This is a genomic window from Actinacidiphila yanglinensis (genome assembly GCF_900107965.1).
Lineage (GTDB): Bacteria > Actinomycetota > Actinomycetes > Streptomycetales > Streptomycetaceae > Actinacidiphila > Actinacidiphila yanglinensis.
Window position 1 is genome coordinate 20569 of the sequence record NZ_FNVU01000014.1, and the last position, 57671, is coordinate 78239.

The following is a 57671-nucleotide window of genomic DNA, read 5'->3' on the forward strand; positions in this document are numbered from 1 at the left end:
TGGGTCCATCCCCGCGGGTGCGGGGAGCAGCGTTGCGGTGGCGATGGGCCGGGCGACGTTTGCGGGTCCATCCCCGCGGGTGCGGGGAGCAGGTCCACCCGACCGGGGACATGCCGGCCACGTCGGGTCCATCCCCGCGGGTGCGGGGAGCAGTCTTACTGACCTGCAGGTTTCCTGGAGGGCGGAGCTGCCTTGAACCAACTGCAGAGAAAGCGACATTTGGGGCACCGAATGGGACGGCGCCACCTCCAGCTCCCCACCGCACAGAGTACGGTCGCGCGAAGGCTTACCGCTCCCGACCACGACGCAAAGCAGCAAACGTACCGGTTCGACGCGGCGGCTCCACGACCGCAACGGCGCGAGCGTCACGCCGCACCACTGCCGCACCATTTCCAGCGGTACGCCGCGGGCACCCACAGCCAGACGCCACCCCGCGGTCATGAAGCACCGGACGGTCAGCGGGCTACCTGACCAGCGCATGCGCGGACAGAGCCCCCGTGATTCCCAAGCTCAGAGCGCGGGTTCGATTCCCGTCATCCGCTCCATATAAAAGCCCCAGGTCGAAGACTTGGGGCTTTGTCGTTGTCCAGAGCAATTGAAGGATCCGCACCACTTCCGCACCACATCTGGCGTTCAATTGGCGCGCTCACCCGGGTCGCTTTGCCGCTCATATCCCAAAGGGCGCTGTATTCAGCAGGTTGCCAATGGTGATGGGAGCCGATGCCTGAAAGGCTGGCTGCCATGTTGCAGATCCCGCCGCAGCGGCCCGAGCCGCAGCCATCGCCGGAACCGCTCCGTGGAGATGAGCCGATTCTCGGGGTGTCCGGCGCTGCCGTCGTCGACTTCTGGCGGTTCGCCCTGCCGGACCTCAGGGTCAACAGCACCCGCGGTGTGTTCGCCGAGTTCCTCGTTCACCGGGCCGTCGGCTCGCACCGCCCCCGGGTGGAGTGGGCCAGTCACGATGTCGAGACCGACGACGGGATCCGCATCGAGGTCAAGGCGAGCGGTTACCTCCAGGCTTGGGACCAGAACGGCCCGTCCGACATCCGTTTCAGTGGTCTGCGCGCCCGCACCTGGACACCGGATCACGGATACGCTCCCACCGCCTCGTACAACGCCGATGTCTACGTCTTCGCCGTCGAGACCGCCCGCGAACCCGCTCTCTATGACCCGCTCGACACCTCCCAGTGGGAGTTCTACGTCCTCCCACGTCCCGCACTGGTAGAGCTGGCCGCCGGCAGTCTCGGGCTCAACACCGTCCGCAGGGCCGCAGGACCGCCCGTGCCGTTCGCCGGCCTCGGGAACCACATCCGAGCCGCCGCCCCCACCGATGGACCCGCCTCCGAGGCTCGTCCGGCAGCCCGACAGCCGCCGGGGTAACGGCCTACGGCGGTCAGATGACGGCGATGTCCTGGCGCTGGGCCGGGTTCACAGGACGCCGTCCTTGTCCCGGGCGACGAGATCACCGGGGCCGGATGCGGCGATGTCGCCGCTCGCAACCAGGGAGTTGCCAGCCCGGTCTGACGGTCGAGACCGACGGTCAGAAGAGGATGCGGGGCCCTGGCGGAAGGCACTGTCGTACCGGCTGAGCCGACCGGTCGGGGCGACGACGAGGGTGCGGCCGTGCTCGCGGCTGTACTCGCCGCAGACCCTGTACGTCGCCGACGCGGCGAAGGACGGCACGATGACATTGGAATCCGGGATGTCCCGCGTCGCGGTCGGGGCGCCCAGTCCAAGTGGCAGAGGTGGCCGCTCCTCGCCCACACATGCGCGGGAAGTCTCGCGCTCATACAGATCAGGTGGAATCGGTTGAGAAGCCGCGCTCACCGGGCCACGCTTGGGGCCATGACGTCGGCCGTGACCTCCCAACGCCCTTCGGGCACCGGTGACTACGCCTTCGACTGGGCGCTGGTCGACGTGGAGACCTCGGGGCTGCGGCCCTATCAGGACCGCGTGCTGTCTGTCGCGGTGGTGACCATAGGGCCGGACGGCGAGCGGACCGGGGAGTTCTCGACGCTGCTGAACCCGGGCTGCGATCCGGGCCCGGTACATGTGCACGGGCTGACCGCCGAGCGGTTGCGTGGCGCGCCGACCTTCGATCAGGTGGCCGGGCGGATCGGCGCCATGCTGCAGGACCGCGTGATGGTGGCTCACAACGCCCCGTTCGACTACGACTTCCTAGCCCACGAGTTCGCGCGGGCCAGGCTGTGGCTGCCGGTCACCCAGCGGCTCTGTACGCTGGCACTCAACCGCCGGGTGGGACCACCCACGGACGACCTGCGACTGGGTACGCTCGCGGCCCACTACGGGGTGCGCCAAGTACGAGCGCACGACGCGTTGGACGACGTACGTGTGCTGTCCGGAATCCTGCGCGGTTCGCTGGACGCCGCAGCCCGGCTGGACCTTCCGCTGCCCCTGGTGCCGTGTCCACCGCGCCAGGGGACGCCCATCGCGCTGAATCCCCCCAAGACCCCCTGTGCCTTCCGTAATCCCGGCCGAATGTCTCAGAACGGGCCGCTGCAGCAGGGAATGAAGGTCGCCATCACGGGCGACACCGCCGTCTCGCGACCGGAACTCGTCGCTCGCGCCGTCAGTGCCTGCCTCAACGTGATGACGTCGGTCACTCGCCACACGAGCGTGCTCGTCGCCAATGACCGGAACGCGGATTCGGCCAAGCTCCGCCGTGCCGCCGCTGAGGGCGTTCCTGTCATCGACGAGCACACCTTCCTGCAGCTCCTGACGGACGTAAGGGCCGGCGCGGAGCACACCGCCGGATCCGCGCCGGCGATGGACGCGCCGTCGGCGCCGGAAGCGCGCCTACGCTCACAGCGTCCCGCGGCTCCACAATCACCCGCCCGCGTCCTGCCGGACCGGTCCGGCAGCCGGCCGCTGACCGCACTGCCGCTGACCGCACGACGGGTACTCGTACTGGGAGGAGCGCACATCGACGCCGCCGAGGTACGCAGCCGGGTTGTCGCGCTGGGCGGCGCCGCCGCGGTGAACCTGTCGGCCCGGGTCACCGATGTCGTGCTTCTTCCCGGTGGGGAGTCGGACCGGCGCATGGCCAGGATCACCGCGCTCGGCCTCGCGGTGCATGAACTCGGATGGCTGGACGCACCTGCTGCCGGGCCGGCTCCCGCCGAGGCCGGGTTGTCGGCAGCCTGCCTTGTGCTGCCGCGAGGAGGCGTCACCGACCTGGCGGACACCCGGGATGTCCCACGCTGGACGGTCACAGCGACTTGGGCGCAGCGCACTAGCGCCGAGATAGATGTCGTCGCCTTCGTCCTCGATGAGAACGGACAAGTTCGTGCCGATGAGGACTTCGTCTTCTACGGCGCTCCGGAGAGCCCGGACGGCAGCCTCCGCCTCGCCATCGACGGACCGGCCGAGCAAGCCGTCGCCGTGGATCTCTCCCTCCTTCCGACGACGGTCCGCACGGTGGCCATCGCGGCGGCCATCGACAGGACGTCGACCTTCGGCGATGTCGGTGCCGTCGAGATCACGGCAGCACGTGACAGGAGCGCGGAGCCGTTCGTCCAGGCGACACTCGATGCCGCCACGACCGAACGCACCCTGCTCCTCGCCGAGATCTACCGCCGCGGCCCCCGCTGGCGCCTGCGCGCCATCGGCCAGGGCTACGACCACGGCCTCGACACACTGGCCCGCGACTACGGCGTCGACATCGAGGACTGATCACTCTCCGGATCAAAGGGGATCCATGTCGGAGTACGCGTACGACCACCGCCTTGTGCAGACCGCCGTGATCGGGCACAAGGAGTCGGATGTCCCGGTGATCTTGCCCATGGACGCGACCGATTTGGATGTCTGGCGGAAACTCCATCCCGCCTACACCTACTGGTGTGGACTTCAGCTCGGCGGATGCGGGGGCGCGTTGAGTGATAAGCGGTATACGCACAAGGTATGCCACTTCGCGCACCATCCGACTGCGCCCATTTGTCACCGGACCGCCAACGGCGAGTCCAGCGCTGATCACCTGTTCATCAAGCAGGGCGTCCGACGGTTGTTGGACGGGCACCAGGTTCGCGGCACCGTGCAGACACGCAATCTCGGCAACGGCCCCGGCGATGCCGTGGACGTTCAAATCCCTGCGAGTCGCCGCACGCTCCGCTTCCAGCTCGCCCCTCTCGACTACCCGGCCTGGCGCCGCGCCACAGATGAGCTGAGCGCCGAGGCGGACCGCATCGACTGGATCTTGGCGGCAGACGGACCCATCACGCAGCACCTGCTGGGCCGCCACGGCTACTGCATGCGCGTCCGATGTGAGACCGTCGGCGGCGATCGGCGCGTTCACATCGGCGCGGAAGCCCCCGATCAGACAGTTTCGTGGACTCCGTTGGAAGACTGTGTACTGACCACCTCCGGCATCGTCACTCCGCACGTCGAACAGATTCGCCTGTCCCGGCATCGCCCAAAGCCGTTCGCCTTTCCTGTCCAGGGCGGACTGGTCTTCGCGCTCGTGCCCGGCAGCGAACCTCCAGCGGGATCGGCCTTCGCCGCGGAGGATCGGCATCTGCTCGTCGCGGACGTGAAGGCGGGCGACAGCCCCATCGTGCGGGCACTGATCTCACTGCCCAGGGATGCGAAACCCCTCCCGGCAGGTCACGTTTATCGGGTCCCGGACAGAGCCCGAATCCTGGTGACCGACAATGGTCAAGGGTGGGCCGTGGAGGCAACGCGCTTCGTGCGCCTCGACGCCCACGAGGCCCAGCGCACCGGCCTGTGGACACCGCCCGCGCGCCCTGAGCCGGGACCGACGGTGCCCGCGCACAAGCCGGTTGTGCGCAACGCCCCGGCCGTTCGAGCAGCCGAAGTCGCAGACTCGACACCTACCACCTCGCCGCGTCAACTCAGCCACGGCGAATTGGTCAATGCGGTTCGCGAAGCCCTTATTACCCATGCCCGCCTGCGTTCGACAACGACGTGGGGAACACTGACTCGAACGATCGGAGCCGAACTTCGCGGGCTTCCCCGCGAGGACCGGGAACGGCTGCTGGTCGCGGTGGACGCGCCGTTGCGCGAGAACCTGCCTGTGCTTTCCGCCCTCGTTCGGTACGACGGCGAACCGCTTCCCTACTTGGTCGACGTGCTCATAGAGCTCGGCGTGCCATACGCCCGACTGTCCTCCCCGATCAAGCGATGGGCCGCGGTTGAGATCGAGCGCGCCTTCGCGGCTTACGGAGTACCCCCGCGAACCATGCCGCCGCGTCATTCGCTCCGTCCCGAGCAGCCGACTGGGTACGGGTACGACGCGGAACTGGCGGAACTTCTCGCCGGACACGCGATTCGGGCAGAGAGGGCCGCGGCAAAGGAGAGGGGGCAGACCAAGCGCCGAGCGGCCAGGAATGATCCCGGCGTGAAGCGCGTGCGGTCTGCTTACTTGGAGATTGAGCGGCTATGGCCACGTCTGGGCAAGAAGGCGCGGAGGGAGATCAACCAGTCTTTTATGGAGGCGCGGCATTGGCTCTCGTTCCATGATGGAGCAACGCTGACGAAGCGACGCCGCCACGAAGCGGCCTCGCAGTCGGCTGAGCAGCACGAGCGCGCACTGGCAAGGGCTCTCGCCGTGGCCAGAGAAGACGCATTGGCCGTAGCGCCCCGGCAGCGTGAGCGACCAGTCAGCACAGCGCCTAAGGCCGCCAGCTCCAATCTCAATCCATCCCTACGCTCAGCCCCCTCCCCGGTACCGGCCGTTCGTACAACCCCCGCAGAACGACTCACCCGACAGTTGATGGACGTCGCCGCGCGGGGTGCGACAGTCGCATTGCTCGATCTGGAGGGAGGCCGCTCGCTCCCCGATCACGCAATGCGTGGTCGACTGGTAGCGGTGGACAGCAAGACAACTCGTGAACTTCCGTTGCTGTCGGCACTGGTCACAGATGCCGACAGCCGCCCCGTCCCGTTCTTCCGTGGAATCCTCCAAGACCTGGGTTTCGCAGTTCCCCGCACGGATGAGGCGCTCCTGAGAATCTGGCGCCGGGAGCAGGAACGTGCCCACGCCGCCCACGGAAATCCACCCCGGCCCCTGTTACCCAGGCTCGTGCCGCCGGCGGAAGCGGCGGAAAGAGACTGAGCCGTGGAATACACCGCACCACCGCCCCACGACGTGCAGCGGTACGGAGCGGGCAACCACGGTAACCAAAGGCACGATGCTGGCAAGCACTTCAGGGGCGCACGTAGGGCTGACCAGCGCGGCTGCCAACAAGGCCCAACGTGATTCCCAAGCTCAGAGCGCGGGTTCGATTCCCGTCATCCACTCCATAAAGAAGCCCCAGGCCAGTCGCCTGGGGCTTCTCATCGCTGCAACTGCTATCGCCGCTCTGGCGATCTCGGCCCAGATTCAATCGGGAAATTCGCTGGCTCGACGGAAACCTGCGGAATTACGTCGGCGGCTTGCCGCCCAAGGAACGCTCGGCGTTGTCAACCAACTCCTTGTACGTAAGCACCTCCACGCGGTTCACATGGGTATTGAAGGTGCGAAGTGCCTCATTGATCGACTCTTCCGATACGGACGGCTGGACCGAAGGGTGTCCGATCAGGACTATCGCGCTGGCCCGGCGGGTCTCGATGCCGAGTTCCTCGCGAAGTCGGTGGCGGTTCTCGTCCAGGCCAACCAGGTAGTTCACAGCCTGGCCGACGGCATCGTGCACCTGGGCGGTAGGCACCCACGAACCGCGGTACCTCTTCACCAGCGGGCCGACCAGGCTCGCTGCGCGCTTCAACTCGACGACATGCAGGGCGCCGTCTCCGCGGATCAGAGGAATGTCGACCTCGTCCCCAGGAACCAGCCTGCGGTGGGCCGCCTCACCGACGAACCGCCCGCCGAAGATCCAGTGCTGCCCCTCCAACGCACGCTGGAGCGCGTGTTCGGAAGCCGTGGTGTCCTCGACGACCTTGCGCAAAGCCTCCAGGCCGGCCGCCCGGCGCTGCAATTCCGCTGCTCTGAAGAGCATCTGCCCTTGCGAGTCGGCGGCAAGAAGCGCCACGGCTTCGGGCGATGTGACGATCCGACGCGCAGCCTCTTCTGGGTCCTCGATGTCCAATCGTTCCTTCAGCACACGTTCCAGCCACACGGCGATCTCAGCCCTTCCGCGGAGAACGCGATACCGCCCGGGACGGTCCTCCGGCGCCTCAAGGAACCGCGCGTCCTCCGCGAGCGAGTTGAAGTATGTGATCAGATCTTCAACTCCCGCCCGGGGGTTCGCCTCCGCATACTCGCGGCTCGCCTCTGCGGCAAACGTAAATCCGGTCCGCAGCACGTTTCCGACCCCCTTCTGCAGGTTCGTGTTGCGCACGCCGTCTTGGAACAGTCGGTACCGATCATTGAGGTCGGGCTGGAGGATGCGTCCCTCGGCGTAGTCCAAGGAGTCCTGAACCAGCCGGACGACCTGCCACTCGCCGATGTCCGCCGCGCGTAGGCGAACTGCCTCCAGCATCTGGATAAGGATCCTCCCACCCCTGCGATGACTCCTACTCCCGCTGTTCATATGTCGCCTCGCTGACACGAGAGCCGCTTTCACGTCCGGATGCACGGCCGCATCCAGCACACGGCCGAGATGCATGTCCAAGGTGAAGTCTGATCTGACGCTCATGCGACGAGTCTGGTTGAGAGGTCCGACAGTCCTCTCGCCCGCTTCGCAGCACGCCGTGCTGCCAGGTACTACCGTAGTAAATATGTCTGCGCAGCCCGAGATCACCCAGCACGACCTGCGCAACCGGTCCCGACAAATCATGGACGCCGTCCAGGACGGACAGTCCTTCACCCTCACCCGCGACGGGCACCAGATCGGGGAACTCATCCCGCTGCGTCGGCGCAGGCGGTTCGTTCAGGGCTCGGAGTTCGCCGCCATGTCGCGTACTGCGTCAGGCGTCTCGCTGGAGGCGTCCCGAGCCGATCAGGACGCCACCGCCGATCAGGAGACGGACGACCCCTACTGCCGCTGAGTACGCTCGGGGCCTACTCGACAACAACACCGTGATTCTGCGCAAGTGGATCGACCCTGCGGAACTCCCCACCGAGGTCGCGATCACCGCCATCACCCTGGCAGAGCTTTCCGCCAGCCCACACGGGGTGCGCAGGAACGAGGACCAGAGAGACTACGACGAGCACGCGGAACGCGGCCGGCGCCTGAACATCCTGCAGCGCGCCGAGAACGAGTTCGACCCCATCCCCTTCGACACCGAAGCCGCCCGCCTCTACGGCAGAGTCCGCGCATCCGTGATCAGCGCCGGCCGCAAACCCCCGCCGCCGCGCCGCCGACCTCATGATCGCCGAGGAACTCCCCCTCTTCACCGCCAACCGCGACGAGTACAAGGGCCTCGACGGGCTCCTCCCGTCGTACCCGTCACCCGGCCCACCATCCTCCACGACCGGTAGCGTCTGCTCGCCGCACCGCATCCGCACCATGCACAGCGGTACGACTCGGTCGACCGCGGGCGCCAACGGCAGCGGCCCAGAGGGCACTTCGGGATCCGGCACGTATCGCTGACCAGCACATACGCTGACAGAAGCCCCCCTGATTCCCAAGCTCAGAGCGCGGGTTCGATTCCCGTCATCCGCTCCGAAGTAAAAGGCCCAGGTCAATGACCCGGGCCTTTTATGCTGTCGCCTCTTCAGTTATGCGGCACCCGTTACGTGCATGATTGGTTAGCAGCCGCTTCTCTGCGATGCGCACATGGCGACCCACCTTGACGAAGGTGGCGCCCCGCTCAAGCGATCCAACAGCGGAGGGATGGACCAGGCCTGGTCGGCGACAGGGCCTGTAATCTGCTCTTCGCCGGGCTCGTGAGAACCGTGAACCTGATCGGCCACGGCATGCGGCCAGGCCCTCGCGGTGGACGGTCAAACACCCGTCCGACGTAGCCACCAGGGCCACTCAAGGGGTGCGAAGGGGTCTTGAATCGACCGGGCGTATCGGGCAGCGTCAGGTTGATGCAGGAGGCTGCGCAGCTTTCGCCGGTGCTTGCTGGGGAGGGCCAGGCAGGCCCTCTCGATAAGCGTTCTCCCTGACTCAACCCAGGCGGCCTCTTCGTAGCAGGTCGGGTGATCGCCCCAACGCGGGTCCCGCCGCTTTCCTGTGGCCTTCCAGGCTCGGAACGCATAGGTCACAGCGCCAGGTTCGAGACCGTTTCGACGCTCGAAGTCGCGGATCTTACGCTGGGTAGAGAGTGGCAACCCATGGAACGTTGGCGTCGAACTGCGACGGGCGAGCCAGGGACGGTGGCGGAGCTGAATTGCTGCTCTTACGGTGGCCGGCGACCGGCGAGGCATGACACTTCCAGAAGTGGACTCGCAGCCAAGGTACTTGCTGAACAGCATCGGGGTACAGCAACCTCCGTACCCGCGAGCGATCGTCACCAGCACGCGGCGAGCGGCTGACGTGCCCGGCAGACCTCAGCGACCGTCACGCCCATAATTCGACATCGAGGAGTCCTCGCCGGTGCCGCTTGACCAACCCGCAGATACGCTTCCTCCATGGACTCCAGCCACGGCACGGCCGGCCCGTTGTCGGACGAAGAGGGCCAGCAGTTCGTCACCCTTCTCCGTCGCTACCTGCACCACGAGTTGGACCAGTTCGAGTTCGTCATGACCGAGACCGAGTACGGACCGATCTACGCGATCTTCACAAACAAGCTCCCGGAGGGATGGCCCGCCGAGGCGTTTCGGCCGTTCTAGGCAACGGGGCCGACCACGACGCTCGTGCCCGCTGCGTGCCCGATAGGGCGGGGAGTCACGGGGAGAAGGGGTGGTCAGCAGTCGGAGCCGATGCGCCATCATGCAAGGCATTCATGCTGGTCAGCCAGACCATCCCATCCTCAACGCGCCGTGATTCCCAAGCTCAGAGCACGGGTTCGATTCCCGTCATCCGCTCCATAAAGAAGCCCCAGCTCACCGAGTTGGGGCTTTGTCGTTGTCCGGACCAATTACCGGACTGCGTGCCATTGCCGTGTCACAAGGCGGGGAATTCCGGCGCCCGATCGTACCGAGCGACCGCGGGCGACTGCTGGGCCCCTGGGCATTCTCGTATGGCGAGACGCATTTCCGGTGAACTGCGCCACATGAAATCGCGTGGATTGCACCGGTTGATCCGGATACACACACCGGTTTCGGGGCGAAGATCCTGCGTCGCGAGGCCCTGTTGCCCCGCCGCAGCCAACCTCGACAAGGTGTGCCACTGACGTGCCACTTGAGCCAGCCGAGCTGGCGGTTACCGCTCCTTCGCCGCAATCGCGTCTGCCCGCGCCCTGGCCTGCCCCAGTTGGCTCGCGCTCAAGCACCGCACCTGCCAGATCAGGTCGCCAACTCGGTGAGAAGCTGTTTTCCGCACGGCGATTAAAACGGGAAAAGCGGTACCCGTCACCGCAGTGAGATCCCTCTCGGGTATGTCGAGCAGAGCAGAGAAGTCCCCGAGCAGTTCAGAACTCAGGGAAACGCGGCACACCTCCATACGTTGCCGCCGACCAGTAACGCCCAGTGCTGACCGCCAGCGTTTGGGCGATGGCACTCCAAGCGAGACCACGGTTCCAGATGAGGCGCATGAGAATCCCACCGGGTCCGGACGGATACACCATGTGCGGCGGCGTCCGAACCGGCGCCGTCGGCCCCTCGGCAGGCATGGACGCCACGAACTGAAGGACTTCCGCCTGCTGCTCCGGGCCCAAGGCGATGAACGACCGGACCAACGTGGGGACTCCGCTTCCCCTTGACCGGCCTGCGGAACGGAGACCATCGGGCAGGGACACGTCGGCCAGAGCGAAAACGTCAGCAGCATGCCACCCGAGAACAGGAGCGAGCACGCGCAGGAGATCCGAGCCCGGCGACCCGCCACGGAGCACGGCCTCCAACTCGCTCCTCATGCCCGCCTGCTGGACAGCAGCAACCAGATCGATCCGCTTGCTGAGTGCCAGCCGTTCCAACAGGACACCGAAGCTGTCGTCCGCCATAACTCCAAGAAGATAGCGGCGGCACGCCGACGGGAGACGCCCGCGACTCCGTCGGATGGCGACAGCATCGGAATAGCACGCAATCCCCACCGCTGCACAGCGACTGCGGCGGGTCTCTCCACCGCAGCTGCCGGGCACGGCACGGCCCGGCCACGCCTACCGGGCAACGCTTCCCTGCGAAGCGACGTTGCCGCGCCGGTCGCGGACGTGGGCGTCGATGTCCTCGGCCGGCCGTCGCTGATGCTCCAGCGTCGAGTGCTGGTGGATGAGTTGGGCCTTCTGCGAGGACTGGCCGGCGCGGACCGTGAGGTCCTTCAGCTTGGCGCCGGTGTCGGCGGCGAGGGTGTTGCCGGTGTGCCGAAGCTCGTAGAAGCGGAGGTTCAGCGGGAGACCGACGGCGGCACGAGCCCTGCGCCACCCGCTGCCGAACGTCGAGCGGCGGAACGGCGCGCCGCGCTCACCGACGAACAGCAGCCCTCCCGGCTCCTTCGCCGCGAACCACTGAATCCGGCGCTGAGCCCCTACCAGCCGAACTCCGGAGGCCCGACGATGCCGGCGCCGACCTGGGCCGCGAGCCAAGCGGGACGCGCCTCGTCCCCGGGCCTACCGTGGACGAACACCGTGTGTTCCGCGGTCCACTCGGTGCAGTAGATGTCGTGGCTGTTGCTGGCGATCTGCAATTCGGCGTACTTGTACTCCTCGTACTCCAACCCGAGCTCAGGCAGGGCCGGCCACTTCAAGTTGTGCCACAGGACGTAGCACCTCGTGATGTCCGCCCAAGCCACCAGAGCGTCCCGCGCCTCGACCACCGACTTGACGCCCAGGGACACGCTCGCAACAAACTCGCCAGCATCCTCCAACCAGGGCTCGACCTTGGCTTCCGGAAAGGCACCGACCAAGCGGTCCAAAGCATCATGGGTGTAAGCCCACGCATCCAAGTAGCACCCCGCGGGGTCGTACCAGGACGCGACAGCCAGCAATCTCTCCGCAAGATCGAGGGCTTCCCCCAGGTCCGTGGTCCGCAGCACTGGCCACGCACGCGTGTTCCCCATGCAGGCATCCTGCCGATCCCCGATTCAGCGGTCCAGCCAAATTCCGGGTCGGCCGCGGTAACTCACCCCTTCCCGGGAGCACGCCGTGCTCCTCAGGGGCCATGTCAGCGCAGCCTGAGATCACCCAGCGCGATCTGCAGAATCGGTCCGAAGAGATCATGGACGCTGTTCAGGGCGGCCAGTCCTTCGCCGCCACCCGCGACGGGCATCAGATCGGGGAGCTCATTCCGCTGCGCCGCCGACGAAGGTTCGTTCCGCGCCCGGAGTTCGCGGCCACGTCCCGCACAGCGTCGGATGTCTCACTCGATGCCTTCCGGACCGACCAGGAGGCCACGGCCGAGCAGGAGACGGACCACCCCCTATGCCCGCTGACTACGCCCAGGGCCTGCTCGACACCAACATCGTGATCCTGCGCAAGCGGATCGACCCCGAGGAACTGCCCGCGGAAGTAGCGATCAGCGCCATCACCCTGGCCGAGTTCTCCGCCGGCCCGCACGAGGTCCGCAGAAACGACGCAAGCCACGGCGCCGGGTCGCCGACCTCAGGATCGCCGCAATCGCCGTCGCCGGGGAGCTCCCCCTCTTCACCACCAACCCCGACGCCTACAAGGGCCTCGACGACCTCCTCATCGTCGTCCACGTCACCCGGCCCACCGTTCTCCACGAGCGGTAGGGTTGCGCCGCCGGACCACATCCGGACCACGCACGGCGGTAGGACGCTGTCACCAACGACACTGGCCACGTGGACACTTCAGGTCGCATGCACCGCTGACCGGCGCGGATGCGGAGAAGCCCTCTCGCCAGGGCGTCTGCCCGCGAATTCGGGAGGCCCACCACCCGGCACCCCGGGGTGGGTTCGAGTGCTGCGCGGACCAGGTCCTCATCGGTTCGCCGCACCGAGGGGACGCACCGCTGAAGCCCTGGAAAGTCCTACCGGCCCGCGGTGGGAGTCTCGGTGAATCGTTTCTTGTATGCCTTGACGAAGTGGCTGCTGTCGGCGAAGTGCCATCGAGCGGCGATCTCGGACACGGTCAGCCGGGTCGAGATCAACTCCGCCCTGGCGCATTCGAGACGGCGTTCGCGCACATATCCCATGACCGGCGACGTGGCTCCCTGGCCGAACGCGCGGTAGAGGGTGCGGACGGACACGTTCAGGGCCGCCGCGATCCCCTGGGGATTGAGATCGGGGTCGGCGAGCAGCCGGGTCTCGATGTGGCCCATCGCCGCCCTGAGGAGCGCGGGTGCGAACTCCGCGTCATCGATGACCTGGTCGTTCATCAACCCTCTGAACAGCTCCAGAGTCGCGTTGCGGGCGGCACCTGCGGCAGCGGCACCGAGTCCGTCCGCCAGTTCCGCCCAGAGACGGAGCTGGGCGAGCAGCAGGGCCGCGGCGGGCGAAGCCTGTTCCGCGGTGACCGCCCGCAGGTTCGCCGGGAAGCGGATCTCGCTCGCGGGAAGGACCAGGGTGACCGCCCGGGTGCCCCGGGCGATCTCGAAGTCCCACGGGTCCTCGTTCCTGCGCACGCACACCATCCCGGCCGCCGCCGTGGACCGCTGACCCTGGGTGGTGAAGCGCCACTCACCACTGAGCGTCACGCTCGTCACGATCCGGTCCTCGAGGTGCCCACCCGGGCCCCCGGTGCTCCCCGCGAGAGCGTCGCTGTACTGGTCCTCGAGGAAGAAGTCGAGCAGGTTCTGCTTCCAGATACGGGCGCGGTACGTCCCCTCGCTGTGCCGCGGCAGCAGCATGGGCGGCGCCGGCACCCGCTCGCCGCCCTGACGCCGCCACTCGCTGAGCAGCACCCGGTTCCGGTTCTCGTTCGCGTACGGCACGGTGATGTCGACCACGGGCGTCGAGGGGTCCCCGATCCGCCAAGGAGACACGCTGGCTTCGGGGATCATCCAGATCAAGGTACTCCGCCCCGTACCACCGCCCCGGGGCCGGCTTCACCGTGCGGCGTCGGGTGGCACGGAAGTACCACGCACCGGGCCGACCGGTACAAGTCGCCGGTGTCCGGGCTCTGTGAGCATGAGCGGGCGACTCCCGCCCTTCCCGGGGACGAGCGGGTCTCGCCGGGCCTTCGGGTCCTGGTTCCGACTGCCTGGGCGCCTATCCGCCTGTCCGGGTCCGTTCCCCTCACCGACTGGAGTTTTCGGTGTCCGAATCCGTGGTGACTCTCTTCGAGAGTCTCGTTGGCGCTGAGCCGCCGCAGAACGCACCTGTCCTGTTCGACACGGCGTGCGTGATGGGCGGGAGCATCGCGGGCCTTCTCGCGGCACGAGTGCTCTCCGATCGCGCGCGCAAGGTCGTCATCGTCGAACCCGACGACATATCGGCGGAGGCCGAGTCGCGCTCCGGGGTGCCCCAGGACCAGCAGGTGCACACACTGCTGCCGGCCGGTCGGCTGTGGATCGAGCGGTGGCTTCCCGGCGTCTCGCAGGAGGCGCAGGACCGGGGCGCGTCGCTCGCCGGACCCGACAAGCAGTTCGTCGGCTACGACGACACCCTGCAGGCGCCGGACGGCGTGGACCACCAGTTCCTCGCGGTCGGGCGTCCTCTGCTGGAGACTCTCGTCCGGGACCGGGTCACCGCCCTGCCCAATGTCTCGGTCCTGCGGGCGCAGGCGACCGGGTTGCGGTACGGCGACGGCGCCGTCACCGGCGTGCGCTTCGCCGAGGCCGGGACGGGCGATCAGGGAGAGCGGGCGGAAGGAGTCCTCGCGGCGGACTTCGTCGTGGACGCGATGGGACGCTCCAGCAGGCTGTCGAACTGGCTCGGGCAGGACGGTTACGACCAGCCCCGACTCGAACGGCTGGAAGCCCGGGTCAACTACGCGACCGCCCTGTTCGAGCGCCCGGCGACGTTCCCGGAGCTGGAAGTAGCGACCGTGCTGCAACTGTTCACACCGCAGTACCCGTCGGGTGGAGTGTCCGTTGCCGCGGCGACCGCGGTCGAAGGGCAGCAGTGGCTCGTCATGCTGATGGGCTACGGCGACAACCGGCCCGGCAGGACGATCGACGAGCTCCGCGCGCAGTGCGCCGCGCTGCCCCCGATCTTCAGCGACATCACCAGCGGCGACGTCACCCGCGAGGTGGTGACGTATCACCAGGCGGAGAGCCGACGGCGCCATTTCACCGAGGCCGGCCGCCTGCCGGCGCGCCTGGTCGGCATGGGGGACGCCGTGGCGTCCTTCAACCCGGTCTACGGCCAGGGCATGAGTTCCGCCGCTCTGCACGCCTCCTGCCTGGCCTCCTACCTCGACAGCGGCGCCGACCTCGACGATGCGGCCACGGAGTTCTTCCGTCTGCAGGAGGTGGTCGTCGACGCGGCCTGGGCCGTGTCCGCGGGAGGAGACGCTGCCCGCATCGACGCCGAGAACGGTACCGAGGTGCCGGAGGAAGTACGCCGGCAGCGCCGGGCGATGGAACAGATCGTCGGAGCCGCCCTCGTCGACGCGGACGTGTCAGGAGCATTCAACAACGTGTCCTACATGCTGCGTCACCCCGGCACGCTGTTCGATCCGGCGATCCTGGAGAAGGCGGCAGCGGCCACCGAAAAGCTGAGGCCGTAGTGACCGCCACCACGCTCGACCAGTACATCGGTCTGTCGGGCCGGGCTCCCGGCACTACGGGAACACCACGGTGCTCGACGACGGGACGCTGCGGGCCGAAGGGGCAGCCGCGGCCCGTATGAAGGACCACCGACTCATGACCGTGGCCGGCGTGGAGCACGCTCGGGTCCCGCTCCGGGTCGACAGCGTGTGGCCGGTGCGCCGGAAGTCGTAGGACCGGGAGTCGTCAGGCAATCCCCCTTTCGTGCGAGCCGTCCGCCACTTCCGCCCGAACGTCGAGCAATGGGACGACGACAGGAGAACGTACGGAGGCCATCAAGGGACGGCAAAAAAGGGGCGGTCGGGTCGGGCCTGGGTGGGAGCGTGGAACGCGGGCGCCGAGCGGTGCCAGGTAAAGCCCACGGGGGACACCATGGGGGAATTCTCGGGCATAGACCCGGCCGCGCTCAAGAAGATGATCACGTCGTTCGACAGCGACCGGCAGGGTCTGCGGGACTTCGCGACGTGCTACAAGGGGGAGTTCGAGTCGGCGGGGCTGGACAGCGACGCCCTGAGCAGCCTCCTCACGATCTGTGGCTGGATGGACGACGAGTCGCCGAAGCTCAAGCGGCGGGAGAACCTGGCCGCCGCAATGGCCGCAGGCGACGGACCAGGCACCCCCATGGTGCAGATCCCCGAACCTGTCACCGAGACCTCCGCGCAGACGAACGGCAAGAAACTGGCCCAGCAGTTCAACGCCAACAACGGCGGCGACAGCAAAGCCGGCGACCAATACCATGCGCTCGCCCAGGAACTGCTGGCCCACCAGGACGACCCCGACTTCTGCTCCGCCTTCTACGCCAACCTCACCCCAGCGGAAGCCACCACGCTGCCCACACTGCTCGCCTCCACCGGCAGCAGCACCGCCGGGAACGATCTGATGGTCTACAGCCACGCGCTGGGCACCGCGACCAAGGCCGGATTCCCGGCACCGGGCTTCGACAAGGTCGTCTCCTACTACACCTCTCCCCTGCCGAAGGGCTCGACCAGCGTGGCCTGGAACCGGGCGGCGATGCTCCAGTACGGCACGTTCCCGACGGACTTCCTGGTGAAGACCACCCGGGCCAACGGGCTCGACCAGTTCGCCAAGGACCCCGACCAGAACTTCAGCAGCGACCCGTACGACTCCGCCGACATCCTCGGACTGCCCAAGGACGTCGTCGCACTCGACCTCAAGGCGCTGTCCCCCAACGAGGCCGCCACCCAACAGGCCCTCGCCGGCATGGGCCAGGACCCGGGCAAGACCGACCTCAACGGCAACCTCAAGTCCCTTGCCGCCTCTGCCGGTTCCCAGCACGACCCGGACCTGACCGCCGCGTTTCAGAACACCCTTATGGCCGGCTCGGGCGACCGCTCGACACCGGGCCCCTACGGCTCGTACTACGCCCCGCTCCTGCACACCGGACCCGAGACCACCTTCGCGACCGCCGCGATGAGCGCGCTCAGCGGCAGCCACGCCCAGCAGAGCGACTACCAGGACTTCATCACCACCACCTTCACCACCTTCGGCCGCCCCGCCGACGCCACCCCGCAGCAAGCCGGCAACCAGGCCGCGACGCTGCTGCGGCTGACCGAGACCGCCGACCCCAACTGGCCCGCCACCCGCCCCGCGATCCAGTCCGTCGCCGCCCAGGCCAAGGCGAGCAAGGACGACCTGGACTTCATGAAGGGCTACTACGGCAACGGCGCAGCCGACCTCGAATCGAACCTGGCCCTCGAACTCCACGCCATGGACGGCACCCACGACGGCACCGTCCTCAGCCCGGACTCCACGAAGATCCTCGGCGAGTTCGGCGACAACCTGGCCTCGGCGACCCACCTCAACGCGGCCGGCAAGCTCCCGGAGTTCGACGCCAAGACGTTCACCGAGCCCCACGACATGTGGTCGGCGAGCATGCTCGTCAAGTACGGCCCCTCCGGGGACAAGTGGGACCACACGTTCCTGACGAACATGGGAGACGCCGCCCTGCACTGGCGCGCCGACCAGAAGGACAACCTGCGCCCGGGCTACGTGCCGGGGAACTTCAGCATGGGAACGGTGGACAGTTGGGCCGATCCGAGTCGGAGCCCCTGGTACAAGGAACTCGGCCTGCACGAGGACAACTTCACCATGAACATTGCCGAGCAACGGGACATCGCACAGGGCATCTCCGCCAACGACCCGAGCCTCGCGGTGATGTCCAAGCTCGGCGAGAACCCGCAGGCATCCCGCGACCTGCTCTCCGGCGGCGACGGCAGGTTCGCCGCCGACCAACTCGTCAATGACAACTGGCAGACCCCCGGAGTCAGTGACGACTCGAAGTTCACCGCCCAGGTCCTGCTCGCCGCGACGAGACCCAACGGCCTGAAGGGGGACGAGCTGGCGAAGGCGTCCACAGCGGCGGCCAACGTCTTCCAGGGCGCGCTGGACAACGGCGACTCCGCCGCAAACCGGAGCGCGGGCATCAAGGAGCAGTACCCGCAATTGCCGGACCAGCTTGCCGAGGGACTGGCGCAGGTCGCAGCGATCTACGTGCCTGATCTCGCCCAGAGTATGAACGACAACGCCGCGGCGAAGCCCGATCCGAAGGACCTGCGATTCACCTCGTCGATCGACCCGACGACCGGCCTGCCGCTCATCACCACCGACTACAAGGCCATCGACCAGCTGATGCACCAGTTCATGCCCGACCCCCGCGCGGCCGGCCTCTTCGAAGGCGGCATGGACGGATACATGGCCACGGCGGCAGAGAACCAGAAGGCGAACCCCACCGCGGCCGGTGACACCTTGCGGCAGCTCGCGATGCTCGACGGGCAGATGCAGAACGTTCGAGAGGACATGCAGTACACCCCGGCGGCCAAGAAGGACGAGCAGGCCAACAAGGCGGCGATGTGGACGTGGGTCGCCGGCGGCGTGCTGGGCACGGTCGTTCCGGGCGGGGAAGAGGGGGCGGTCGTCTCCAACGCCATCCTCCAGACCATGTCGACGAGTATCGCCGGCACCACGGCCTGGGGCTCATACCAGTTCCCGACGGGCAACGCCGACAAGGTGACCAGCCAGGCGCAGGCAGACCAGGACACCGAGATGCGCAGGCTGGAAGTACCCATCGTCCAGGGGCTCATCAGTTCGGGTCAGGTCAGGACTCCGCCGGACAGCGACTGGATCCACGACGGGAAGCTGGACCCGGCGGCGATCACGCAGGACCCGAACGGTTTCAATACCTGGTGGACCGAGAACGCCAAGGCCGGCACCCCCGCTCTGGATCTGTTCGGCCAGGCGAAGAACGGGTACAACGACGCCACCTCGCAACGTGCCGCAAACAGCGATGGGGCGCAGGACGGTCACTAGGCGGAGCCCGGCCCGGTCGCGGATGGTGCCCGCCGGGGAGGAGCGGCAGACGGACGAGAGACCACGCGGGCCGCAGGACCCGACGGACGAACGACGGAGAGGACCGCGCATGCGGAGCTTGGCACGACACCGTGGAAGAGCTGCGGTGTTCAGCGCCGCATGCCTGCTCGCCGCCGCGGCGTGCGGCGGCCACTCCGGGCCGCCGGGCCCGCCGAAGGCCGGGCAGGCGCGGGTCATCGGGCAGACGACGGGCTCCGGGGACATCGGTCCCGCAACGGTGGACGGCGAGCGGGGAATCGCGGCCGCCGCGGGTGGCGTCCTCTACATCAACACCAGCGAACGCCTGGTGCGGCTCGGCGCGGACGGCGCCTACACGGACGTCTCCGGGCAGCAGGCAGGTGAGCCGGCGCCGGAGGACCGCGGTCTGAGCGGAGTGGTCGTCCGCGGCGACGGCACCCTGCTGACCGGCGAGAACGGCCGGATCGTCGCCGTCGCACCGAGCGGCCGGCTCACCGTGCTGGCCGGCACGGCGGGCCACCTCCGTTCGCTGACCGCCTCCCTCGCCAACAGCGCTCCGGCAACCGGCTTCCGGCTCACCAACGAGGCCACACCGTTGGCGGTGGAGAAGGACGGGACGGTGGTCATCGCCGACGGCAACGCCGTCTGGTCACTCGCGAACGGCCGTCTGACGCTGCGCTACCGGCAGGCCCCGGAGAAGGACCCGCAGGGGTACGTCTCGACGTTCAACGGCTCGACTTCGGCCGCTGATCCCGACGGCACCGCCTTCCTCGCGCCGATCACACCGCACACGCTCACCGACGTGGTCGTCCTCCCCGGAGACGGGCGGGCGCCGCACAAGCTCGAACTCCCCGCCCACGTATCGGGCGTGAAGGTCCCGACCGCTCAGCTGGCACCCGCCTCCCTGGCGGGCGACGGCGCGAACGGCGTGTACGTCACCACCTACGACGCGAACAAGCGGGGCGCATACGTCCTCCACGTCCACGACGGCCGCGCCGACCTCGTCGCGGCGAGCACCGCCTCCGCCGCGTCCGCCACGTGCGACGTGCACAAGGCCGTGGCCGCACGCGACTTCCCCTGCTACTTCCCCACCGGCATCGCCTACCACTCCGGCCATGTCTACCTGGCCGGAAACCGCTCCTACGTCGTGGACATCGGCATCGGCACATGACCGCGAGTCCGGAGGTCGGCGCCGAGCGAGTCGGAGAGGTCGACCGTCGTACCGAACGGGTTGGCCCAGGCGCCGTACCGCTAAGACTCGGGGAGCCGCTGCCGTTCACCGTGGCAGCGACTCCCCGAGGTGGCGCTGGTCTACTTACCCGCGCCGTTGACGATGGTGAAGCCGGCCGAGGAGACCGACGCGGTGGTGTAGCCCTTCTTCGTGCCGGTGACGGTCACGGTGAGCGTTGAGTGCAGGTACGCACCCGTGGCGTGGAAGTCCGGGCTGTTCGCGCCCTTGATCGCGGCGCCGTCGGCGTACCACTGGTAGGTCAGGCTCACCGGTGCCGGGCCCCAGGGGGTGACCGTCGCGTTGAGCTTCGAACCCACCTTGGTGCTGCCGTGGATGACCGGTACGTGGGTGGTCAGCGTGGTGCCGCAGGACGGGACGACGTTCAGCGGGACGGTGCTGCTGTACAGGGCGTGGCCCCAGCCGGGCGAGGGGGTGTTGCCGGTGTGGTCGCCGTTCCAGGCGTTGCCGTCGCCGTAGATGCCGTCGTCCGACCAGAGCACCTCACGCTTGCCGTCGACCGCGGTGCTCGCCGGGGCGATGGCGAAGCCCTCCAGGTTGTCGTCGGGCAGTCCGGCCGGGCGGTGGTAGCTGGCCGCGCGGGTGAAGTCGCCGTGGGCGTCGATGCGCAGCAGGCTCTCCACGACGCCGCAGTCGTTGTCGCACAGCGTCCAGACGCCCTGGTCATCGGCGTTGAACTGCAGATCGGCAATGGCGCTGGTGCCGTCGATACCGGTGTCGATGTCGGCGATCCGCTGGTACGTACCGTCCGAGTCCAGCGCGTACGCGTACACGTGGCCGGTCTTCTCGAAGCCGAGGAGGAACAGGCCCGTGCCGTGCAGCGGGTAGTCGGCCGGGTTGTACGTCTTGTTCCGATGCTGGTCGCGGAAGCCGTGGGCCGTCAGGAACGAGTCCGGGACGTAAGTGACGCCCTCGAAGCCGAGGTTGGCGTCGTCACCACTGGCGGCGATGACCGACGGCACGAAATCCGAGGTGAGGTCCCACTGGTGCACCGGTGCCAGCGTGCTGCCGGCCGCGGTGGGGTCGTACTCCAGCACCTCGTCCTTGGAGACGTCGCTGTCGTGGTTGTCGCGCTCGGAGGTGACGAACAGGTCGCCGTTGCCACCGACGGTCAGACCCTCGTCGTCGGGCTGGCTGGCGCCGGGGTCGGTACCGGTGAACGTGATGCCCTTGCCGTTGCCCCAGTCGTCGTCCGTGGCCGGCAGGTACGTCCCCGTGGCGGGGTCCTTGACCAGCTTCCAGAGGTGGTTCTTGTTCTGGGCGGCCCACAGCACGCTGCCGTCGCCGCTGAAGACCAGGCCGCTCATGTCGTTGCCGGCCGGGTCCTGCGCGGTGGTGAACTCGCACGGGTCGTCGACGGTCTTCACGGCGTCACTGGTCGGCCACGTGCGGGCGCCGGGGACGCTGATGGCGTCGCTGCCGGAGGGAGCGCTGGGTGCGCAGGAGCCGGGCAGGCCGGTCGGCGGCTGCTCGTTGTAGTACCTCACGGCGGCGGCGGGGTCCGTGGAGGTGTCGCAGGACGCGTCGTTCGACGAGCCGAACGACGCCGCCTTGACGCTGTACCAGGAGGTCTGGGCGTCGTCCGAGTCGGTGTTCACCGCGCCGGCGCCGTCGGCGGGGCAGCGGGCGAGCGTGCGGTAGATCTCCGCGGCGGCCGGTCCGGCACCGTCCGGGTCGATGCTCTCGTCGTAGCCGGCCTGGCCCGCGCCGTAGCCGACCGAGTCGACCAGCGTGCCGTCCGGCAGGTAGATCTTCACCGCGTCGCCGCCGCTGCCCAGGCCCGGACCGGACTGGAACACGCCGAAGCCGTGTGCCGGGATGCCGGTGATCGCCTTGCCCTCGACGTCGAAGACGCGCCCGGAGAAGTCGGTCGCGGAACCGGCATCACCGCTGTCGGTCTGCTTCCAACCCGTGATGTCGACGGCCTGGTCGCCCTTGTTGTACAGCTCGACCAGGTCACGGGCCTTGCCTGCGGTGCTGAGGGCGGTGAGGAGCGCCGGCGGCAAGGTGTCGGTGAGTTGCGGGTTGTCCTCGTTGTCCGCGGTGATCTCGTTGATCACCACGTCGGCCCAGCCGGGGTCGGCGCCCTTGGTGACCGTGATGGTGAACGAGGCGCTGCCCGCCGCTCCGGCGCTGTCGGTCGCGGTCACCATCACGTCGATGGTGCCCAGGGCGGCCGGGGTACCGGTGATGGCGCCGGTCGACGGGTCGATGCTCAGGCCCGTACCGCTCAGTGCGGGGGCGCTCCAGGTGTACGGAGCGGTACCGCCCGCCACGCCGAGACCGGCGAACGAGAAGGCCGTGTCCACCGTCGCGACCTGGTCCGCGCCGCCCGCCACCGAGACGCCCGCGGTCCTGACGCTGCCGGGGGTGCTGGTGCCCTGCGTGGAGGCACCCGGGGAGCCGATCGCGCCGCCGGCACTCGTCCAGGAGCCCTCGCTGTCGGCGGCAGTCGCCGGGTTCGTCCACGCGCCGGCGGTCGCCGTGTCGGTGTCGGCCAGGTGGCCGGGGTTCACCCAGGCGGCGATCCCCTTGCCTGCGAGGTATCCCGTGTCGTACGTCAACTGGTCGGCGACCGCGTTCGAGCCGTCGAGGACGTACATCGTCTTCGGGCCCTTGTTCAGGGTCACCGAGCCATCGTTGACGACCTTCACCGAGGACTTCAGGCCCCACTCGGTGCGGAAGTCCGCGGCGGTCAGGTCGGTGACGACGACCGACTCGCCCGGGGCGACCGTCCCCAGCGACGACAGGTCGACCGCGCCCGTCACCGAGTCCGCCGTGTTGTAGTGCCACCCCGTGAGATCCTGGGCCGCCGTACCGGTGTTCGTCAGCTCGACGTACTCGCCGTCACCGGAGTCACCCGCGTACGAGGCCAGACCCCCGTACGCGAACTCCGTGATCTGGATGTTCGCGGTTCCCGCCGCGTGTGCCGCCGGCGCGACGAGCAGGGCGGCGGCCCCGGACGCCACGAGGGCGAGGGCGGCGGAGAGGGCAGGCAGGGTACGACGTCTCGCTGTCACGGGATTCCTTGGCTCGGGGCCGACGGCAGGCGTCCCCAAGCTCGCAGCGCAGGGCGAACTCGGCGTGAACGGCCGATGATGCGCAATCGAACCACCGCGGATGGATCCGCCGATTCCTCCCGTTTTCCGCTCGCCGACACGAGAGGGCATCGCGCGGGGCGCCGCGTCAGTGCGGTAGGTGTCGTACGCGATGTGCGGGCCCAGGGCGTTCAGTTGGTGCGGGGGCCCGTCGCCGTCCTCGCGGAGAGTCCTGTCCCGCGCCCCGCCGACCTCGGATGCGGGGTGCCCCGCTTGTACTGTGCAGACCTGAACATCGGAAAGGAAACCCGCCGTGAAGACCTTCACGCTGCCCGGCACCGACATCCTCGCGCCGAACGTCGTGCTCGGCCTGATGCGTATCGCCGACAAGACCGACGAGGACATCCGCGAACTCGTCCGCACCGCGCGCGACGCGGGGATCGACTTCGTCGACCACGCCGACATCTACGGCGGCGAACTGCACGCCTGTGAACGCCGCTTCGCCGACGCGATGGCGCTGAGTCCCTCGCAACGCGACGAGATCACGATCCAGACCAAGGCCGGAATCGTGACGGACGGGCCGTACTACGACTTCTCCTACGAGCACATCGTCACGTCCGTCGAGGGCTCACTCGCGGCCCTGCGGACCGACCGCATCGACATCCTGCTGCTGCACCGCCCCGACGCGCTCGTCGAACCCGAGGAGGTGGCCCGCGCCTTCGACGAGCTCGAATCCTCGGGCAAGGTCCGCGCCTTCGGTGTCTCGAACCAGACGCCACGCCAGATCGACCTGCTGCGCAAGTACGTGCGTCAGCCCATCGTGGCCAACCAGCTCCAGCTCTCGATCACCCACGCGCCGATCATCGCTCAGGGGATCTCCGCGAACATGCTCGCGGAGCAGCAGTCGGCCACCCTCGACGGCGGAGGGATCGTCGACTACTGCCGTCTGAACGACATCACCGTCCAGGCGTGGTCCCCCTTCCAGGCCGGATTCTTCACCGGCGTCTTCCTCGGCTCGCCGGACTACCCCGAACTCAACGCCGTCATCGACCGACTCGCCGCCCAGTACGACGTCCCCGCCATCGCCATCGCGACCGCCTGGATCACCCGCCACCCCGCTCAGATGCAGGTCGTGCTGGGCACCACCAGTCCGGAGCGCGTCGCGGGCGCCGCCCAGGGCTCCGAACTCCGGCTCACCCGGGCCGAGTGGTACGAACTGTTCCGCGCCGGCGGCCACCTCGTTCCCTGAACGACGGGACGGCGCCGCAACGGCCGCTGGTGCGAACGGACTTTCCCGCGCGCCTGCCGTCGGCTGCCCGGACTCACCGGCGAGGTCAGTGCCAGGTGGTCTGGTGGTCCCGGTGGGTCGGGAGGTAGGCGCCGGGGGTGAAGTGGTGGTCGTAGAAGTCCGGGTCGAGGTGCTGGGCCTGGAGGTAGTTGAGGATGTGCACGGTGGGGACGGTGCCGGGCAGCTTGCCGAAGGTCTCGTCGATGTAGCGCACCTCATCGGTCAGGAGGCGAACGAAGCGTTCGTCGTAAGGGGCCGCCGAGGAGCGGACGCGGCGGGTGTCGCGCCACGGGCCTGGCGTGTCGGGGTGGAACGGTCCGCCGGGCCCGAACTTCCGCTCGGTGAAGCGCTGCACCGCCTCGGTGGCGTCCCGGACATGCGGACGCGCCAGGGTCTCGAAGACGCCGGTGAGGCCCGTCGGGTTGGGCAGGGCCCACCTGTCGTCGTGCTCGACGTGGAAGCCCAGTCCGGGAACGGCCGGGTCGCCGGACGCGCCGAGCACCGAGAGGCGGTCGATCCCGTCGAAGGTCCAGCCGCCGAGGCCGAGGGCGCCGAGCACCAGATGGCCGTTGTAGACGCTGGTGATGAGCTCGGCGCTGGCCTCGGCCAGGGTGTACTGCTCCACGAACGAGAGCGGGTAGGGGTCGCCGGCATGGCGCAGCGACGGGTCGTCCGCGCCGGGGACCGGCCGCCCGTTGACGTCGTCGTACACGCCGTAGCCGTTCTGCAGGAAGAACGCGAGGTTGGCGATCAGGTGCTGGGCGAGGTCCGCGATGGGGATGACCAGCAGCGAGCCGGGATGGTTGGCGATCCAGGTGTTGTGCCCTTCGAGGTAGGGCTCCTCGCGCGGCAGCCACAGTCGCTCGGGTGAGAGCTTGCGGTAGCGGGCCGTGGTGGCGCTCAACCAGGCGTCCACGTCGAGCCCGTCGCCTTCGGTGCCGTCCGGCGCCCCGTCCTGAACGGCACTGTCCGGAACGGCACCGACCGGGAGCTCACCGGCGGGCGCCGCGTCACGGCTGGACAGGAAGTAGGTGCCGGAGTCGTCCGTGAAGAAGAACTCGGTGGTGTGGAAGCCTGCGGCGGAGGGGAAGGTCCGACCGCCGGCCGTGCCGGGGTAGTTGGGGAGGGCCGGCGCGTAGCCGGGGTGGTGGGAGATTCCGAAGTTCCACCCGGTCACGCCCGTGACGACGGCCAGGACGAGGGCCCGCTCCACCTCGCTGAGCGGCTGCACCGGCCTGTTGCTGGTGAAGGCCAGTTCGCCCGCCGGGATACTGCCGCCGACCGGGAAGCGTCGTGAGCGGCGGCCGTTGATCGCGGCGATGAGGGGGAAGTGCAGCAGGGCGCCGACCGCGGCGCGCTCCTGTTCGGAGAGGCGGAGGGCGGTGGCGGGGGTGCCGGAGGCGGCGGGGGTGCCGGACATGGCTGGGTCTCCCTTGGTGCGGGCCCGGAACATCTTGTGGTGACCAGCGTCCCCGGATTGCGTGCGCGGACCGCGTAAGCCGCGGCCCCGGTACGCCGGTTCAGCGATCGACGGTTCAGCGATCGGCGGCTCCGGGAGCGTCGGCTCCCGCCAGCACTTCACGCGCACACAGCCGGGATGGACCCGCACTCAGATGGTCGAGTGCGCGGTTTTCCACAACCTCCACCGTTCACGACCGATATCTCCACGGGCTCCCGGCGGCCCATCACGAAAGATGGTGAATTTTGCCGAGAAGTTGTTCCTGAAAGGCCGCCCACCCGATCCGGCCAAACTAATTATGCAACTTTGTTGCAGGGTTGACCGGCCCACTCGCCGGCCGTACATATTGGTCTTGACCAATCTGCTCGACTGGGTCAGGACCACACCGCTCACCCCCCGTGCGAAGCGGTCACCTTGGCGATCCACCGGATCGGCGAGGTGCCGCGATGCAAGAGCGCCCCTCACTCCTGGAGGATTCCGTGCGAGTCGGAAGAAAGATTCTACGCACTGCACTCACCGCCGGCTCCGCACTCGGGCTGGCTGTCGGCGGCACGGCCTTCGCGTTGGCCGCCGCGCCCGCCGCGCAAGCGGCCACCACCTGTGCCGCGGCATGGAGTTCCGGCACCGTCTACACCGGCGGGCAGCAGGCCAGCGAGAACGGGACCAATTACACCGCGAATTACTGGACGCAGGGCAACGACCCGGCGACCAGCAACGGCGGAAGCGGCAGCGGCCAACCGTGGACGTCCAACGGCGCGTGTACCGGTGGATCGTCCGGTGGCGGCGGAGGCGGGGGTGGCGGCACCGGGACCGGAACGGGTTCGGTCAGCGGGCTGCTCTTCAGCCCGTACAAGGACGTCACCATCAACATGAACTGGAACACCTACCAGATGCAGTCGGCCGCGTCCGGGTCGACGCTTCCGGTGGTGGGCTCCGGCAGCCTGGTCTCGCAGTACCTGCCGAAACTTCCCGCGCTCACGGTCGCGTTCGCCACCGGTTCGTGCGGCAGCGAGAACTGGGGCGGTGTCTCGGGCGCCAACTGGGCCGCCGAGAACGTGCCGCAGCTCCAGTCCGCCAACCTGGACTACGTCCTGTCCACCGGCGGCGCCGCCGGAAGCTTCACCTGCGGCTCGACGGCCGGCATGGAATCGTTCATCGCCCGCTACGCCAGCCCGAACCTGGTCGGTATCGACTTCGACATCGAAAGCGGCCAGAGCGCGTCGGACATCCAGAGCCTGGTCGCCTCGGCGGCCGGAGCGCAGGCGCAGTACCCGAACCTCCAGTTCTCGTTCACCCTCGCCACGCTGGGAGCGTCCGACGGCAGCTACGGCGGTGTGAACTCGACCGGCGACGCGGTCGTCAAGGCGGTGCTCGGCTCCAGCCTGAAGAACTACGTCATCAACCTGATGACCATGGACTACGGCAACGCGTCCAGCAGCGTGTGCGTCGTCACCTCCGGCAGTTGCGAGATGGCGCAGTCGGCGATCCAGGCGGTGAAGAACCTGGAGCACACCTACGGGGTCGCGGCCGGCAAGATCGCCGTCACGCCGATGATCGGCATGAACGACGCCACCAGCGAGACCTTCACCGCCACGGACGTGGACACGTTGACGTCATACGCGACCAGCAACGGCCTGGCCGGGCTGCACTACTGGTCACTGGACCGGGACACGCCGTGTTCCGACGACTACGCGTCCCCCACCTGCAACTCCGTCCCCAGCACGACGCCGCTGCAGTACACCAAGAAGTTCCTGAGCGACCTCGGGGACTGACGAGGAAACCCGGGACGGGCCGCGCACGGACCACCGTGCGCGGCCCGCTCCGAGCGCTGGGTAACAAGGCACCCGACGACGTCGGGCGAGGGACGCGTCCCTCGCCCGACGTTTCGTACGACGAGTCCGCTCGCGGGTCCGACGGGCGCGGGCCACCGTGCGTTTCGACGTCGGACGGGTGTCCTGCCGAGCGGGGATCACGCGAGAGGCTTGCGGTAGCGGGCGTACGTGTTCCGTCGGCGGAACCCCACGCTCTCGTAGAGATCGTAGGACCGGTGGGGATTCGCCGTGCCGGTGAATAGGCGGGCGGTCGTCGCGCCGTGTGCACGGAGGCTACGCAGCCCGTCCAGCAGCAGGGCCCGGCCGATTCCGAGGCGTCGACGGTCCGCGCGGACGCTCAACTCCCCTACCTCGCCGAGGGTGTGGTCGCGACGGCGGAGGGAGCAGAGGACGACGCCGACCATGTCCTGCCCGTCCCACGCGGCCCGCCAGCACGCCGGGTCGGCGGTGGCGACGAACTCCCGGTAGGGCCATTCCCGGATGAACCCGGCATCCGCATAGGAATCGACGACGGTGCTCCAGGCCGCACGGTAGTGGGGTGCTCCGATCGGTCCCGTCCGAATCCCGACGGGCAGTTCCCCGCCGCGTTCGGGCAGGTGTCGCAGATCGTCCAACTCCATCTCGACCAGGCTGAAGACGCGTCGGTAGCCTGCCGCGAGCAGAAGCGCTGTGGCGTCCTGCTCGGAGGACGTGGCGCTCGCACCGATCACCGCCGTCCGCGAGGTTCCCTGCTGTGCGACGAGCTCACGGATCCGCTTCTCGGCCCAGTTCAGCATGGCCGAGCCGATGCCCTGGTGGCGGTGCTCGGGCAGGAGATACCCGCGGTGCAGGTAGACCCACGTCCCGTCGCGCTCCCGCCACCACCGGATCGTCGCGTAGCCGACGAGGCTTCCGTCGCGCTCCAGCAGGACCTGGTTCCTGGACGGCTCCTCCAACTCGGCCGAGGCTTCGGCGATCTCGGCCGCCGTGGGAAGCCCGTCCACGACCGAACGGGCGTCGGCCCGGTCCCGTTCGGCACATCCCAGCCGCACCGCGGCCATCGCGTCGTGATCCTCGTCGCCGTGGTACGGCCGGAATCCGAAGCCGATCGGAAGGTCCCGTCCTGGCGTGTCAGCAGACATCTCCGGATGGTCCCGGGATGTGCGGCGTGCACGCCACCCCGATTCACGGAGAGGGTCCCCCAGAGAAGGTGCGTGCCCGGTGCTGAACCTGCTCCGGTACTGAACGCGTCCGCCCCCGACCGGTGGTGACCGGGCAGGGGCGGACGCCTGTAGATGCGGGAAGTCAGGAGAGCGTGGTGAGGTCGAACTCCTCCCAGGGGCCGACGGCCGTGCGGTTGGCGATCAGGGACGAGGCCCCGGCGTTCTCGGCCGTGACGAGGTGCTGGTTGTTGTAGGCGCGGAGGCTGACGCTGCCGTCGGAGTTGTGGAGGAGGTAGAACGTCTCCCACGGGCCGGCCGCACCGCGGTTCGCGATCAGCGGCGAGTTCCCGTTGCTCTCGGCGGTGACCCACTGGTTGTCGGAGTGGGCCCTCAGGTTCACGGTGTTGTTGTTGTTGGCGATCAGGTCGAAGGTCTCGTTCGTGCCGACCGAGGTGGCATCGGCGATGAGCGAGGTGGTGCTGTTCGGCGCGTCGACGTACTTGCCGTTGGCGTGCGCCTTGAGGCTGATCACGGACTGGGTGGGCGGCGGGAACGTGGTGGTGTTGTTCGTGTAGCCGGCCGCGGTGATGTTGGCCTGCACGGAGTTCTCGGTCGCGTCGGTCGGGAACCCCTTCGTGACAGCCCCCTCGAAGAACTCGCCAGTTCCTTCGGGGCTGTTGTCGCCGCCGGTCCCCAACTCGATGGAGGGCTGCACCTTCATCGGGTTGTAGCCGCCTGGCAGGGCGCCGGAGTACGCCTGGTTCAGCCCGCCCGATTGCCCGTTGCCGTATTTGAGCGTGAAGTTCGTCGTGCCGTTGTTCTTCTCCCAGGCGGAGACGAACGAGCCTGTCTCGCTGGGGATGTTGGACGGGTTGGGGCCCGCCGCGCTGAAGTACATGCCGTTCTCGAGGTCACCGCCGACCCAGGGGCCGGAGCCGGTGCAGCCGCCGGTCCAGCAGGCGGAGCCGTAATAGATGGCGTTCATGGTCGAGTTGCCGTCGTCCGAGTCGTCGGTCTCGGCCGAGCCGAAGTCGAAACAGCAGCTGCTGCTGACGAGTTTGGACGACGTGAGCATGTACAGGCCCTCGGGCTGCGCGCCGGTGGGCACGTTCTTGGCGGCGTTGTTGCGGTACCCGGTGCCGATGTTGTTGACCAGCACGCCGTAGGCGGACTGGCCGCCCACCGTGATCGGCAGCGCCATGGCGTTCGCACCGATGTCCGAGCCGTTCGGCCCGGGTCCGGACAGACTGCCGGAGCAGCCGGAGCAGGAACTGCCGGGCGAGATCGGCAGGTTGTTGGCGTTGGACGTCTGGTCGTACAGCTGCGTGATCGTGCAGGTCGTACCGGAGCAGAAGGAGACCTGCGGCGCCGAGGCGACCAGGCCGCCGGCGGACGCGAGGCCGATGTTCAGGGTGCTGCTGTCCGAGGCGCGCTGGATCTGGTACAGCGGGCCGTTGTACGAGGAGAACATCGCCCGGGTGGTGCTGTATGCCGCCTCGCACGGCGTGCCACCGGACGCGTAGATGTCGCACGGCCCCGACGAGGCCGCCTCGGCGCGCGTCGCCGTGCCGAGGACCGGCACCGCGATCGCCACCGCGAGCAGGAACGCGATGAGTAACCGCGTCCGGCGCCGGAGTGTGGGTAGGACCAGCACGAATGCCTCCCGGAAATGTGTGGGGCCATTTCGCCCGTGGCGTTGCGCCGGGTCGCGGCCGCACTCATCGTCGGGCGCGGTCAGAGACCGCTTGGTTGGTGCCCAACGCGCGGAAAACGACGGCGTCCCGTGTGGCGCAGCACACATGTTCAGCTGGCTCTAGGCGTAAGTCAAGACTCTGGACGGATGCCGGTGGACGGTTAGAAAGATCCTCGGGAGAAACATCGCGCCACCGACGCGCCCTTAGGTGCAAAGTGAGCACAACAGAGCGGAGGCCGTTCCGGTCTCCTCCCACGGGACACGCAGCGCGCACGCTCGGCGAGACGTCCGCCCCCGACCGCGTCCCCGGCACCGTTCATCCCGCGTTCAACCGGGGACACCTGCACGCCGCCCGCCTCCGGGCTAGGTTCCTCCAGCCGGTGGGGGGGAACTCAGCGGCTTCACAGAAATCGCTGGGGGGACCCATGAGTACCAGACGGCGTCGCGCGCTCGCGGCCATGACGATGGCGGCCTGCGTGTCCGTCGGCGCGGGATGCGTTCTCGTGCCCGCCGCTCGGGCGGCGACCGGCGCGGGAACCCCCGCGCCCACCGGGCTGATCGCGCTGGACAGCGGCTCGGGCGTGATCACCGTGCAGGCGGACGGCTCCGGCGCGCACGCGGTCGAAGGGATCGCGAACGGCGCGGGCATCGGTCCCGTCTGGGCCCCCGACGGCAGCCGGGTGATGGCAGGGCAGGAGAACTGGCTCGCGCTCACCAGCGTCCGGGCCGAGGGTGCGACCTCACCTGTCACCGTGGGATCACCGGACACGGGTGGCGAGCCGGGGCGGGGCGGGTACTACGAGGACGCGACGTACTGGCTGAACGGCCGGTACGTGATCGTGAGCACGGGCGAGGAGATGTACGCCGGGCCGTCCGACGGCTCCTCCGACCCGCGGCCCCTGCTGACGGACGCCCAGTCGCCCTTCGCGGACTGCGACGGTGAGCCGTCGGCGAGCCCGACCGGAACGGTGGCGTTCGCCCGGGCGGCTCCCTGCGGGAACACCACGGGCATCTGGACGTTCGACCCGGTCACCGACACCGTCGCGCAACTCCTCCCGAACGCCCTCATGCCCGCGTACTCCCCCGACGGCGGCCGGCTGGCCTTCTCCCGGCCGGTGGACGGCGTGCGGCAGCTCTTCGTCGCTGCCGCGGACGGCACCGGCGCGCAGCAGCTCACCACGGACGGCGCGAGCCACGAGCACGCGGCATGGGACCCGTCCGGCGAGCGCCTCGCCTACGACTCCAAGGACCCGGCGACGGGCGCGACGACCGTCAAGGTCCTTGATCTCAGCAGCGGTTCGGCCGACACGCTGAACGCGTCCGGGACGAAGCCGTCCTACCAGAGCGTCCGGAACAACATCCTGGACCGGGTGTACGCGACCGGCGGCGTCACCATCGACCAGGCCGCGTCCCGCTGGGCCTTCGACACGACCGGCGCCGCCCACCAGAACGGTCTGGTGGCTGCCCGTTCGGCCGTGCTCGTCGACAACGCCAACGCCACCTACGCGGCGCCGGCGATCTCGCTGGCCGCGGAGAAGCAGGGGCCGGTGGTGATGACGTCGCCCGGATCGCTGGACGCGACCGCCGCCGCGGAGCTCCAGCGAACCCTGCCGAAGGGGAGCACCGTCTATCTCGTCGGCAACACCGCGCAGTTGAGCTCCACGGTGTCCGCGCAGATCACCGCGCTCGGCTACACCGCGCTGCGGATGGACGGGCCGGACCTGCCCTCGATCTCCGCCCGGGTGGCCACGCAGATCACCAAGAAGCCCGACTGGGTGTTCGTCGCCGACGGCATGGACTACCACGACCCGATCTCGGCCTCCACCGCGGCGGCTTCGCTCGGCTTCCACGGCCTGGGCGTCGTCCTGCTCGTCAAGGGCACGACCGTGCCGGACGCGGTGAAGGCGTACCTGAACACGCTCGACGCCGCCACGACGAAACTCGTCACGGTCGGCACCACCGCCCGTGAGGCGATGGAGAACGCGCCGCTCGACCAGGCGTGGACGTTCTGGAACGTCAGCGCCGCCACCTACGAGCAGACAGCGGTCAACCTCGCGCGGTTCTGGTGGGCGGCGCCCGACACGGCCACCGTCGAGTCCGAGACGACCTGGCAGAGCGCCGTCGCCGGCAACGCCGTCACCGCGACCCGCGGGCCCGCGCTCTGGACCCCGGCCGACGCGCTCTCGCCGAAGACCGCGGCCTACCTGAACGAGGAGTCCGCGTCCCTCGAGTCCGTACAGACCTTCGGCGGGAACCCGGAGTACTCGGTCGCGACCCGGAACGCCGTCGGGGACGCCATCGGGCTGAGCAGCGCCTACCTGTCCACCGTCTGGGCCCCCGGCGGTGTCCTCCCGGCCGGCGCGCCGACGCCCGCGGCCTTCCCCGCCGCGCTCCCGGCCCGCTTCGTCGGCCCGCTGTACAAGGTGAGTTGACCGGTCCCGGGTCCGCCCGCTGCGTAGGCTCCCGCGGTCTGCCGGTTACCACGGGAGGACGTTCGGGCGGTCGGGGCCAACGAGCTTAATTGCGTGGGGCGTTGTCGGTCCTCCGGCGTACATTGCCCAGCGGGGTCGTCACCGACGATCGCCGATCGGACACCCGGCGTGCGTGGGTCGCACCCGCGCCGGTCCTTTTGGGGGGATGGATGAGAGTGAGACAGCCACGTCGGCGCAGATTCCGGCGGGTGGTCGTCGGAGCGGCGGCCGCCCTGCTCGTCGGCGGGGCGTTCGCGGCCTTCCCGGCTGCGGCCCAGGCGGCCGACAGCCCCGCGCCGGCGCCGAGCGGACTCGAGACCCGACCCGCACCGGTGGGCGGGGCGAGCGGCGACGGCTGCGGGGCGGACGCACCCTACGGATACATCGGCAGAACCACCGGAGGGATCACCTTCTCGGCCACGTCGAACGGAAGCCCGTCCGTCCGGTACGACACGGAGTTCCTCGTCGAGCCGGGCGACGGGTCCACCCCGTACGACGGCACCGCCTCCGGATTCGGCGGCACCGACAGGCAACTGCTGCTGCCTTCTGCGGACTTCGCGGACGGGGTCACCTACACCTGGCGCACCCGTGATGTGGACCCGGCGGGGACTGCCTCGGAATGGTCCGGCGACTGCCATTTCGTCGTCGACCTCACCTCGCCCGCCACCCCGGTCGTCACGTCCAAGGTGTTCCCGCCGGCCGGCTCCACGACGCCGCCGCCGACGGTGCGCACGACCGGCGCCTTCACCTTCACGGCCTCCGGACCCGGCTCCGAGGACGCCGTCCGCTTCGAGTACGCGCTCGACGGGGACCTCGCTGTCGGCGGCAACCCCTCGGTGCCGGTCGGGCTCGACGGCACCGCGAAGGTGAAGTTGACACCTACCAGGTGGGGCAGCAACTTCCTGAACGTCCGGACCGTGGACCGGGCGGGGAACGTCTCGGGAACCGTCCAGTACTCCTTCTACGTCGCCTCCGCCGCGACGCGGGACAAGGCCGGAGATCTCAACGGTGACGGGACGGCCGATCTGCTGGCCACCAGCACCGACGGCAAGCTCTACGTGCTGTACGGCAAGGGCGACGGCACGCTGAAGAAAGCGGTCACGTACGCCGACACCGGCGACGGCTGGGACCAGGGCAGCGTGCTCCGCGACGGCGACCTCGACTCGGACGGCTACCAGGACCTGCTCCGGATCGGCGGCACCGGGTACGTCCTGGGAATGCCGAACAACGGTCTCGGGGACTTCGGCACGCGCGGGGAGTCGACGGGCCCCTGGAACCGCGCCGACGGCAAGAACTGGACGGTGGCCACCCAGATCCTGCACGGCACCTCGGGCAGCCTGGGCACCGCCACCCGTTTCCAGGACATCCTCAGCGTGGAGGACGGCCAACTGCTCCACTGGACCGACGACTTCGGTGGGATGACCTCCACCGTCCTGGCCACCGGCCTCGACCACAGCACGGTGATCACCCCGGGCGACGTGACGGGTGACGGCACACCCGACATCCTCATCCGGGACGACGTCTCCGGGACGCTCAGCCTGGCCGCGGGCAACGCCGACGGCACGCTCGCCGCTCCGGCCGACTGGACGACGGTGGGCGAGGGCTTCACCGCCGCTCACTACCCGCGCGTTCTCAGCGCGGGCGACGCCAACGGTGATGGCATCCCGGACCTCTACGCCGCCACGTCCCACGGCGCCCTGAAGTTCTTCGCCGGTCTCCCCGACGGTGGCTACGCACCGGCGGTCGGCGCGCACGGAGGACTCGACTGGACGACGGTGGTCGCCGCGGACTGACCCTCGGCGTTCAGCCACCCACGGCTGCACGGAAGTGCGGCGCGGGCCTCTCCGACCCTCGCCGGTCGCCTGACGAACACCCGTCGCGTACTCCGGGGGGCGCCAACTCTGGGGTACGCGCGGGCCACCCGGTACAGGCAGGGGTTGCCCGCGAGCCCCGCCAGCACCTTGTCGAGGTGGATCGGCGAGGGTACGGCCTCAAGTCGGCGCGGGAACGGTGGTGGCGTGGGGGACGGTGGGGCCGTGGGGAGGGTCGAGGCGGGAGGATCGGGGCGGGGGCGCCGGGGGAGCTCGGACGTAGGATGGGCAGGCGTGTTCCCACGTCAGCCCGGCTGCGCCGCCGTTCACGGGAGACTCCGACATGAGTGTGGCCGGCAGTGCGGCAGGGGCGTCCGCGGACGGGCGGGGTGAGGTCTTCGTCGGGCGGCTCGACGAGTCGGGGCGGCTTGCGGCGTGTGTGGAGCAAGTGCGCGGCGGCGAGGCGTGGTTGGCGGTCGTCGAGGGCGAGGCCGGCATCGGCAAGACCGCTCTCGTACGCCGGACCGTGGCCGCGCTGGAGGATTTCACGGTCCTGTGGGCGACCGGGGACCCGTCGGAGACCGACCTTCCCGGGGGTGTGCTCGGCCAGTTGATCCGGCGGGTGGACCCCGAGGTGGCGGCCCGGTTCCCGTTGCTGGCGCAGGAGTCCGTGGTGGGGGCGTCGCCGTACGCCATCGGCGGGCAGATGCTGCTGCTGCTCGGCGCGCTGCAGGAGCCGAGGGGCCCGGTCGCGCTCGTCGTCGACGACGTCCACTGGGCCGATCCGCTGTCCCTGCAGGTGCTGGGGTTCGTCCTGCGGCGGCTCTGGGCGGACCGGGTGCTGACCGTCCTGCTGACCCGTCCGGACGCCGAGCGGGCCGTCGACACCCTTGACCGGCTGGCCCGTTCGCTGGATCGGGCGGTGCGGATCGAGGTCGGCGGGCTCGACGAGGACGACGCGGGGCAGTTGGCCCGGCGGTTGCTCGACGTGCGTCCGGCGCCGAGCCTGGTGCGGCGCCTGCACGGCTACACGAAGGGCCATCCGCTCTACCTGCGCACGGTCCTGGCCGAGGTGCCGGTCGATACGCTGCGGGACGAGGCGGCGGAGCGCTGGCCGGTCCCCCGCACCCTCCGGGTCGGGGTCAGCACCCTGCTGGACCACCTGCCCGCGGACTCCGTGGCGCTGCTGGAGGCGATGGCGGTGCTGGACACCCGCCTTCCGCTCACGATCGTCGGGCAGGTCGCCGGGGTCGACGACCCGGCCCGTGCCCTGCGGCCGGCGCTGACCGCCGGGCTGGCGCAGTGGTGGCCGAGCGAGTCGCAGAGCCCTGTCGCCATGGTGCACGCCCTGCACCGCGACGCCGTCCACGACGGGATGGACCCCGAGCGCCGCCGCACCCTCCATGTCGCCGCCGCGGGCGTGGTCGGTACGGCCGCGGCCTGGGCCCACCGCGTCGCCGCGGCCACCTCCGCCGATCCCGAACTGGCCGCCGAACTGGAGCGGTCGGCGCAGGCGGAGGCCGTGCTGGGCCGCAACTCCCTCGCCGCTACACGCCTGTTGTGGGCCTCCTCGTTGTCCGGCGAACGGGCCGACCGGGAACGGCGGCTGGTGGCGGCCTGCGCCCAGTCGCTGCTCACCCTGCAACCGGTGACGGCCGTGAAACTGCGGGCCCAGGTCGAGGACTGCGCCCCCAGCACCCTGCGCAGTTGCGTCCTCGGCGTCATGGACCTGCTGGACGGCCGGTTCGCGGCCGCCGAGGCCCGGCTCACCGAGGCCTGGCAGGACGCGCTCCCCGATCCGGAGGCGGGCTGGGTCGCGGTCCTGGCCGGGACGTTCCTGGCCGTCCTCATGATCCGGCACTCCCGCGGTGCGGAGGCCGTGCGCATCGCCGGCAGGACCCTGGCGCTCGGCGACCTCGACCCCGCCACGTCCGACCTCACCCGCGCGATGCTCGCGACCGGACGGCTGTGGGACCAGGGGCCGCGCGCGGCACTGCCCGACCTGGCGCACCTTCCCGCCGAGGCCTCCCAGGCGGCCGACCACCAGCTCGCGACACTCGCCACGCGCGGCGTCCTCCACCTGTTCCTGGGCCGACTCCCCGCCGCGCACGCCGACTTGGCGACGGTGGCGCACCGCGACCAGCAGGGCGCCGGGTCGAAACTCAGCCACCAGTCCCTCTCCCTGCTGGCGATCGTGGAGTACCTGTCGGGCGACTGGAACGCCAGCGAGTCCGCGAGCGACCGGGCGCAGGCGATCGCCGCGATCCAGGACCACGTGCTCGGTGACGCGGCCGCCTGGTTCGCGGCCGTGTGCGTGGAGGCAGGCCGCGGGCGGTGGGACGCCGCCCAGCGGCATGTCGACGCCATGCTGCGGATCACCGCAGCACTCGGATCGCCGCCGACCGAGACCGTCTACGCGGCGCTGGGCCAGGCGATGGTGGCGCAGGCCCGCGCCGACCACGTCGCCATGCTGCGCTCGCTGGAGCCGCTGCTCGACCGCGCCGAGGGCAGCGGGGACGGGCGGATCCGCCTGCGGTTCAAGCCCTTCTGGCTGTGGCAGCAGTCGCTGCTGGTCGAAGCGCTCACCGGGACGGGGCAGTTGGCGGCGGCCGCCCTCGCCCTCGACGACTTCCGCGACGGCTACGACGGGACCGGCTACCTGCGGGTCGTCCTGGCCCGGCTGCGCGGCCGACTCGCAGAGGCGCAGGGCCGTCCGCACGACGCGCTGGTGATCTACACGCAGGCGGTGGCCGGTTCGGCGGAGGAGGGCGACGACGACGCGGCTCCGCTGTTCCGCGCGATGCTGGAGCACAGCTACGCCAAGCTCCTCGTCGCGACCAACTCCGCCTCCCGGCGCGAGGCCGCGCGGTGGTTCAAGTCCGCCCACGACCGGTTCGCCGCGCTGCGGGCGGCGCCGTTCCTCGCGCGGTGCGACGCGGACCTGGCCGCGATCGGGCTCACCGCCCCCGTGCAGGCGCCCAGCCGCGTGCTCGCCCTCACCGAGCGGGAGCTCTCGGTGGCGCACCTCATCGCCGGCGGGCGGACCAACCAGGAGGCCGCGGCGGAGCTCTACGTCACCCCGAAGACCGTGGAGTACCACCTGTCGAACATCTACGCCAAGCTGGGCATATCGTCGCGGCGCCGGCTGGCGGAGGCGCTGCGCGCGCAACAGCCCCAGCCGGAGCGGTAGTCGGAGCCTCGGAGCCGGACCCGACACCTCAGGCGGAGTCGAACCCGTAAAAGCGGAGCCGCAGCCGGAGCCGGAACCGTAAGCCGGACTCGTAGCCACAGCCTCGGCTTCCCCCGTGGCCGGAGTGGCCACCGGACTAGGGTCCGCCCCCAGGGTTCCCCAGCCGGACAGGTGTTTCTCTGGGCGGGTGACTGGACTTCCCCCGGCCGGCACCCGTACCCGCCCGGTCCCGCTCACCGGTCGGCACGAGGAACTGCGGCTCCTCGCCGACCTGGTGGAGGGTGTCCGCGACGGCATGAGCGGGGCGCTGCTCCTCGTCGGCGAGGCCGGCATCGGCAAGACCACGCTGCTCGACCACGTGGCGGGGACGTCGACGGACCTGCGCGTCGTCCGCGCCGCCGGGACCGAGTCCGAGGCGCGACTGGGCCACGCGGCCCTGCACCGCCTGCTGCGCCCGTTCCTGCGCCGCCTCGACGTGCTGCCGGCGCCGCAACACGAGGCGCTGGCCTCGGCGTTCGGGATGCTCGCGGCGCCGCCGGCCGACCGGTACCTCGTCGGCATGGCGACCCTGACCCTGCTGGCCGACGCCACCGCGGAGCAGCCGCTGCTGTGCCTGGTCGACGACGTGCAGTGGCTCGACCGCGAGTCGCGCGACGCGCTGGCGTTCGTCGGCCGCCGGCTCGGCGCCGAAGCCGTCGGTCTCGTCCTCGCCGGCCGCCGGCAACTCCCGGGCCCCGGTGCGTTCGAAGGCTTCAACACGCTCACGATGGGCGGCCTGGCCGACACCGACGCGCACGCGCTGCTCGGGCGGAACGTCGCCGGGCGGCTGGACGCGGCAGTGGCCGCGCGCATCGTCGCCGACACCGGCGGGAATCCGCTGGCGCTGATCGAGAGCGTCGACACGCTCAGCCCGGCCCATCTGGCGGGGACGGCTCCGCTGTTCGAGCCGCTCCCCGTCGGGGCCCGGCTGGAACACCACTTCGGGCAACTGGTGCGCGGCCTTCCCGCCGAGACCCGGACCCTGCTGGTGCTGCTGTCGGCCGCGCCGCCGGAGGACCCGCCACTGCTGTGGCGCGCGGCCGCCGAACTCGGCGTGCCCGCCAATGCCGTGGACGCGGCGATCTCCGCGGGCGTGCTCACCCGGGGCCGCATCGTGGAGTTCCGGCACCCGCTCATCCGGTCGGCCGTGTACACCGCCGCCGACCCCGCCGAGCGCCGCCGGGTCCACGCGGCGCTGGCCGCGGTCAGCGACCCGGTCCAGCACCCCGAACGCCGGGCCTGGCACCGCGCCGAGGCGACGGTCGGGCTCGACGACGAGGTGGCCGGCGAGCTCGTCGAGGCGTCGGAACGGGCCGGGGCCCGGGGCGGATACGCCGCGCGGGCGGCGTTCCTGGCGCGGGCGGCGGAACTGTCGGAGGCGGACCGCTCGGTCCGCGCGGTCCGGCTCGTCGAAGCCGCCCGGGCCCACCTCGTCCTGGGCGACCCGGTCGCGGCGCAGGCCATGATCGAGCAGGCCGAACCGCTCCTGGCAACCGGCGACCCGGTGCTGCGCGCCCGCGCACTGCACGCCAGGGCGACGACCGACCTCTACTTCGAACGTATCGACGGCGTGGTACCGCAGTTGCTGGCCGCGGCGGACACGGTCGCCGGCACCGACCCCGTCCTCGCCCGTTCGATGCTGCTGGAAGGACTCCTGGCGGCCTTGTGCAGCGCGCACGAGACGCTGTCCGCCCGGGAGTTCGGTACGGCGGTTCTCACCTCACCGGCCATGAGGTCGGCCCCGCCGGCCGGCACCGACCTCCTCCTCCGGGGCTTCGCCCTGCGGATGGACAGCGGCTACGCACCCTCCGTGCCCGTCCTGCGGGCGGCCCTCGCCGCCATGGGCCGGGACGGCCACGTGATCGAAGGGGGCGCGCGGCAGTCGACGCTCGCGCTCTACGCCGCCGAGGAGATCTGGGACGACGCCGGGGGCGAGGAGGCCGCCCGGCTCGTCGAGGCGCACGAGCGCCGCATCGGTGCGCTGGGGGCGCTCCGGTCCACGCTGGTGGTCCGCTCCACGTGGGAGCTGCGGGCCGGCCGCTTCGCCGCGGCCACCGCCTGCCTGGACGAGGCCGAGGAGCTCGCGGCGGTCATCGGGCAGCCGTCGGGCCTGGCCTTCCGGGTCGAGTTGCTGGCATGGAGCGGCCAGGAGGCGCGTGCCCGGGCCGCCGCGGACGCGCTGGTCCAGGACCTGGTGACGCGGCACGCGCACGGCGGCCTGGGCGACTGGGCCCGGAACTGCCTGGCCGTGCTGGAACTCGGTCTCGGACGCTACGCCGAGGCCGCGGCCTGCGCGCGGGTGGCCTTCGACCACGACAACGCCGGTGCCGTGCCCCGCGCGCTGCCCGACCTCGTGGAGGCGTCGGTGCGCTGCGGGGACCACCGCACCGCGAAGGAGGCGCTCAGACGGCTGGAGGAGCGCGCGCCGCTGGCCGGCACGCCGTGGGCGCTGGGGCTGCTGGCCCGCTGCCGGGCCCTGATGGCCGACGACGACCAGGCGGGGGCCTTCTTCGCGGAGTCCGCGGCCCTGCTCGGCCGTACCGGGGTGCGGACGGACCTGGCGCGGACGCACCTGCTGCACGGCGAGTGGCTGCGGCGGCGCGGGCGCCGCGCCGACGCCCGGGCCGAACTGCGCACCGCACACGAGATGTTCGCGGGCATGGGCGCGGCCGCCTTCGCCGAACGCGCCCGGCTCGAACTGCTGGCCACCGGCGAGCGCGCCCGGAAGCGGACCGTGCAGACCGAGCACGACCTGACGCCGCAGGAGCGGCGGATCGCCGGGCTGGCCGCCGACGGGTCGACGAACGCGGAGATCGCGGCGAGGTTGTTCATCACCACGTCGACCGTCGAGTACCACCTCAACAAGGTGTTCAGGAAACTGGACATCACCTCCCGGCGGCAGTTGCGCTCCGTGCTCGGCGCGGCCACCTGATGGTCGATCAGGTAGCCGCGCCGGCGCTGCTTCTCGCGGCGTACGGGAGGGCCGGGCGCGGCCGGGGAGGTCGAGCAGCATCGCCCGAACCGCCCGGGCGCCGCCCCGGGTTCAGAGGGTGTCGGTCATCCCGCCGTCGATGAGGAAGTCCGCGCCGGTGACGTTGCCCGAACGCCGGCCCGCCAGGAACACGACCAGGTCGGCCACTTCGGAGGGCAACGTGAAACGGCCGGTGACCGCCTCGGCCGCGGCGTTCTCGGCGACCGTGCCCGGATCGAGGCCGAGGCTGCTGCCGACGGTCGCGGCCACCCCGTCCGCGCCCTGCCACAGCTGGGTCTCGACGGGGCCCGGGCTCACCGAGTTGACGCGTACGCCCTGCCGACCCACCTGCTTGGACAGCGACTTGGAGAAGCTGGACAGCGCCGCCTTGGCCGCGCTGTAGTCGATGACCAGCGGGTCGGGGAGCCGGGCGTTGACCGAGGAGACGGTGACGATCCGGCCGTCGCCGGTGGCGATCAGGTGCGGCAGCGCGCTGCGGGTGGCCCGGACCGCGGCCATGACGTTGATCGTGAACGTCCATTCCCAGTCCGCGTCGGTGGTGGCCAGGAAGCCGTCGACCCGGGGCCGTACCGCTCCGACGTTGTTCACCAGGACGTCGAGCCCGCCGTGCAGTTCGGCCGCGGCGGCGACGAGCGCGGCCGGACCCTCGCCGGTGGCCAGATCGACCTCCACGACGGTCAACTCGGCGCCCTGCTTGACCAGTTCGTCAAGGGCGTCGGTACGGTTCCGGGTCCCGGCGACCACGCGGGCGCCTGCCGCGAGGAGGCCCTCGGTGACCGCCAAGCCGATGCCCCGGCCGGCGCCGGTGACCACGGCGCGCTGACCGGCGAGGCCGTGGTCGAAGGCGGGGGCGGTCATCGCGCGGCCTCCGGGTTCTGCCGACGCAGCCAGGACAGCGCCTCGTCCGCGACCTCGCGCCAGCCGGCGTCGATCGTGAGCGAGTGCCCGCGGTCGGGGAAGGTCACGAAGTCGGTGACGGCCTCGGAATGCCGGTACTGCTTGAGCGTGGCGCGGGTGACCGCCTCCGGGACGGTGTGGTCCTTGCCGCCGGACATCAACAGCAGCGGGCCGCGGCCCGAGTTGGCGGTGTCGACCTTCGCCGGCGAGTGCGGGTTGAAGTTCGCGGCGGCGGCCTCGAAGAGCGGCTTGCCCGGCGCGGGGATGGTCCACTGCGCGTAGAGCGCGTCGGACTCCTCCCCGGTCAGGGCGTTGCCGAACGCGAAGCGGAACTGCTCGGCGGTCAGGGACACCGCGCGGTGCTTGTTCGCGGGGTTCTTGAACACCGGCAGCGTCGAGCGCAGTGCGGACAGCGGCAGCGGCAACACCCCCTTGATCTGGGCCGCGTCGATCGCGACGGCGGCCGCCGCAAGGTCTCGGCCGAGCAGCTTCTGGGCGATCATGCCGCCGAAGGAGTGGCCGACGAGGATCGGCAGCGTCTCCATGCCGCGGATGATCCCCGCGTAGTGCTCGACGACGTCGTCGATGCCGTGGTCGGCGATGCTCTCCGGGTTCTCCCGCGCCTCGGCCACGGTGTCGGGGTCACCGGGCCAGCCCGGCGCGGACGGGGCGTAACCCTCCTTGCGGAACAGGTCGATCCAGGGCTGCCAGGAGGTGCTGTGCAGCCACAGGCCGTGGAGGAAGAGCACCGGGGTCGGGCTGGTCATGGGTGTGGGGCCTTTCTCTGGAGCCTCGGCGACGCCGCGGCGGTACTGCCCCGCAGCACACCACCGCCACCCGCCGCCTCGCACCGGGGAAACACCCCAGTCCCGGGCCGAGCCCCGCCCACCGCGGCGCTCGGGGGGCTGTGGAAAACCTCGTCCGACCAGCGGGAAGCGCTGCTAATTTTGATTCGCACGGGTGTTCACATGTCAGGGGTGGGAATTCATGAAACGCAAACGGATGTGGCTGTTCAGCATGCCCAGGGGGCGGTTCCGAACGTGGCCGGTCGCGCTGGCAGCGGGCGCGCTGCTGGCCGTGCTGCCGATGACGGCGAGCGCGCAGGCGGCCGCGAAGCCCGACGTGCCCGAACCCGCGGTGCCCACGGCACAGGGCTTCTGGTCGACGACCACGCCCACCTGCTCGACGGACAGGTCCGCGCCGACTCCTCTTGGGGACCCCACTCCGCAACTGACCGCGGTGGTGCACCTCGCCGCCGCGAGCACCCAACCGGAACACTTGCGGGCGCACTTCGAGGTCCAGGCGCAGCAGTCGTCGCACACGTGGACCGAGGCGACGACCGAATTGGCCCCGGAGCCCGACGGGCTGGTGACGGACGGCCAGGTCGTGACGACCTCGGTCACGGACCCGCTGTCCGCGGACACGCTGTACCGGATGGCGGCCTCCACCTGGTCGTACACCAGCAACGGCAGCCAGTACGTCGCCTCACGCAGCACCGCTTCCACCACCGGCTGGTGCTACTTCACGGTGGACCCGACCGCGCCGCTGGCGCCGACGGTGACTTTCGGCAGCCCGTACACCGTCTGCGGCGGGGACGAATGCGCGGCCCACGGCGGCGCTGGCGTCCCCGGCAGCTTCACCTTCGCGCCAGGTGACGGCGACACCGGCGTGGTGGGGTACGACTACCAGCTCAGCGAAGCGGCCCCGGTTCAGGTTCCAGGGTCCCCTGTGACCGTGAACATCACGCCGAAGGTCATAGGTGTGGCGATGCTCGAAGTGTGGGCCGAGGACGCGACCGGACGGTGGGGACCCCCGACCCAGTTGGACTTCAGGGTTGCGCCGCCCGCCGCCTCGGTCGGGCTCTGGCACTTCGACGAAGGAAAGCCGGGAGACACCTCGACGGCCGCGGCCGACACCGCCACCGGCGCGGGCGACCGCCACGCGGCGACACTCTCCGGCACCGGCGCGGACAGGACAGCGCTGGGCAGGCGTGGTGACGGTGACGAAGCCCTCGTGCTGGACGGCGACTCCGGCTACGCCGCCACGGACGGCCAAGTCGTCGACCCCGCCTCGTCCTTCGCGGTGTCCACATGGGTCTACCCGACCGACCTGAGCCAGGACGGCACCATCCTCTCCCAGACCGGCGACGACGGCTCGGGCTTCTCCCTCGGCTACGCCGCGACGGCCCATGAGTGGCAGTTCTCCTACGTCTGGAACGACGCCGACGGCACGCGCCACGTCGCGCGCGCCGAGGCTCCAGGGGGCACGGAGCGCGTATGGACGCTGCTCGCCGGTTCGTACGACTCAGCGGCGCACACCCTCACGCTCTACGTCAACGGGCTGCCGCAGGGCTCACCCACCACTCTCCCGGCGTCGGCGGCGGCACAAAGTGCCTCGGGCGCCCTGGAGTTCGGACGCGCACCGGCCGACGGAACCACCGGGTCCTACGGCGCCTACTGGCACGGCTTCCTCGACGAGGCACAGGTCTGGCAGCGGACGCTGTCCGACGACGACGCCCTTCAGGACGCGTGGGTGGAGGACCCCGTCACAGGATCGACCGGCGTCGCGAACGTCGCTTCCTGGAACGCCGCGGGCGCGAGCGGCACCACGCTGACCGACTCCACGACCGGCTACGGCCGGGTCCTGACCACCGAGGGCGGCGCCCACCTCGACGGTGACGCGCTCGTACTGGACGGGGTGGACGGCGCGGCCGGCACGCCCGGCCCGGTGGTCGACACAAGCGGCTCCTTCACAGTCAGTGCCCTCGTGCAGCCGGACATGTCGGTGATCGCCGGCAAGCCCGACGGGTGGACCGGCCAGGTCGTCGGTGAGCGCGCGGCGGACGGCTCCGACTGGGGTGTCTGGTATCGGGTCGTCGCCCACACCGACGCGTACGACCCCGGTACCGGCGAATCCGTTTCCGTGCCCGTCACCGAGTGGCTGGTCGGACGTATGGGAGACGACGGCACCTTCAGCGGCGTGACGTCGGTGGACATCACCATCTGGAGCCCCGGCACCGCGAACGACCCGGTCCAGGTGACCGGGGTCTTCGACGCCCAGGCGGGCACCGCCTCCCTCTACACGGGCTTCGCCAACGAGGGCACCGCTTCCTTCACCCCGGTGTCCGGGGCGGGAGACCTCACCGTCGGCAAGGCCTACGTCAACGGCGCCTGGGGCTCCTACTTCCCGGGGCGGATCACCTCACTCGGAGTGTGGGCAGGCGCCATGGACGCGAGTCAGGTCTTCCTCCTGGGCATCGGCTGATCCTCGCGCTCCGGCGCCCGGATCCCGGCGGCCCGGTGGACTGTCCACCGGGCCGTCGGCCTCATGGCCGGCTCCGCGACGCGGTCAGGAGGGCACCTGCCAGAGCTTCCAGATCCCGCAGGTGCAGGACGCGTTGCGGGTCGGTGGAGCCCGGAAGAGGGACGTGCAGCCGCTCCGTCCAGCGGACCGGGATGGCCGCGATCCCGTGAACCGCCCCGGCCAGCGCGCCGGTGACGGCCCCGACGGTGTCCGTGTCGCCGCCCAGGTCGACGGCGGCGCGCACCGCCCTTTCGTAGGAGGTGGTGGTCCGAACCGCCCAGACCGCGGAGCCGAGGCAGGGCCACACGGCGCCGTTGAACTCCGTGGCCTGGTCGGGCTCCCACTGCGGGGCCAGTACGGTCGCGTACCGTCCCCGATGCTCGGCGCGCACCGCGGCCAGCGCGTCGGGAACGGCCCGGACCGGATCGCCGCCCGCAAGCGCCACACGCAGCAACTCGTGGAAGATCGCCGTGCCCTCCCACGCGGCCGGATCACCGTGGGTGAGTGCGGAGAGCCGGCGTCCCGCATCCATGGTGACGGCCCTGCCACGTCCACCGAAGAACACGCCCGAAGTCGCCGCGCGCATCAACGCGCCGTTGCCCGCAGCCCGTTGGTTCGTGCGGAAATGGGCGTCGGCGGCCTGATCCCACGGCAGACCGTTGGTCAGGACATCCTCGGTCTGCAACCCGATGTCCTTCGGCTCGGCCGCTGCCCAGCGCTGGAAACGCGCGAAGACGTCCGGCAGGTCCAACCCGCCGCGCTCCAGCAGGGACTCACCGACGTGGACGGCCATCTGCGTGTCGTCCGTGGCCTCCCCGGCCTCCCAGCCGCCGCCTCCGCACATCTCACCGCCCGTACCCGGCTGCGGGAAGCGACCCGAGAACGCCCCCGCCAACCCGAACTCGAACGGCGCTCCCAACGCATCTCCCACGGCCGACCCGACGACGGCTCCGACCGCGCGCTCCACACCATCCATGCCCGCAGCCTAGAAGTCCGGACGACCGCGGTGCGCGGGCGCCCGGTGCCCCCCGGGCGCCCATCGCCGTTGCGTCGCGGCGCCCCTCCGCCTCCGCCCGTCACCTGAGCCCCGGGCGCCCCGGTCCGGCCCGTACGCCCACCCGCGGCCGACAGTTGGACAACTACTCGAAGGACCCCCGTCATCTCGCGTCTGCCCAGCTCAGGCCGCATCTGAGTAGCGTCGTCTGCGTTTGAAACCATCGAACGCGAAAGGCACCCTATGTGCACCCATCACGATGCCGCGTCCCAAGGGCCCGCCGGGCACAACCGGCGGGGCTTCCTGCGCAACGCCGCGCTCGCCGGTGCCGGAGCGGCCACCGTGGGAATCGGCGCGGCCTCGCTCGCCGCGACGCCCGCGGCCGCCGCTGACGCCTCGGATGCCACGGCCACCACAGCCGCCACCAGGTCCGACAAGGTCGGCACGTGGAGCCCCGACTCGGAAGCCCTCCAGTTCACCCTCGCGGTCATGCCGGACACGCAGTTCCTGTACTGGGGAAGCCAGGACAGCGTCAACCGGGAGCCGCAGGAGGAGTCGTTCCGCTACATCATCGAGAACAGCGGGACCCCCGACAACAACATCGTGTTCATGGCGCACCTCGGTGACCTGACGGAGGACGCGGACCCGCTGTCCTTCGGCGAGGTCGACAAGGCGTTCGCGCTGCTGGACTCGCACGGCGCCGCGTACAGCGTGCTGGCCGGCAACCACGACGTGACCGGCGACGACAGCCGCGGTGACACACCGTACCTGCAGACCATGGGCCCGCAGCGCTTCAAGCGCGCGAAGTCGTTCCTCGCGGCGGACCCGTCCGGCTACAACACCGCACACGTCTTCGAGGCCGCAGGCCGCTCGTGGCTGGTGCTGGCCCTGGACTGGCGGACCACCGACCAGGGCTACGCGTGGGCCGACGACGTCATCAAGGCCCACCCGAAGATGCCGGTGATCCTCACCTCGCACGACATCGTGGCCTCGCCGTACGATGACAACGTTTTCCCGTACCAGTCCGGCGACCCCGAGAACAACGCGGTGATGGCCGGCAACGGGCAGACCATGTGGGACAAGCTGATCAACGAGAACGACCAGGTCTTCCTGACCCTCAACGGCCACTACTGGCCGCCCGGGCGGATGACGCAGAAGAACGCCGCGGGCAACGACGTTCACATGCACATCACGAACTACCAGAACCGCTACTTCGGCGGCGGCGCCATGATCCGCCTCTACCACTTCGACCTGGTCCGCAACACGATCGACGTCGAGACGATCAACCCGTGGATCCTGGCCCAGGACCCGGAGTCCCGGAGCGAGCTGGCGGCCGAGCACGCCCGCATCACCGGCCCGGTCGACAACTTCTCGATGGACATCGACTTCGACGACCGGTTCAGCAGCTTCATCCCGGTGCCGGTCCGCCCCGCCCGCCCGGCATCGAAGGAACTGGTCAAGGGCACGCTGGCCTACTGGCGGTTCGACGGCCAGGGCGCGGCCGGCACCTCGCTCACCGCGGGCCAGACGGTCCGCGACCTGTCCGGCAAGGGCAACGACCTGACCGTCGTCACCGTGCCGGGCAGCGCAGCCGACGCGCTGACGTGGTCCGCCGACCACCACCCCGACCAGCCCGGTCACGCCAGCCTGAAGTTCGTCGGCGGCCGGAACCCGGTGCACGGGTCGTACCTGACCACCGGGGCGAAGGCGCCGCTGAACACCGAGACGTTCAGGAGCGGCTACACCTTCGAGACGTTCGTGATGATGCCGCTGGACTGGGACGCCGGGAACAACGGCTGGGCGGCGATCCTCAGCCGCCGCGGTTCGGCCGGGTCCGCGGGCAAGCACGGCAAGAACACCGACGTGAACGAGCCGGTGGTCCAGCTCTCCATCTCGAACAACGGCCGCGAGCCGCAGTTCAACCACTACCCGCTGAACACCACGTACCCGACGACCAACTGGGGTCACGGCCTGGTGGAGCTCCGGTGGTGGCACCTCGCGGTGGTCAACGACGGCCGCCTCACGAAGCTGTACGTCGACGGCGCTCCCGTGGTCGACAACCCGAGCCGGGTGTCGCAGGGCCTCACCTCGCTCGGGCTGCCGTGGCTGCTGGGCGGCCACGAGTACGCGGGCGCCATCGACATCGTCTTCCACGGCAACGTCGGCGACACCCGCATCGTGAACCGCCCGCTGCCGGCGAAGGAGTTCCTGACCGCCAAGTGACACGGCTGCCCCCTCGCACGGGAATCACGTAGGCAGTCCCGCGTCACCCGGCTCCCGTCTCCGGCCCGACCCGCCGGAGACGGGAGCCGGGAGGAACACGACCGGGAAGAACCCGGCCGGGAGGAACCCGCTCAGGCCCCGGCCTGCAGCCGCAGCCCCGCCAGGGTCAGCTCCAGCGCGGAGCGGAACTGGTCGACGTCGTCGTGGCCGTCGAACTCCTCGACGATCTCGTGGACGAACGGGAACTCCGCGGGGTCGAGCTCCCGCCACGCCTGGGCGTAGCGGCCGAGGAACTCCTCGCGGTCCACCGCGCCGTCGAGGACCTCCTTGGGCGGCTCCTGCCCCATGTCGACGGCGGAGCCGACCACGACACCCACGACCGCCGACACGGCGTGGAACCGCTGGCGCGCATCGAGGTCGAGCCGCAGGGTCTCGCGCCCGAGCCGCTCGTACATGCGCAGCGAGTTGCCCTGGATGTTGGTGTTCCGCATGAAGTAGGGCCCCAGCCAGGGCCGGTCCACGATCGCGTCGAACAGCGTCATGGCCATCGCGCGGAGGTCGTCGATCGGGTCGCCGGTGGCCGGCAGCTTCTCGACGTCGGCCAGCACCGCGCCGATCACGTGGTCGGTGGCGCGGTCGAGCAGCTCCTCCTTGTTCGCGACGTACCAGTAGATGCTGGCGACGCCGCCGCCGAGGCGCTCCGCGAGCGCCCGGAAGGTCAGCGCCGGCACCCCGGCCTCGTCGAGCAGGGCCACCGCCTCGGTCAGCACGGAGTCCATCGAGTGGGAAACCCGTCGGCGTCCTGCGCCCGGACGGTTCTGCAGGCGTGCCATGGCTCACATCCCCACGCGTCTTGCACAGCATCGAACGTTGTTCTATCGTAGCGCATCGTACGTTGTTCGATAGCCGTACGCCGTTCGATGAACGAACCCCGTTCGATGGGAGGACCGCCATGACCACCGCCACGCTTCAAGCCCCGTCACCGAGCAGCACCTACGCGTCGCTGCGGGCGGCCTGGATTCCCCTGGCCGCCCTCTGCCTGGCGTTTTTCGTCGAGATGGTCGACAACACGCTGCTGTCGATCGCGCTGCCCACCATCGGCCGCGACCTCGGCAGCGGCACCACCGCACTGCAGTGGGTCACCGGTGCGTACTCGCTGACCTTCGGCGGCCTGCTGCTCACCAGCGGCTCGATGGCCGACCGGCTCGGCCGCCGCCGGGTGCTGCTGACCGGACTCGCCGTGTTCGGCCTGCTCAGCCTGTGCGTCGTCCTCGTCACCACCACGGGCGAGCTGATCGCCCTGCGGGCCGCGCTGGGCGTCGCCGCCGCGGCGATGGCCCCGATCACGAACTCGCTGGTCTTCCGCCTGTTCGACGACAAGGCCCTGCGGATGCGCGCCATGACGGTGATGATCATCGTCGGCATGTCCGGCTTCGTCCTCGGGCCGCTGCTCGGCGGCACCGCGCTGGCCCACGTGCGCTGGGAGTGGCTGCTGGTCGTCAACGCCCCGATCGCGGTGCTCGCCTGCATCGGGGTCCGCCTCGGTGTCCCGGCCGACCGGCCGGAGGGCCTGACCAAGGACCGGCTCGACCTGCCGGGCGCGGTCCTGAGCGTCGCCGCCATCGGGCTGGCCTGCTACTCGCTGACCAGCGGCGTCGACCAGGGCTGGCTCTCCGCGACCACGCTCGGGTCGATCGTGGGCGCCGTCGCGGCCGCGATCGGGTTTCTCCGGCACGAGCGGCGCAGCGCGGCGCCCATGCTGGATCTGCGGCTCTTCTCCAACGGCACGGTCCGCGGCGCCGCCCTCGCCCAGATCGGCACGTCCATCGCGATGGCCAGCGTGATGTTCGGGCTGATCCTGCACTTCCAGTACGCCTACGGATGGAGTCCGGTGCGGGCCGGCCTGGCCAACCTGCCGATCATCGTGACGATGCTCGCCGCGACCCCGCTGTCCGAGTGGCTCGCGCGCCGGTTCGGCCACCGCATCGCCTGCCTGGTCGGCGCCGCCTGCATGGCCGGCGCGCTGGCCGGCCTGTCCTGGGGCGTCGAGCACGGGTACGCCGCGATCGCCGTCTGCATGGTGCTCATGACCGTGGGGCTGCGGACCGTGATGACGATCTGCGCGGTCGCGCTCGTCGACGCGATGCCGAGCAACCGCACCTCCATCGGCGCGGCCCTCAACGACACCGCCCAGGAGGTCGGTTCCAGCATCGGCACCTCGGTCGTCGGCACCCTGATCGCCGCGCTGGTCACCACCCAGCTCCCCGCCGGGACCTGGAGCAGCGGCCTCGTCGCGTCGTTCTTCCACGGCGAGCGGATCACCTACGGCCTGATCGCTGTCGTCGTCGGGCTGATCGCCGCGGGCGGCGCGCTGAGCCTCACCGACTCGCACAGCGTCGAGGAGCACCCCGAGGAGGAACCCGAACCCGCCTGATGGCGGAAGGAGGCCGAACGGGCCGCCACGGCCGGGGACACCGGCGTGGCGGCCCGTTGGTCGTGCGGGGCCCGGCGCGGCGGAGGAGCCGCCACCGCCGACCGAGGGGCGGACCTGGACGAAACCCCCTCCGCCGGCGGGGGCCGAGCGGATAATCTGCCCTTCCCGGCATCGGCCCTTCCCAGCTTCGGCCCGCACGGCCGCGGGCGGCTCCACGACCTCCCTCCGACAGCGGAAAGTCACCCACCATGAACGCCTCCTCAGCACGCCGGGCGGGACGCCGCACCTCCGTCGCCCGCCGCGCCGCCGTCACCGCGGTGCTCTCCGCCACGGCCGCGGTCGCGGCCGTCGCCACCTCCACCAGCGCCCAGGCCGCGATCACACCGCCGCGCGTCCCGACCTCCGGGTCCTTCGTCGCCACGCACAGCCCGTTCCCCGTGCAGGTCACGGCGGGCAACGCCACCCAGGTCATCACGGTCAAGGCGGCCGGCACCACCGCGACCGTCACGCTCTGGCAGAAGACCGGCAGCGGCTGGCAGCAGCGGGCCTCCACGGCCGCCGCGCGGATCGGCTCGCACGGCATCACCGACGGCGCCACCCGCGTCCAGGGCAGCAACACCACTCCCACCGGGACCTACACGATCACCCAGGGCTTTGGGGTCGGCACCGATCCCGGCACCAAGATGCCCTACCACCACGTCACCACCCACGACTGGTGGGTCGAGGACCCGACCTCCGCGTACTACAACCAGATGCGCACCGACACCCAGGGCGGCTTCCACCTGACCGAGTCGGGCACCAACGGCAGCGAACACCTCATCAACTACCCCACCCAGTACCACAACGCCCTGGTCGTGAACTTCAACGTCCACCCGGCCGTGAAGGGCCGCGGCGCCGGGATCTTCCTCCACGACCTCGGCCCCCAGGCCGGCCCGACCGCCGGCTGCGTCGCCGTCCCCGCCGCGTTCCTCACCCAGGTCATGCAGTGGATCGACCCGGCCGACCACCCGGTCATCGCCATCGGCTGACCCGTACGACGCCGCGGCCCCCTGCTCGCCCGGACGCGGGGTCCGGCGTCGCTATCAAGGAGAGCGGCGGCACGGTCAAGCCGCCGCCGGGCGTGCACACGAGACTGGTCGCATGACCTCCGAGAGCTGTGCGACCGATCCGAAGGCAGCGGCGGCGCGCGGCGGCGTCGTCGCGGGCGAACCGCCCGCCGACAAGCCGACGGCCGACCGTCCGGCCCCGGGCGACCCGGCCGCGGGCGAGCGCGTCGCCACCGGGCCCGCGGCGGCCTCCTGGGCGCCCGTAGCGGCGCTCACGCTGGGGATCGCGACCCTGGTGGGAAGCGAGTTCCTGCCGGCGAGCGTGCTGCCCGCCATGGCGTCGGACGTCGGCGTGAGCGAGGGCACCGCGGGTCTGGCCGTCGCGGTGACCGCGATCGCGGGGGCCGTCACGGCGCCCACGATCGCCGTGCTGCTGCCGCGCACCGACCGCAGGATCGTGCTGATCGGGCTGCTCGCCGCGGCCGTGCTGTCCAACGTGGTGGTGGCGGTGACGCCGAACTTCCCGCTGCTGCTGGCCGGGCGGCTGCTGCTGGGGGTCGCGATCGCCGGGTTCTGGTCGTTCGCGCTCGGCGCGGGCACGCACGCGGTGCCGGGGCGCGACCACGTCGTCTCCACGAGCCTGGCGCTGGGCGTGAGCGCGGCCACCATCATCGGCGTGCCGCTCTCCTCGGTGCTCGGCGACGCGGTGGGCTGGCGGCCGGTGTTCTGGTCGGCGGCGGCGCTGAGCGTCGTGGCGGTGATCGCGGTCGCCGCGACCCTGCCGCCGGTACCGGCGCAGCCGGGAGCAGGGATGCGGATGCTCCGGCAGGCACTGGCCAACCGCCGGCTGACCGCCGGTGCGGGCTGCATCGCGCTGGTGGCCTTCGGCAACTTCGCCGCCTACCCGTACATCCGGCTCGCGATCGAGCGGGTCACCTCCGGGGACACGGTGTGGCTGCTGCTCGGCTGGGGCGTGGGCGGCCTCGGCGGCAACCTCGCCGCCGGCGCGCTGGCCCGCCGCCTGTCGCTCGCCGTCGTCGCCGGGCCCGTCCTGCTCGGCGCGAGCCTGGCGCTGCTGGCGACGACCACCGGGCTGCCCGCCGCGACCGCGGCGATCGTCCTGTGGGGCTTCGGCTTCAACATGATGCCGGTCGCCTCCCAGCTGTGGGTGGCCCGCGCCGAGCCCGAACGGGTCGAGTCGGCGCTGTCGTTGCAGGTGACGGCCTTCCAGGTGGCCATCACGGCCGGGTCGGCGATCGGCGGGGCCGTGGTGGACGACGGCGGGGTCCGGGCGGCGCTATGCGTCGGGGCCGTCGCCGCCCTGGCCGGTGCCGCCGGCTTCGGTGCACTGCGCGGCCCCCGGCCCTGAGCGCCACGCCTGCGGCGAGCTGCCGTGCTGGGCGGAGAACGCACGGCTGAAGGCGGCGGCCGAGCCGTACCCCACGGTGAAGGCGATCTGCTCGATCGGCCGGGTCGTCGCGACGAGCAGCGCGCGGGCGTGCCGCATGCGCACCTCCCGCAGCAACTGGGCGGGGCTGCGGCCGAGTTCACGGCGGAAGCGCTCGCCCAGCGAGGAGCGGGACAGGTGCGCGACCCGGGCCATGCTCTCCACCGTCCAGGGGCGCCCGGGATGCGCGTCGAGCACCGAGAGCAGCGCGGTGAGCCGGGAGTCGGAGGGCTGACGCGCGCGGTCGTCGAGGGCCTGCAGCATCGCGGCCTGGATCAGCCCGCCGTAGCTCGCGACGAAGAGCGGCTGCTCGCGCCGCGGGTCCAGCGGGCACATCCGCACCAGTTCGACGAGGCCGCGGTTGCTCCCGGCGAAGCCGCGCGCCACCAGCGGGCTCGGCAGCGGCGGGACCGCCCGCAGCGGGCTCACCGCGACCTCGACCGGGGTGAGCGCGTCGAGCCGGTGGGCACCCCTGGCGTCCACGTGGAAGGCGTCCCCCGCGTGCAGTTCCTCGACGCCCGCCGCGGTCTCCAGCCGTGCGTCGCCGTCCAGGACCAGCGCCCAGATCGCGCCGGGCACCCCGTCCAGCCGCTCGGCGGGCGCGAGCCGGCGGATCGTCACGCCGGCCATGTCCCACGTCGGCATACCGGCCGCGCCGCCCCCGGGCGCGGCCACCCCTTCCAGCAGCGTCATGCACCGGGAAGCGCTCGGGCCGCGCCCGCTATTCCGCGCCGCTCCCCGGCCCCGCTCCCGGGCAAGGGTGGGTGCGGGAACGCGCGGGAAGCGGCGCCCCACCGGGGGCGGGGGTCAGCGGTCGACGACGCTGGTGTCCACCGCGTCCGGGTCCCCCTGGTACCACTCGCCCGAGGCGATGCCGGCGATGATGCGGCGCCAGCCGTCGGTGCGGTGGCCGCCGGTCGGGGCCTTGTCGGCGAGCCAGATCTCGGTGCCCACCGGCAGCGTCTCCTCCGGGCGCCCCCGGCCGCCGAGGGCCAGCGTGAACTCCGGGTCGGCGGGGTCGCTGCGGGTGTGCACGAGCCCGTCCTTCTGCCACGCCTCCAGGCCGAAGGAGGCCAGCGGGGCGATCCACCACGTCTTCGTGTCGGGGCGGAGGAGCAGCAGCCGGTCGCCGGGCAGGGGCACGTCGGTGTCCTTCACCCGGGAGGCGAACTCCTTGATCCGTACGGTGGGTTCGACCTGCAGCCCGACGTTGGTCCGCCGCGAGGCCGTCACGGTGAGCAGGTAGTGGGGCACGGGTGGCCTCCTGCGGTGCTTGCGTGTGCCATGTCAGCGGTAGCCGATCACGCCGCGGCGCGCCGTTCAATCCGCGCCGGGTAAAGCCGCCGGGACACCGGACGGGGCGCGCGGATCGGCGCCGCTCACCGACCCGCCCCCGAGGCAGTCACGAACCCACCCCGAGGCAGTCGCGGAGGCGGATCAGGCCGTCCCGCAGCCGGGTCTTGACCGTGCCGAGTGCCACCCCGAGGACCTGGGCGGTCTGCTGGTAGGTGTAACCGCGGTAGTACGCCAAGGTGACGGACTCGTACTGGAGCTCGGTGAGCCGGTGCAGGCAGCGGCGCACCTGATCGCGTTCCAGCCGCCGCTCGACCTGCTCGCTCACCTCGTCGAAGGCCGGCGTGTGGTCGCGCACCCCGGCACGGACCTCGCGGTCGGCGGCGGCCTGCGCCGACCGCACCCGATCCACCGCGCGGCGGTGCGCCAGCGTCATGATCCAGGCCAGGGCGCTGCCCTGCCGCGCGTCGAACCGGGCGGCGCACCGCCACACCTCGATCAGGACCTCCTGGGCGACCTCCTCGGACTGCGCCGGATCCCTGACCACCCGCCGCGCCAGGCCCAGTACCGACCCGGCGACGGCGGTGTACAGGGTCTCGAACGCCTGGCGGTCGCCGCGCGCGACACGTTCGAGCAGCGACTCCAGAACTCCGGTCGGATGCTGCTCGGGGCTGGAGCCGCCGTGTCGTACGACGCGCATGGACGCCTCCTGGCTGACGTGGGACTGACCCGGAATTCGTTGCGGTGCCGCCCGCGGATTGGGTGCGCCGGGCGGGAATCCACCGGGCCCGCTCGCGGCAGCCGGCTCCGCCGGGGCCCGCAGCAGCAAGGGGGCGGCCCCGGTGGGAGCCGCCCCCTTGGAGGAGAGGTGGTGTCAGACGGTCAGCAGCGCGGGGTCGGCCGCCTTGTCCGTCGGCAGGAAGTCGTCCGGCACGGGGTACTGGCCCAGCACGTAGTTGAGGATCGCCGCGTGCATCGCCTCCACCGGCGCGATGGAGGCGGCGGTGGCGATGCCGGCCGCGCTGGTGACGCTGTACGTCGCGAAGAGATAGGTCTGCGCGGCCTGGTCCTCCAGTTGCAGCGCGAGCTTCGCCACGGCCCCGACGTCGGTGGCCTTGCCCAGGGCGGCCAGCGTGGCAGGCTGGTTGGACAGGGGCACGTTGGTGATGGCGGGTTTGCCGGCGCCGGTCAGGACGGAGTTCCATGCCTTCGCGTGGTCGGCGTGCTGGGCCATCGCGGTGGTGACGAAGGTGGCGACGGCGGGCGGGACCTTGCCGAGCTTGCCGGCCTTGGCCGCGGCCAGTGCGGCCTGGTACGCGCCGACCGCCTGGTTCTCCAGGGCGACGGCCAGGGCGACGACCTTGAGATCCCCGGTGTAGGAGCTCTTGGCGGCCGAGCCGGAAGGACTGCCGCTCCCGCCGGGGGCGTTGGACGACTTCTTGTCGTTGCTGGAACAGGCCGCCAGTGCCAGGCCGGCGGCCAGCCCGCCCGCGCCGAGCAGGAAGCGCCGCCGACCGGGGTCCGCCGGCCGGGACGGCTGCCCGCCGGATCGGGTCTCCGCCACGAGGTCCCCGGCCGTCGCCCGCATCACGGGGAGCGTCTCGCGGTGGGCCGCCTCCATGTCCCCGGTGAGCCGGGTGAGTTCGGCCTCGCTCATCTCCAGTGCCCACTGGTTGCGCTGGTCGCTCATTTCACGGCTCCTTCGGTGATCGGCGACGCCTTGGCGGTCGGGTAGAAGGCCACGGGCATGCCGACGCTGCCCGCCGCGGCGGGCAGCTTGGCCGGGTCGGTGGGAATGGCGACCAGGTCACCGAGGTTGCCGGCGAGGAGGGCCTGGACGGCGAGGAGCGTCGCGCGGTGCTGGGCCTCGACGGGCGCCACCGAGGCGAACAGCCGGCGCAGGTCGCCGCTGCTGACCTCGCTGACGTTCTTGGTGTAGGTCTGTGCCGCGACGTCCTCCAGCGTGATGGCGAGCTTCACCACGTCCGCAGGTGCCTTGATCGTCGGCAGTGCCTTCTTCACCACCGCCGCGTACGTGGGGTCCGGGGCGTTCTGCGCCTTCCCGCCGGCCTGGGTGGCCGCCGCGTTGAACGCCTTGGCGTGCGCCTGGTGCTGCGTGGTCGTCTTGGCGATGAACGCGGCCACCGTCTTGTTGCCGTCCTTGATGAACGGCAGTCCCGCCGCCGTCCGGTACACGCTGATCGCCAGGTTCTCGATCGACGCGGCGGTCTGCAGCGCCTTCACGTCGTCACTCGACGTCGCCGCCACGGCCCGCAGCGACGAGAAGGCCGCCGCCGCGCCGGCGGCACCCGCGATGACACCTCCCCGCTGCCACCAGCGGCGCGACACGGCCGCCTGCGCCTGCTCCTCCCTGGAGGCGTCGACGAAGTCGCCCAGCGCCTCCTCGGTGATCCTGACCGCGTCGCTGTTCAGGTCCTGTGACTGCTCGGTCAGCTCTTCCAGCAGCCGCGTGTCGATGCGCTCTGCGCCCATCACGCCCATCCTTCCCGCGCTCGTCGGTTGACGAGCATCTACGGACCCTTCGTTGCCGCCGTCGCGGTGGATTGGCCGCGGCGGTGAGGATCGCGAAAACCTCACTCCTTCCGGTGAATTCGGTCGCTGCGGAGTGAGCGGGGTGGAGGTGCAGGGCGTGCGGGCGGGCGGATGCGCCGTCACCCCGAGGGGTGAGGTGTGCGGGGACCTCCGGGCATCGCCGATGTCCCTGATGCACGATGTGGCTCTCAATTTTCGCTCTCCAGCTGATGCCCGCTGAGGAGGGGGCGTCATCATGACCACATCCCGCTACCTCGCTTGCCACCACGGAAGCGCCACCGTTCCGCACGCCGAGCAAGTCGACACC

The 57671-nt window shown here is 70.5% G+C and carries 38 protein-coding genes and 3 pseudogenes (1 of these 41 running past the window's edge); 23 read left to right on the forward strand and 18 right to left on the reverse strand.

Going from position 1 to position 57671, the window contains the following annotated elements:
• Window positions 1–819 precede the first annotated feature (819 nt).
• The 3 genes from C4U44_RS27405 (at window position 820) to C4U44_RS41205 (ending at window position 6091) form a co-directional block, all read left to right on the forward strand.
• Window positions 820–1380 (forward strand): hypothetical protein, encoded by a 561-nt coding sequence (locus C4U44_RS27405; protein WP_103888729.1) that lies wholly within the window; start codon window positions 820–822, stop codon window positions 1378–1380.
• A 465-nt stretch (window positions 1381–1845) separates the two neighbouring features.
• Window positions 1846–3693 carry a TerD family protein gene (locus C4U44_RS27410; RefSeq protein ID WP_103888730.1) on the forward strand — a complete coding sequence of 616 codons (1848 nt, stop codon included), beginning with the start codon at window positions 1846–1848 and terminating at the stop codon, window positions 3691–3693.
• Between the two features lie 25 nt (window positions 3694–3718).
• A complete protein-coding gene (locus C4U44_RS41205) occupies window positions 3719–6091 on the forward strand; it encodes a hypothetical protein (protein WP_146088349.1) in 2373 nt (790 codons plus the stop codon).
• A gap of 307 nt (window positions 6092–6398) precedes the next feature.
• Here C4U44_RS41205 and C4U44_RS27415 read toward each other — a convergent pair whose 3' ends face one another.
• Entirely contained in the window at window positions 6399–7610 is a 1212-nt protein-coding gene (locus tag C4U44_RS27415; RefSeq protein ID WP_103888731.1) for a Shedu anti-phage system protein SduA domain-containing protein, read from the reverse strand.
• An 82-nt stretch (window positions 7611–7692) separates the two neighbouring features.
• Between C4U44_RS27415 and C4U44_RS27420 the strand changes: the two genes are divergently transcribed.
• From C4U44_RS27420 to C4U44_RS27430, 3 genes and pseudogenes are all read left to right on the forward strand, one after another.
• Window positions 7693–7962: a type II toxin-antitoxin system Phd/YefM family antitoxin gene (locus C4U44_RS27420; RefSeq protein WP_103888732.1), complete on the forward strand. Its 270-nt coding sequence runs from the start codon at window positions 7693–7695 to the stop codon at window positions 7960–7962.
• Window positions 7931–8395: pseudogene (locus tag C4U44_RS42720) on the forward strand (VapC toxin family PIN domain ribonuclease). Before C4U44_RS27420 ends, C4U44_RS42720 begins: the two are co-directional and overlap by 32 nt.
• A gap of 1098 nt (window positions 8396–9493) precedes the next feature.
• The gene (locus C4U44_RS27430; RefSeq protein WP_103888733.1) at window positions 9494–9694 is read left to right on the forward strand and encodes a hypothetical protein; all 201 of its coding nucleotides are present in this window, start codon (window positions 9494–9496) and stop codon (window positions 9692–9694) included.
• 740 nt (window positions 9695–10434) lie between these two features.
• Here C4U44_RS27430 and C4U44_RS27435 read toward each other — a convergent pair.
• The 3 genes and pseudogenes from C4U44_RS27435 to C4U44_RS41650 form a co-directional block, all read right to left on the reverse strand.
• A complete protein-coding gene (locus tag C4U44_RS27435) occupies window positions 10435–10962 on the reverse strand; it encodes a hypothetical protein (RefSeq protein ID WP_103888734.1) in 528 nt (175 codons plus the stop codon).
• 156 nt (window positions 10963–11118) lie between these two features.
• Window positions 11119–11478, reverse strand: a pseudogene (locus C4U44_RS27440) (tyrosine-type recombinase/integrase); the annotation flags it as partial.
• 5 nt (window positions 11479–11483) lie between these two features.
• A complete protein-coding gene (locus tag C4U44_RS41650; RefSeq protein ID WP_160145113.1) occupies window positions 11484–11792 on the reverse strand; it encodes a hypothetical protein in 309 nt (102 codons plus the stop codon).
• 323 nt (window positions 11793–12115) lie between these two features.
• Here C4U44_RS41650 and C4U44_RS42725 point away from each other — a divergent pair, with 323 nt between their 5' ends.
• Both C4U44_RS42725 and C4U44_RS42730 read left to right on the forward strand, forming a co-directional pair.
• Window positions 12116–12421: a prevent-host-death protein gene (locus tag C4U44_RS42725; RefSeq protein ID WP_103888837.1), complete on the forward strand. Its 306-nt coding sequence runs from the start codon at window positions 12116–12118 to the stop codon at window positions 12419–12421.
• Window positions 12376–12686 (forward strand): annotated as a pseudogene (locus C4U44_RS42730) (hypothetical protein). Before C4U44_RS42725 ends, C4U44_RS42730 begins: the two are co-directional and overlap by 46 nt.
• A gap of 257 nt (window positions 12687–12943) precedes the next feature.
• Here C4U44_RS42730 and C4U44_RS27460 read toward each other — a convergent pair.
• Complete coding sequence (locus C4U44_RS27460) at window positions 12944–13915, reverse strand: helix-turn-helix transcriptional regulator (RefSeq protein WP_103888736.1); 972 nt, start codon at window positions 13913–13915, stop codon at window positions 12944–12946.
• Window positions 13916–14169: 254 nt separating this feature from the next.
• Here C4U44_RS27460 and C4U44_RS27465 point away from each other — a divergent pair, with 254 nt between their 5' ends.
• The 3 genes from C4U44_RS27465 to C4U44_RS27480 all read left to right on the forward strand — a co-directional run bounded on the left by C4U44_RS27465 (window position 14170) and on the right by C4U44_RS27480 (window position 20141).
• Complete coding sequence (locus C4U44_RS27465; RefSeq protein ID WP_235032386.1) at window positions 14170–15585, forward strand: FAD-dependent oxidoreductase; 1416 nt, start codon at window positions 14170–14172, stop codon at window positions 15583–15585.
• 412 nt (window positions 15586–15997) lie between these two features.
• Window positions 15998–18952, forward strand: a complete 2955-nt coding sequence (locus tag C4U44_RS27475; RefSeq protein ID WP_103888737.1) for a hypothetical protein — start codon at window positions 15998–16000, stop codon at window positions 18950–18952.
• Window positions 18953–19097: 145 nt separating this feature from the next.
• Window positions 19098–20141 carry an NHL repeat-containing protein gene (locus C4U44_RS27480; protein ID WP_103888738.1) on the forward strand — a complete coding sequence of 348 codons (1044 nt, stop codon included), beginning with the start codon at window positions 19098–19100 and terminating at the stop codon, window positions 20139–20141.
• Window positions 20142–20281: 140 nt separating this feature from the next.
• Here the strand turns inward: C4U44_RS27480 and C4U44_RS42735 are convergent, their stop codons facing one another.
• The gene (locus tag C4U44_RS42735) at window positions 20282–23239 is read right to left on the reverse strand and encodes a lamin tail domain-containing protein (RefSeq protein ID WP_160145114.1); all 2958 of its coding nucleotides are present in this window, start codon (window positions 23237–23239) and stop codon (window positions 20282–20284) included.
• A gap of 331 nt (window positions 23240–23570) precedes the next feature.
• Here C4U44_RS42735 and C4U44_RS27490 point away from each other — a divergent pair, with 331 nt between their 5' ends.
• On the forward strand, window positions 23571–24506 hold the full coding sequence (locus C4U44_RS27490; RefSeq protein ID WP_103888839.1) for an aldo/keto reductase: 936 nt from the start codon (window positions 23571–23573) through the stop codon (window positions 24504–24506).
• A gap of 85 nt (window positions 24507–24591) precedes the next feature.
• Here C4U44_RS27490 and C4U44_RS27495 read toward each other — a convergent pair whose 3' ends face one another.
• The gene (locus C4U44_RS27495) at window positions 24592–25965 is read right to left on the reverse strand and encodes a hypothetical protein (RefSeq protein WP_103888740.1); all 1374 of its coding nucleotides are present in this window, start codon (window positions 25963–25965) and stop codon (window positions 24592–24594) included.
• A 518-nt stretch (window positions 25966–26483) separates the two neighbouring features.
• Here C4U44_RS27495 and C4U44_RS27500 point away from each other — a divergent pair.
• A complete protein-coding gene (locus tag C4U44_RS27500) occupies window positions 26484–27776 on the forward strand; it encodes a carbohydrate-binding protein (RefSeq protein WP_103888741.1) in 1293 nt (430 codons plus the stop codon).
• Between the two features lie 197 nt (window positions 27777–27973).
• Here the strand turns inward: C4U44_RS27500 and C4U44_RS27505 are convergent, their stop codons facing one another.
• Both C4U44_RS27505 and C4U44_RS27510 read right to left on the reverse strand, forming a co-directional pair.
• A complete protein-coding gene (locus tag C4U44_RS27505; protein WP_103888742.1) occupies window positions 27974–28957 on the reverse strand; it encodes a GNAT family N-acetyltransferase in 984 nt (327 codons plus the stop codon).
• 163 nt (window positions 28958–29120) lie between these two features.
• Window positions 29121–30632, reverse strand: coding sequence for an arabinofuranosidase catalytic domain-containing protein (locus C4U44_RS27510; protein WP_235032387.1), 1512 nt, complete (start codon window positions 30630–30632; stop codon window positions 29121–29123).
• Window positions 30633–31096: 464 nt separating this feature from the next.
• Between C4U44_RS27510 and C4U44_RS27515 the strand changes: the two genes are divergently transcribed.
• The 4 genes from C4U44_RS27515 to C4U44_RS27530 all read left to right on the forward strand — a co-directional run bounded on the left by C4U44_RS27515 (window position 31097) and on the right by C4U44_RS27530 (window position 41114).
• On the forward strand, window positions 31097–33103 hold the full coding sequence (locus tag C4U44_RS27515) for a PD40 domain-containing protein (protein ID WP_146088351.1): 2007 nt from the start codon (window positions 31097–31099) through the stop codon (window positions 33101–33103).
• Between the two features lie 215 nt (window positions 33104–33318).
• Window positions 33319–34935: an FG-GAP repeat domain-containing protein gene (locus tag C4U44_RS27520; RefSeq protein WP_146088352.1), complete on the forward strand. Its 1617-nt coding sequence runs from the start codon at window positions 33319–33321 to the stop codon at window positions 34933–34935.
• A 361-nt stretch (window positions 34936–35296) separates the two neighbouring features.
• A complete protein-coding gene (locus C4U44_RS27525; RefSeq protein ID WP_103888746.1) occupies window positions 35297–38143 on the forward strand; it encodes a helix-turn-helix transcriptional regulator in 2847 nt (948 codons plus the stop codon).
• A 187-nt stretch (window positions 38144–38330) separates the two neighbouring features.
• The gene (locus C4U44_RS27530) at window positions 38331–41114 is read left to right on the forward strand and encodes a helix-turn-helix transcriptional regulator (protein ID WP_103888747.1); all 2784 of its coding nucleotides are present in this window, start codon (window positions 38331–38333) and stop codon (window positions 41112–41114) included.
• A gap of 111 nt (window positions 41115–41225) precedes the next feature.
• Here C4U44_RS27530 and C4U44_RS27535 read toward each other — a convergent pair whose 3' ends face one another.
• Both C4U44_RS27535 and C4U44_RS27540 read right to left on the reverse strand, forming a co-directional pair.
• Window positions 41226–42032 (reverse strand): SDR family NAD(P)-dependent oxidoreductase, encoded by an 807-nt coding sequence (locus C4U44_RS27535; RefSeq protein WP_103888748.1) that lies wholly within the window; start codon window positions 42030–42032, stop codon window positions 41226–41228.
• Entirely contained in the window at window positions 42029–42838 is an 810-nt protein-coding gene (locus C4U44_RS27540) for an alpha/beta hydrolase (RefSeq protein ID WP_103888749.1), read from the reverse strand. Before C4U44_RS27540 ends, C4U44_RS27535 begins: the two co-directional genes overlap by 4 nt.
• 220 nt (window positions 42839–43058) lie before the next feature.
• Here C4U44_RS27540 and C4U44_RS27545 point away from each other — a divergent pair, with 220 nt between their 5' ends.
• A complete protein-coding gene (locus C4U44_RS27545; protein WP_103888750.1) occupies window positions 43059–45335 on the forward strand; it encodes a LamG domain-containing protein in 2277 nt (758 codons plus the stop codon).
• 61 nt (window positions 45336–45396) lie between these two features.
• On the opposite strand, the gene C4U44_RS27550 is transcribed toward C4U44_RS27545, so the two are convergent.
• Complete coding sequence (locus C4U44_RS27550) at window positions 45397–46350, reverse strand: ADP-ribosylglycohydrolase family protein (protein WP_103888751.1); 954 nt, start codon at window positions 46348–46350, stop codon at window positions 45397–45399.
• Between the two features lie 261 nt (window positions 46351–46611).
• On the opposite strand from C4U44_RS27550, the gene C4U44_RS27555 reads away from it, so the two are divergent.
• On the forward strand, window positions 46612–48591 hold the full coding sequence (locus tag C4U44_RS27555; RefSeq protein WP_103888752.1) for a LamG-like jellyroll fold domain-containing protein: 1980 nt from the start codon (window positions 46612–46614) through the stop codon (window positions 48589–48591).
• Window positions 48592–48722: 131 nt separating this feature from the next.
• Here C4U44_RS27555 and C4U44_RS27560 read toward each other — a convergent pair whose 3' ends face one another.
• Window positions 48723–49370, reverse strand: a complete 648-nt coding sequence (locus C4U44_RS27560) for a TetR/AcrR family transcriptional regulator (RefSeq protein ID WP_103888753.1) — start codon at window positions 49368–49370, stop codon at window positions 48723–48725.
• A 173-nt stretch (window positions 49371–49543) separates the two neighbouring features.
• Here C4U44_RS27560 and C4U44_RS27565 point away from each other — a divergent pair, with 173 nt between their 5' ends.
• The 3 genes from C4U44_RS27565 to C4U44_RS27575 all read left to right on the forward strand — a co-directional run bounded on the left by C4U44_RS27565 (window position 49544) and on the right by C4U44_RS27575 (window position 53440).
• Complete coding sequence (locus tag C4U44_RS27565; RefSeq protein WP_103888754.1) at window positions 49544–51025, forward strand: MFS transporter; 1482 nt, start codon at window positions 49544–49546, stop codon at window positions 51023–51025.
• Between the two features lie 248 nt (window positions 51026–51273).
• A complete protein-coding gene (locus C4U44_RS27570) occupies window positions 51274–52053 on the forward strand; it encodes a L,D-transpeptidase family protein (RefSeq protein ID WP_103888755.1) in 780 nt (259 codons plus the stop codon).
• 112 nt (window positions 52054–52165) lie between these two features.
• The gene (locus C4U44_RS27575; protein WP_103888756.1) at window positions 52166–53440 is read left to right on the forward strand and encodes an MFS transporter; all 1275 of its coding nucleotides are present in this window, start codon (window positions 52166–52168) and stop codon (window positions 53438–53440) included.
• Here the strand turns inward: C4U44_RS27575 and C4U44_RS27580 are convergent.
• The 5 genes from C4U44_RS27580 to C4U44_RS27600 all read right to left on the reverse strand — a co-directional run bounded on the left by C4U44_RS27580 (window position 53369) and on the right by C4U44_RS27600 (window position 57304).
• Window positions 53369–54211 carry an AraC family transcriptional regulator gene (locus C4U44_RS27580; RefSeq protein ID WP_103888757.1) on the reverse strand — a complete coding sequence of 281 codons (843 nt, stop codon included), beginning with the start codon at window positions 54209–54211 and terminating at the stop codon, window positions 53369–53371. The genes C4U44_RS27575 and C4U44_RS27580 overlap by 72 nt on opposite strands.
• 114 nt (window positions 54212–54325) lie before the next feature.
• Window positions 54326–54772 carry a hypothetical protein gene (locus C4U44_RS27585; protein WP_103888758.1) on the reverse strand — a complete coding sequence of 149 codons (447 nt, stop codon included), beginning with the start codon at window positions 54770–54772 and terminating at the stop codon, window positions 54326–54328.
• A gap of 148 nt (window positions 54773–54920) precedes the next feature.
• Window positions 54921–55511 carry an ECF RNA polymerase sigma factor SigK gene (gene sigK / locus C4U44_RS27590; RefSeq protein WP_103888759.1) on the reverse strand — a complete coding sequence of 197 codons (591 nt, stop codon included), beginning with the start codon at window positions 55509–55511 and terminating at the stop codon, window positions 54921–54923.
• Window positions 55512–55685: 174 nt separating this feature from the next.
• Window positions 55686–56501, reverse strand: coding sequence for a ferritin-like domain-containing protein (locus C4U44_RS27595; RefSeq protein WP_235032388.1), 816 nt, complete (start codon window positions 56499–56501; stop codon window positions 55686–55688).
• Entirely contained in the window at window positions 56498–57304 is an 807-nt protein-coding gene (locus C4U44_RS27600; protein WP_103888760.1) for a ferritin-like domain-containing protein, read from the reverse strand. Before C4U44_RS27600 ends, C4U44_RS27595 begins: the two co-directional genes overlap by 4 nt.
• Before the next feature lie 295 nt (window positions 57305–57599).
• On the opposite strand from C4U44_RS27600, the gene C4U44_RS27605 reads away from it, so the two are divergent.
• Window positions 57600–57671, forward strand: the 5' end (the start) of a protein-coding gene (locus C4U44_RS27605) for a hypothetical protein (RefSeq protein ID WP_103888761.1). 522 nt of this gene lie beyond the right edge of the window; the window shows 72 of its 594 coding nt (coding positions 1–72); the start codon lies at window positions 57600–57602; its stop codon lies beyond the right edge, outside the window.

Excerpts from the sequence above, each read along its gene's own strand:
- C4U44_RS27410 (WP_103888730.1), top strand. The coding sequence starts at position 1,846 with ATGACGTCGGCCGTGACCTCCCAACGCCCTTCGGGCACCGGTGACTAC.
- C4U44_RS41205 (WP_146088349.1), top strand. The coding sequence starts at position 3,719 with ATGTCGGAGTACGCGTACGACCACCGCCTTGTGCAGACCGCCGTGATC.
- C4U44_RS27415 (WP_103888731.1), bottom strand. The coding sequence starts at position 7,610 with ATGAGCGTCAGATCAGACTTCACCTTGGACATGCATCTCGGCCGTGTG.
- C4U44_RS27420 (WP_103888732.1), top strand. The coding sequence starts at position 7,693 with ATGTCTGCGCAGCCCGAGATCACCCAGCACGACCTGCGCAACCGGTCC.
- C4U44_RS27430 (WP_103888733.1), top strand. The coding sequence starts at position 9,494 with ATGGACTCCAGCCACGGCACGGCCGGCCCGTTGTCGGACGAAGAGGGC.
- C4U44_RS27435 (WP_103888734.1), bottom strand. The coding sequence starts at position 10,962 with ATGGCGGACGACAGCTTCGGTGTCCTGTTGGAACGGCTGGCACTCAGC.
- C4U44_RS42725 (WP_103888837.1), top strand. The coding sequence starts at position 12,116 with ATGTCAGCGCAGCCTGAGATCACCCAGCGCGATCTGCAGAATCGGTCC.
- C4U44_RS27460 (WP_103888736.1), bottom strand. The coding sequence starts at position 13,915 with ATGATCCCCGAAGCCAGCGTGTCTCCTTGGCGGATCGGGGACCCCTCG.
- C4U44_RS27475 (WP_103888737.1), top strand. The coding sequence starts at position 15,998 with ATGGGGGAATTCTCGGGCATAGACCCGGCCGCGCTCAAGAAGATGATC.
- C4U44_RS27495 (WP_103888740.1), bottom strand. The coding sequence starts at position 25,965 with ATGTCCGGCACCCCCGCCGCCTCCGGCACCCCCGCCACCGCCCTCCGC.
- C4U44_RS27505 (WP_103888742.1), bottom strand. The coding sequence starts at position 28,957 with ATGTCTGCTGACACGCCAGGACGGGACCTTCCGATCGGCTTCGGATTC.
- C4U44_RS27515 (WP_146088351.1), top strand. The coding sequence starts at position 31,097 with ATGAGTACCAGACGGCGTCGCGCGCTCGCGGCCATGACGATGGCGGCC.
- C4U44_RS27525 (WP_103888746.1), top strand. The coding sequence starts at position 35,297 with ATGAGTGTGGCCGGCAGTGCGGCAGGGGCGTCCGCGGACGGGCGGGGT.
- C4U44_RS27535 (WP_103888748.1), bottom strand. The coding sequence starts at position 42,032 with ATGACCGCCCCCGCCTTCGACCACGGCCTCGCCGGTCAGCGCGCCGTG.
- C4U44_RS27540 (WP_103888749.1), bottom strand. The coding sequence starts at position 42,838 with ATGACCAGCCCGACCCCGGTGCTCTTCCTCCACGGCCTGTGGCTGCAC.
- C4U44_RS27545 (WP_103888750.1), top strand. The coding sequence starts at position 43,059 with ATGAAACGCAAACGGATGTGGCTGTTCAGCATGCCCAGGGGGCGGTTC.
- C4U44_RS27550 (WP_103888751.1), bottom strand. The coding sequence starts at position 46,350 with ATGGATGGTGTGGAGCGCGCGGTCGGAGCCGTCGTCGGGTCGGCCGTG.
- C4U44_RS27555 (WP_103888752.1), top strand. The coding sequence starts at position 46,612 with ATGTGCACCCATCACGATGCCGCGTCCCAAGGGCCCGCCGGGCACAAC.
- C4U44_RS27560 (WP_103888753.1), bottom strand. The coding sequence starts at position 49,370 with ATGGACTCCGTGCTGACCGAGGCGGTGGCCCTGCTCGACGAGGCCGGG.
- C4U44_RS27565 (WP_103888754.1), top strand. The coding sequence starts at position 49,544 with ATGACCACCGCCACGCTTCAAGCCCCGTCACCGAGCAGCACCTACGCG.
- C4U44_RS27570 (WP_103888755.1), top strand. The coding sequence starts at position 51,274 with ATGAACGCCTCCTCAGCACGCCGGGCGGGACGCCGCACCTCCGTCGCC.
- C4U44_RS27575 (WP_103888756.1), top strand. The coding sequence starts at position 52,166 with ATGACCTCCGAGAGCTGTGCGACCGATCCGAAGGCAGCGGCGGCGCGC.
- C4U44_RS27580 (WP_103888757.1), bottom strand. The coding sequence starts at position 54,211 with ATGACGCTGCTGGAAGGGGTGGCCGCGCCCGGGGGCGGCGCGGCCGGT.
- sigK (WP_103888759.1), bottom strand. The coding sequence starts at position 55,511 with ATGCGCGTCGTACGACACGGCGGCTCCAGCCCCGAGCAGCATCCGACC.
- C4U44_RS27595 (WP_235032388.1), bottom strand. The coding sequence starts at position 56,501 with ATGAGCGACCAGCGCAACCAGTGGGCACTGGAGATGAGCGAGGCCGAA.
- C4U44_RS27600 (WP_103888760.1), bottom strand. The coding sequence starts at position 57,304 with ATGGGCGCAGAGCGCATCGACACGCGGCTGCTGGAAGAGCTGACCGAG.